This is a genomic window from Legionella wadsworthii DSM 21896 = ATCC 33877 (genome assembly GCF_000701265.1).
Lineage (GTDB): Bacteria > Pseudomonadota > Gammaproteobacteria > Legionellales > Legionellaceae > Legionella > Legionella wadsworthii.
In genome coordinates this window covers 223079-280749 of the sequence record NZ_KL370761.1, presented here as the reverse complement: position 1 = coordinate 280749, position 57671 = coordinate 223079, and the positions used below count along the sequence as shown (strand labels likewise).

Genomic DNA, 57671 nt, shown 5'->3' with positions numbered 1-57671 from the left:
TCTTGCGGTACCACACCGGGAAGCGCGTGTTTTACCTTGGCCATTTGCAAGGAGGTAAGCACATTCACCGGCTTCTTTGGGATCCATTTGGCTAAGTTCATCTAATATTAATAAACCATCATTATGGAGTGCAGCTAATCCTTCCAAGCCATTAGCTGTACTTCGCCACAGACGAATATAATTATTCGGTTTACCCCAAACAGAAGCCGCGACTTTTAACGCCGTTGTTTTGCCAGAGGAAGAAGCGCCCCGAAAATGAAACCCTCCTGAATCTTCACCAACAAGTTTAGCAAGGCTTGGTGCAAATGCAGCAGATATTGCAAATACCAATCTGGAATTACCATCTGCCAATCGTGCAATTGAACTCTTCCAATCCTCAATAGTGCCGGCGACAGACAATGCAGGTTCAAGACTATTTGCATTTTGAAAAACGATTTGATCACTTGATTGACCTATAGCCTCATTTGCGGTAACAAAAACCTCTTCATACCACCCCAGTTTATCGACACAACGAGCACGTTCTTCAACAGGAAAAACTTGTATGTAAGATGCTAATAAATCACGAGCAGTTTTACTGGGTGAAATAGTCAACCCCAATCGTGCCAGCTCCCGTCTTACATCGCTAGAATCCCCTTGTAATAAAGCCAAAGGCATAGCCCATTGATGTTTCACGTCATCATCATCGACCCATTCGAGCAATCGACCCCATTCGCCACTATGAGCATCACGAGTTTTGGCCACCACATACAAAGAGGAGCATATCCATCGAGGTGGTAGCTCGTTATTATCTTTATCTTTACCGATAAAAATTACCCCATCAGAGGTTAATTGAAAGCTTCCACCAGCATATGGAAATGATTTAATGCGTTTAGACTGTTTAAAATCCACATGATATATTTGATTCGAATTCATTTTCTATTTCTCCAACAACTTCACAGGGAGGTGTTCCACCACCTTCCAATCAATCACAAGACCAAAGAATTGCTAAACGGGCATCTTGAAGGAGGTTATAAGTGCATTGTTGTTGAAGATAATTAAGAATATCTGATTTGCGATATCGAACCGTACGACCAATTTTAATATAAGGCACGCCCTGACCAGCCCAACGGTTTCGTTCTAATAATTGTGCGGAGCAATCTAAAACTGCAGCGAGTGTATTTTGATTAAAAAGGGTAGAGTCTGGGGCTGATTCAAATTCGTTGATGAGTTGTAAGCGGGATACATTTTTTCTAGACATAGTAATACCTCGTCATTAAAAGAATTTTCAATCGGCAATAAAATGCCGCCAAAGAGGCTCTTCCATAAATCCATCATTGAAAATTCCAGTAATACTGGTACTTTTCTACCTATCCTAAATTCCATATAGCTTTATAGCCATTTTTATAAAGCTATTTAAAACAACGAAATAGATTATTACGTGGTTTAAAAATTAAAGTCAACAATGGAAAACAAATTCAATGAAAATGTAACTAAATAACCCTACCGTCCCACTTGTACCACATGTTCCCTAAACTTTTTTCAATCACAAAGACCTACGTGCAGAAATTTCATATCAGATAAAGTGTCGTATTTTTGTTTTGAAAAGTGTCGTATTTTTGCTATACTTGTGTTGTAAGAAACTATCGGAAATAGAGCAATGTCACGCGCATCACTTAGAAGTAAAATTGAGAAAAAGATCGGGCGATCTAAACGCCAGGTTTTTTTACGCTCTGATTTTGAAAAATTAAGTGATTATGATCAAGTTGGCAGAGCATTAAAAGAATTATCCAGAGAAGGAAAGTTGCTCAAAGTAGGTTATGGGCTGTATGCAAAAGCCAGAATAAATCGAATTACCGGAAAACCAATGCTTGCTGCTGATGGGGGGTTTACAGCCATCTCTAAAGAAGCATTAACCCGACTTGGTGTAAAGTGGCAATATTCCGATGCAACGAAATCTTATCTCACTAACTCTACACAAATACCCGCAAATGCTGAGGTTGTTGTAAGAAGCAGGTTTAATCGTAAAATTGGCACAGATAAATTTACCTTAAAGGTTGTTAGCTTTTAATGGAAAAAATAGACCCTACGATTTTTGCAGAGGTTGCTGATGCTCTTGGTATAGAAGAACCAGTCCTCGTAGAAAAGGACTACTACGCTATTCAATTATTAAAGTTGCTTCACTCAATCAATGATCCTAGATATTCAATTATTTTTGCAGGTGGGACTTGCTTATCCAAGGCTCACATAGACATATTTCGTATGTCTGAAGATGTGGATATCAAGTTAATACCATCCTCGGATGTTCAAAACGAAACGAGAAGTCAGCAACGGAAATTACGTGGTTTCTTTCATCAAAAACTTTATGCATTGTTAGATGCACAGACAATACTTAAGTTGAATGAGGAAAGAAAGCGTGATGAGGGAAAATATTTACAATGTAATATAAAATATCCTCGCTTTCACCCTACCATAAGTGCTATTCGTCCTGAGATACAATTAGAAATAAAGGAGTCATTCCTTCTTGATTCAATTATTACAGTACCAATTTCTTCCATGTATTCAAAAACACTCAACTTATCTCCAGAAATTCCTGAATGCCATTGCGCAACGATTGAAGTTACAGCCAGTGAAAAACTGATAGCTTTACTTAGAAGAACCGCGGCTTATGAGAGAAATCTTTCAGGAACGGATGATGAAACATTGGTTCGACATATTTACGATCTCCATCTCATCCATCAATCGAATGCAGATAAGGATAAAATAAGTAAATTAGTAAAAGAAGTCATTGAAGTAGATATTAAAGATTACGGTAACAAGCACCCTCAGTTTAGAGATGATCCATACAAAGAACTCTTATATGGTTATGAACGAATTCAAGAGCAGGAGAAGTACAAAGTCAGATATCAAAACTTTATTGGTCCTTTAGTATACAATAAAAATCCTGCGAGCTGGGAAGAATCCATGAAATCACTGAATGAGTTTATTACGAGTTTAATAAAAGTATAGATATTCTCTACAGAATGTCCCACTAGTACCATCGCAAATTTTGAACGTGGAACGCTGATAGCCAAGTAAAATCAAGGTTGTCCCCTAAGTTCCACTTGTACCAATCAAAATTATTAATATATTGTTCAAATGTGTTTTGTCATTTATTTGAAGGGGGCAATTTCTCTTCACATCGATTTGGAACGCACTGCGTGCCAAATTTAATAATCCGGTTGTCCCCCATAAATCTTCAATATTAGATGAAGTATCCGGAAGTTCCGGAATGTTCATTTTAATTTAATTAAAATTTCAGAATTTAACTTTTTATAAATTGCTATTTAGTGGTCAAGGATTACTTGACTACTGAACTTTCCCGTACGACCCAATACAGATTTTGAATTGAACTCTATATTCGATTTTTAATTTTTCCCGAGAAAAGAATTTTCTAAGGGCGCAATATACATTGCTTTGCAATGTTGAAGTTTTGAACCGATTTAGGTATGTGTCATTAATGATTGTAATCTATTTAGAATAGTCACTTAGTCCAAAGAACCAAAATTTTAATTGCTATAATTAGAAAGATTTTCTGATATTATTTAAAATAAGTCTCATGTAAGTATAGGGAAATTTCCATGTCTAAAGAAGAGATAATTGAAGCAGCATCGAAAAGTGGATTTAATCTAGTTAAAGACGTTTTAGATAAGAGAAGTTACCACACAACAATTGGAAAGTGCATTAAGTTCAATAATACAGATATCCAGCCAGATATAATTTCTGCTCAATGGAAAGGTAGGCATTTACTTGGGGAATGCAAAGGTTCGACTCCAGAATCATCTTTAATATTAATCAGAGAGGCGAATAATCCCTCTAACTTATTCAATGATCATGGCTTAGTAATAGAAAACACTAATAATAGGCTTGTTCAGTTTCATGCTGAAGGGTGGGGGGCATTTCAAACTTTTACGGGAGACTTCTATTACTATAATGATAACAAAAAAGAATATAAAAAATATTCTAAAAGTGATTCTGAAAACAATTTCTTTAAAGCACAGAATCAAATTACAAAAGCAATCAGTGCTTTTTCAAGTGAGATAAATTCAAATACAGAACAAAATTACATAACTCCTTTTATAGTAACTAATTCTAAAATATGGGTTGTGGATTTTAATTCTATTAAAACTGAGGCAAAAGCATATAAATGGGTATTACATGAAACTCTAACTGCTTCGGTATTGAAATTAGAACAGAATGGGAAAGAAATTTATAAATATTCTCTTCCAATAATAAATATTGAATATTTTGATGATTTTGTCGAATGTCATACTAGATTTAATTCTAATTTCTGGCAAATTAGTTTACCCAATGGTGAAATATAATAATGGGAGTGATTTTGAAGAAATTTTCTATTTACTAAAAGATCTAAATCTAAACATAGAATTATGGATAAAAGCTATTCAGGGGCTTTTGCTATTTTAATCTAAAAATAGAAGCAACTTAATTTAGCAGCAACTATACAAAATTACATATTCAATTTGAATCTCACTACAGTACAAATTGGAGCTGTGGGATGTCTATAATCTCAGTTGATTTCACAATTCCCATGCACTTCAAATAATAATCACTAATTAATTGCATTGGTTTTCTCAATCGTTCCACATCAGTAATGATATATCCGGCAGTCACATCGTTAGTCATTTTATGATTCATTAACCGTTTAAGTGCATAAGCTGATATATCCAAGCTTTCAGCAATAGTGATAAAGGTACGTCTTAAATCATGAACGGTAAAGTGAACGCCAGATGCTTTGGTTACATTAGCCATTTGTTTACGAGGTTCAATAATATGACCTGCAGCACCAGTTCCAGGGAATACATAATCATTAATTTTCTTCTCTTGACGAGCACTCAATAACTCATGGAGAAAATCTGAGAGGGGTAGGGTATGGGATTCGTTATTTTTTGTTTTAACCACGGTAAAGGTTTTTTCTGCTAAATCGACACTTTCCCATTTTAAAGTTGCAGCTTCCTCTCTTCTTAAGCCAGTTAGTAAAACTAGTAACAAATAATCTCGTAGGGTTTCGTTTTCTATCTTCTTAAGTCCTTTATACCAAGCTTCCAATTCATGCGGTTTAATATAGGTTTGACGACGTTCTACACGATACCATGCGCGGGTTTGTGATAGGCGTTTTACAGGGTTCTCTAAAATTAATGATTTGCCTTGAGCATCTTCATATTGGCCTGAAGCAAAATTGAATAGGGCGCGTAATACTCGCATGGCTAGATTGGCATATGCTTCGCCATGTTCTTTGCCTAGTTTTTCATGATGTTTACTGATGCGATCTTTGGTAATTGAAAGTATCGGTTTACTTTTCCAACTAAGAAAGGCTTTGTTAATGATATGGTTGTAGTTGCTAATCGTTTTTGGTTTTAATGTCTTTCGGGTTTTTAAGTACTCCTGAAATACTTCATTAAGCGTAATAGCACGCATAGATTCAGCTCGTTTTTCAGCAACTGGATCTTTTCCCATAGCTATTTGCCCAAGGAGCTCAGTAGCCTTCTTTCTTGCCAAATCTGGGCTAATTTCTGGATATCGACCTATAGTTATTCGATTTAACTTTTTGTTAATGAGCTTCTCGACAAAAAAAGCTTTAGTTCCTCCAGAGGTCACACGAACGCCGAACCCTTTGAGATTGTCATCGTAATATTTCTTCTGTGCACTTTGCCCCGCTTTAATAGGTTGGGGGATCGTTAAGTTCTCAATATTTGTTTTGTTGATTCTCATCCTGTTCTCACAGTTTTTTAGTTGCGTGTCGAATATGTGTCGAAGAATTGGGTCAAATTCATTAAAAGAACTTATAACGTAATATGGTAATAACATCAAGTAATTAAAAGGAAATTAAAAGAGAATAATAACGTGTCGAAATGGCTAAAAACCGTTATTTTCTAATTCGTAATCAAAAGGTCTGCGGTTCGATTCCGCGCAGCGGCATATTAAAATATAGAAGGATAACGTTGAAATACACAAGTACAGTAGAGTACGCTACTTAACCTATAATTATTTGAATAACTCTATCCCGCTTAATAGATCTCAAGGATATTTTATATTTAATGTTGGTGAGGCAGGCAAACACGTTGTAGTGGAGTTTTAGTTAAACTACCAGTTGTATTTTCTGAATTGTTTACAGCAAATTCAAGAGTGGGAGGTTCGCGACCAAGTAGGTGGATCCTTGACCCAATTATTGACTTAAATTAATATGCGTAGGGTGAAATGTATTCACCCTGGGCATGTTGTGGCATTTTAAATTGATTATTTGTGCAATGTTTCAATCTTTTTATTAATCCAATGCCAAGTTTTTATATCTGCTTCTTCGTTAATAATTTTGACTCTGAGTCCTTCTCCTGCGTGGAAAGATAGGTGTTGGGCCTCAGTGTACAATTGTTTAGCTTCAAATAATTGGCTGGTTTTTTCCTTTTCTATTGCCAATGCAATTATTGTATTCAGTCGGTTTTGAATATTTTCTATTTCTTTTTTTGTCTTTATATCGGATGGATCAAATGCTCTCATGTAAACTCCTTTTACAGAATAGAATTTATAAATCTCAATAATGGCATTATTTTCACATTATGCGCATTACAAGTGAAATTAGAATTTTAATTATCATAGTAGCATAATATTTATCTTATTCTCTATAGTTATTGACAATTAGGTATTGTGGAGCAGATTTGAGTAGCTAGTTTATCGGCTTTAAGTAAGCCTTTACGCGAAGCAAGATACTCTTTTAAAACCTCATTAACTTCTATTTCAGCATCATATCCCAAAGCTTTTGATACCTTAAACCAAGCATAAGCTTTAGTTATGTTCGCAATGTTATTATTTTTCTTTCCTAGTTCTTTTTGAGTATAAATTACTCCTATGTTGTAGGCAGCATATTTGCGGACTCCTGTTAGATCTACTTCTGCTTTTGCCGCTTTTTTAAAATAGAGAAGAGCCTCTTCCTCATTTTGAAGAACACCAATACCTTCAAGATACATTTTGCCAAGAGAAAAACTAAATGAGTCGTGTAAGTTATCATTTGCCTGAGTAAGTAAGTAAAATGCATCAGAATATTCTTTTTTTTCTAAAAGCCAATCACCAAGTCTTCCTGAGCACCAAAAATTGTTTTTCAAAGAACATTTGAGCAACTCACTAACAAATTCTTTGTCATTTATTTTTTTATTGTAATGCCGAAGTAATAGATTATTTGCTATGGACAGCATTGAGGATTGTTTGGATGTGAACCAAGCAGTATCAGGTTTATAAACTTTTATATCTGCAGAGATTACAACATTGGAAACACAAAGAATGCTCAATAATAGTAATTTTTTCATTTAAAACCCCGTTTATTGCTGGCTAAATAGCTTTCTGTTACACAAAGAAAATAGCCTCATTTAAAAATGAGTTACAGCGCCGAGTTTTTATTGTTGGTTTTAAGTAAAAGGAAATACTTATCGGGTGATAACTATAGGTTAGTGGTTATATATTAGTCACTTGGGTCGAATACTAAGAAATATCACATATTCTGTCAAGTAAATGAAGCTTATTTTGGTTTATGGCAGTATTAATCATAATGATAATTAAAACCTTGTTAATGTTAGTTAACAATTTGGAGGTAATCGTCTCATTACCAGATGTATTCTTCATAAATTTCAATGTAAACCATTACAAAAAAATTGGGGCAATTGGGACAGTGGGGACACCCTTATAAACATTTGATTTTAAGTGTCCCAATATAAAATATTCACTTGGGCCAAATGGGACAAAACATACCAGAAAATTTTTTTAATAACAAACAATATCATTTAATAACAATCAGATCACCAGGCTTCAAAAGGCTTGACGGCTTTTTAAATTCCAAGCAATACTTATCGCGAGCAGTAAACTTTTGCGGATCCACGGTTCTGTAAAAAGTAACGGAAAATGAAATGTCACGACTATTATCCGGCCGGACAGTCAACTGAGCATCGAACAGAACGCATACCGTCCACATTAACCTGAATGAATAATCATTTGATGAGGTTTCCATATGAATAAAAAACCATCTTGTTTACAATAATAAACGAATTTGAATCTGCCCCAACTTCTGCGTTGTTTAATCAACAAACTTTGGCAGGCACATGCCACATTTCTGCCGATTGGTTACTTATTTATAAAATGAGAATGAACTAAAACTATAAAGCTAGTTCGTACAGGCTCTCATTCTGAACTATTTCGTTGAGGAATAATTTAATTTGGCACACTCTGTGTACCAAATTTGTTAGAGCTACAAGCCATCATAAAAATAATTAATTTAAATGAAGTATCCGGAAATTCCGGATACTACATTTTAGCTTTTTGTAATAATCATAAAACCTATAGTTTAAGTTGCTATTTAGTGATCGAGGATTTCTTGATTACTGAAACGCTCGCCTTCGACCTAATTATGATTTGAATTGATATTTCCTTTTGATTTTCAATATTCCCGAAGAAAAGAATTTTCTAAGGGCGCAATATACATTGCTTCGCAATGTGAAAAATTGAAACAAAATTTAATACGTAAAATGGCAATTTCCTGACGCTAAAGAATCAATTATTTAATTTTATTAATTCTAAAGAAACAAAAGGTGATTAATAACCCCATACTTTATTAATCACTACTATGCTATATTTTGATTAATAAAATATGAGGTTATTAATCATGAGTTGGAATTGGCAGCTTGAAAATTGGCCAAAATTTACTTGGGACTCAGATAAATTAGTGATGCTTGAGCAATCTTTTACTGAGAATGCAGGTATTATTATTGGTTCTTCCCAACATATATCTCAAGAAGGTAAACAAAATTTATTTATGGATTTAATGTGTACGGATGCTTTGGATAGCTCTGAAATAGAGGGGGAGCATTTAAATAGAGATAGCGTGCAATCTTCTATAAAAAAAGAATTAGGCTTGTCTACACAAGCTCCTGGAGCTAGCTTGGCAGAGCGTGGGATCGCTAAAATGATGGTTAATTTATATCAAACGATTTCTAGCCCACTAACACATCAGAGTTTATTTGAATGGCATCAATTTTTAATGGGTGCTAGCCAGCATTTGGAACATATTGGTCAATATCGTAAGCATGAGGAAGCAATGCAAATTGTTTCTGGACCTGATTATGATCGAAAAATCCATTTTGAAGCGCCTCCCTCAACACGTGTTCCGGCCGAAATGAATCAATTTATTAATTGGTTTGAAGGGAGCTCTCTCACTGGTTCAGCTCCTTTACCCACATTAACCCGAGCAGGAATAGCCCACTTATGGTTTGAGAGCATTCACCCTTTTGAAGATGGAAATGGAAGAATAGGACGAGCTATAGCAGAAAAAGCTTTATCACAAGCATTTTCAAAACCAGTAATGACAGTATTGGCAAAAATATTATTAAAAAAGAGAAAGGAATACTATCAACAATTAGGTTTAGCAAGTAAAACCTTAGATCTAACATCTTGGTTAATCTGGTTTGCTAACATCGCTTTAGAAGCGCAACAAAGCACTTATTTGTATATTGATTTTATTATTAAGAAATCTGTCATTTTAAGGGAAGCGGAAGGGAAAATTAATCCAAGACAAGAAAAGGTTTTATTAAGATTATTTCAAGCGGGGCCTGATGGATTTTTAGGTGGTTTAAGTGCTAAAAACTATATGAGCATAACAGGCGCACCTATAGCTACAACAACCAGAGATTTGAATGACTTGGTGAAAAAAAATATTCTCAAACGAACTGGCGAACTTAAAGCGACCCGTTACTTTTTGAATCTCGATAAGATTTAATGGAATTGTAAGATTTGGTACACAGTGTGTACCAAATTTAAGTGCGGCAGTGGTTTCAAAATGGAACTTAATGAAGCGTATTATTTGGCAGACATCGTCCTCAAATAGAGGAAATTGGATACTAATTAATGCATTAGACCGGTACGACCGCGAGGCTTAGATCCTGCGAAGTGCTCTTTAATTGTTCTGCCAATGCAATAATTCCCTCAAGAGAGCGCTCGACATCGCCTTTTGTGAAAGGGTTAAAGCTATCTGTTGTGTAAACCGAGTAAAGCATGCCAAGCGGAAAGATGACAGAACGAACCACTTTCAAAACGGATTCACAAAAATAAAGGGCTGTATCTAAAAAGAATTGAGGACTGCCACAGTATTGCGAATAACCTAAACAATATGGACGAGCAGAAATCACACCGATTAAGGACATGTAAGGAGCATAAAAAATACCAATAATGCCTTCAAAGAAATCTAGGAAAAGGTTACCTTTCAAGATTCCTCCCACTTTTATGTTGATGATTTCAGCAGTGTATACAGAAGGAACTTTTGTTTCTTGGTTTTTTAATTGATGAGCTATTTTAATGATGGTTTCGTAGTTAGGTTCTTTAGCGCTCAATTCGCTGTTTATCTGTTTGGCATATCGTAAAAAGTTGCTATAGTAAAGATATTGAAGCCTGGAATTATCCCTGAGGTAGGCCATATTCTCTCTTGGATCATGATAAGGATAGTCCCAGGAAAAGTGCTCTTTAGCACGAAAAAGCGCTGGGGTTTCGACTATTTTGTAGAGATCGATATCATCTCCGCAATGTTTGTCATAGATTAGGTTTTCTACAGGAGCTTCTAAACTAAGTAAATAGGCCCATCTATTCCTGCATATCTCAGCAATGGTTTTCTCAAGATGTTGTGCTATGCGATTAATTCTTGGCTTATTGAAAAACATAAATTAGTCCATTAAAAAAAATAGATATTACCTAATAAATAAAATGATTGGTATAAAGCTAGGAAAACTCCAATTCTTTTATCTTCAATGTAAATAAAGAGGGGATATCTATTATATCCATGGTTTATATCCACTTTCCTAAAGCATCCAAGAGTTGGCTGATTACAAGAAACTGAGTCAGTTTTTACTTTCTAGGCTTTTTAATATTTAAATACTAAGAATTTCCAGGTACATTCATAGACTGATGTGTTTTCATGTCCTCAAAAGCTTTTTCAACGCACTTAGGTGCTCCTTTATTTAGCTGGCCACTTTCATCTAACCATCCTAATTTAATACAAATACTTCGGGTCCTGTTATTTTTTTCTTGTGCATGGCTTAAAATTTTTTCTAAATCTGCACCGTCAGGAAGATTGTAATTTCTTAATCCTTTAAAATAATCGGTTCTTTTTCTTTCATTATACTGATCGAAAAAGTCTTTTTTACATGATTCAGTTGTATGTTCGGGGGCCGGTTTAAGGTTCTGTAACGCTGATTTATAATATCCAAAATCAGGAAGAGAAGATATCATAACTGGTAATGGCTTCTCTTTTCTGTTTCGTTGTAAACCAGACTGATCTGCAGACATATCTTTTTTTTGCATTAGTTCAGATCTTCTTAGGATACCTTTATCTGTTTCAGGGCAAGGCAGAATTACTTTGAAACGATGGCCATCGGGTAAAGCCTCCATCTCCTTATTTCGTAATTCCCATTTTAATTCCGGATAAATCATGTTATTAGGGTAGAATTTTTTTGCCTGTAATATATCTTTTAAACCAGTAAGATGAGCGTTCACATTTTCTTTGGTAATTGGGAGTACGTCATTTGGATTGTAAGAAGTTTCATAATCCTGCCAACCACTATTGGTTAACCTTAAAGCGACAGTGCTCCTTTCCCATTTATCTTGAGAATAAATGAATCGCCTGGATTCGATAACTAAAACCCCCTTTTGGGATTCCGAACTTAGGCGTAGTAGCCATAAATTTTCCCCCATACTAAGTTTTGTGTTCCTTTCCCCAGTATCCAATTTATCAATGTTTTCGGAAAGCTCTTCTTGAGCATCATCGGAACTCATTCTTTCATAGATATCAAAACTCACTTCTTTCTTGCCTCAGGTTTATAATACACTGTTCCAAACCTACTCAATTAGTAATATAACTTTATTATATTATAAATGAGTCCTTTTGGTTCAAATTTAACTCAATAAGTATTAAATTAACTCATTTGAGTTGCCTTAACTTTTCTTGGCATCATTAATTTTTTTAGTGACTTATTGGAAACGAATTAGTTTCTAGAGAGACTTCGTATATAGAATCTCTTGAAAAATAACTGATTTTTAAATTTAAAAATTTGAGATTTCCATAAGTGTGTAACCTCGCAGCAAATATAGATGGTAACCTTGAGGGGCAGATCTTGAGTTTTAATTATTTTTCTTTTCCTTGTGATGTTTTAGTTGATTTATCTTGATAGTCAAAAACTCAGCTGCTTTTAAGGCTTGACCCTATTCACCTTGGTTCCCCCATTATTCATTAAGATGCTTTGGTTTCCATGAGGAGTAGATTTAATTTGGACTATAATGGTTAATATATGCTCAACAAGGAAGCATGCCATACCTATTTGGAGAACTTATTATGCATCAGGAGGTTGCTGAAGTGATCCCTGAATTTTACTTTGGAGGGTGTTTGCTCCTGTCTACTCCACGAGCTTCTTTAACCAGATGTGCTGGAATTAGTTCTTCAGATTGTTCTCAATCTGAAACACTCTTAAGTCCAGATTCACCTCGTTCTCCAAAATCATCTCCCACAGCCAGTCAATGTGATGCGTCACTCCATGCTTCAGGCTTAATGTTTGAGTCAGAAAGAGATCAAACCGGGATGAGGAAACGCATGATAACGATCCCTGAACAAAGCTGGGAAGCATGTGTACAGATTGTTTGGTAACCAAGTTTAAATGAGGAGAATATACTATGCCTAAAGATTTATATGTCAGTTTTGGGATAAATTCGAAAACCAGAACTTTGGCTATCAGCTTGGCGCATGACTCCAAAGTGAATTCTAAATTGAATATTAGAACCATGTTACATAGTGACAAAAGAGCTGTGGCTACAGAGATGGAATTTTTAGGAGTGCCAATATCAGGTGCGTCTACAACCATAGCGGAAATTTTGAGTTCTATCCGAGAAAAAATTCCTCCTGAAAGCTATAATAAAGTGGAGTTGTATTCGGATGTAAATTTAATAGAGGGAGGTGTCGTTACACCTATATTTTTAACAACAGACATACAAAATATTTTCAAGAAACCACTCAAAATGACATTATTTTCAGGTACCTCAAGCACTGTGGATGCGGCAAGAGACATTTTTCTTAGTGAGAGTAATAGGAAGCTGCTCGGAGAGGATCCTTCTCTTGTTCATATTAATCTCTTGGTAAAGGGCGCAAAAATGTCGAGGCCAATCTATCCACTCCAACCAGATCTTTCACCAGTCAGCCCCTCAGCATCTACCGAGCATAGGTCTTCTCCATCCACACCCTCATCACCTGGTACTCCTCTTTCTCCAGATACTCCTCTTTCGCCTGAACCATCGCCAGTATCTAGTGAAAATGAAGGCTCTCCTGTGTCCCCCAGTTCTCCAGTCAAATTTTCATTATTTGGTGATTCAGGAAAGGAAATTAAAACCGAGGAGGAAAAGTCTGAGAGCAATCCATCTACAAAGCCCTAAGAACAATAGACAGCTACATTCGTTAACCATAGCAAGCATAGGTTAGGTTGGGTCATTTGACCCAACATGAAGTATTTGTTACCTGCTTGCTTATGAACAGCATAATCTTTCCTTTAATAAGTTTATTTATAATTAACCCAAAGAAGGCTAATTAATTTACAAAGCGACGCCAAAAGATTCGATATGTAAATTACTCATATTAAATTTTGATAGGTTTTTTTCTAAAAAGTCGGTCAGTTGTTACTGATATCCAATTTCCCACAATATACTGTACAATTTAAAGTGATCCAGGTAATAGAACGCTCGTATTCTCAGGAGTCATAGGGTTCTTATATTCTTCAGATGGGCTAAAGAATAACATTGATTGTTTGCGTCTTAAGGTTGGTGTTAGGGCCTGCTCTTCTCGCTCTGTGGTTAAATTAGCGTCAAATGATTTTGAACGTGTGATTTTAGCTTTACCATGATTATCAATGTTTGCTTTTGCCAAAGCTACAATCGCATTTTCTTTTCTTGCTCTTTCAATATATACAGTAGCCCAAGAGTAAGCTATATGGGAATTATCACCTAGAATGCGTCCTTTTTTTATCAGTTGCCCATTTCGATAGACTAAACATGCATCTTTAAGGCTGCCATGGGTGCCTCTTTTATCTTTTTCCATTTCAGTGGTTACTGAAAATTTAGCATTGTCACTCACTTTTATCATCCCTGTGTAACCTGTGACCTTTGGTTTCTCATATTTAAATATAGTAAAGAGTGCATCGGAGGTATCATGGGCAAAATTTAGTTCACAATATTGTGTGGCGGAAAAACAGGCTAATAAATTTATATTTATGTCTATATCTGGTAAGTTATTTTTTGCTAATAATTTAGCTAATTTAAAGGGTGTTAAATCGTAATCACTAGGTTCTTCTAGACCAATAAGGAAAGGCTGACCTTCTCCATGGAGAACAATTTCATCTCCATCATTGAGCTGTTTCATTAGTTTCTGCATGTTCTCTTTATCATAAAGATAAAATATTTCGTTAGAATGCATCCCTTTTTCTTTTCTACATAATTTAGTCAAGTTGTTTTTCAGTTCTCTCTTGGCATCAAGAAATGCAAATTTTAATTGGTTATTATTATTTTCCTGAGGAGTTAATTTTTTGGGAATAGGAAGTACATGATATTTCATAAAAAACCTTAATTAATGTAGTTGACAGTTACTTTAACTCTTATAGAAAGAGGCATTCAATCTCATTTTTGAGGAAACGATTTCATTTTCTTTATTCCACTGACTGTGAGTAAATAAAGTGACACCTGTCAAAAAGACAGAAACCCTTTTTGAATCTTTTGATAAAAGCGCTTCTTCCTTAAGATTAAATTGCTCTTTGATAAAATCTACCAGTTTGGCAAGGTGCTTATTTTTTGAAATTTCCTTATTATAGAAAGGAAGTCGTTCATTAAAATAGGATTTAATATCATTGTTGGTACAACCAAAGAGTAAGGGACTATTTGTTTCGAGCAGTTTTAGCATCACTTCAATTTCATAGATATATGCATTTGCTTCATTATTTGCGATTTTAGCTGAAACATTAAATGCATGGCCTGCTTCATGCACAATTGCGCCAATAACATTGACAGTTTGTTGTTTTAGAAAGCTGGTCTTCAAAGCAATAGTTTGATTAACAACCCAATTTTCATGTAAATGCCCTAATAATTTATAAGTATTTTTATTTATAAAAACAGCTGGATTTCCTTTTACACCTAAAAAATCATGTGGAGGCTCTACAAGATCAAGTTGAAGTTGCGGTATAGAAGCAGTTACCCCATTATCTAGCCCATTCCAACCTATTTCGCGGCATTCTTCTAAGAGCAGTCTTATATGGTATCTTGTTAGCATAATAGTCTCCTTGTATATAAATGGAAGTTGCGCGACGAATTGTGAGCACATTGATCAAATGCTGAGAAATGATTATTGCGAATCGATATTCATCAGTCAATACATTTAGTGTTCATTTGGATTGTAATTGAGGTGAACTGTTAAATATTATGTTCAAACAGTTAATTTAAATACATAAAGGTTTATAAGTCGTTAAGATTAAAGTATGAATTATTCCCTTACTTGATAAATTCAGGCATTTAGTCAAAAGGGTATATAAAAGTTTGGTACAGGGAAAAAGAAAACCCAGTAAAGTTGTTACGAGGACACGCTCAGGAGCATAACTTTTAATCAAATGTTCGACTTGGGTATTAAATACGCTATTTGAATTATATGTTATTATTTGATAGCGTTCTTGACTTCATTGGATATTTAAAAATTATTGTTAAAAGCCTTAAAGTAAAAATCGGATGAGTGAATTAATACCCAATCTAAATAGAGCTACTCACATTCTTATGATATAACCATACTAATTTATTAGATGAAATAAAATGCTTAATCGACAACACCTCATGCCATGGCTCAACTGGGGCATGGCTACCACTTATGTTTTTTTTCAATTTTTTCTTCAAGCAACTGCCGGTTTGATGGCGTCTCAGTGGAGTCTGGATTTTCAATTATCCAAAACCCAAGTAGGTTCACTGTCTGCTTCTTTTTTTCTAGCCTATGTGATCATGCAAATTCCCGTTGGATTAGCTTATGATCGCTTTGGGGCACGTAAAATCTTAATATCGGCCTCGATATTACTCTCCCTTGGCACATTTGGATTGGGGTTAAGTCATTCATATGGGCAAGCTTATCTCGCTCGGTTCATCATGGGCTCTGGAAGTGCCTTTGGTTTTATTGGAATGCTTTATGTCACTGCATCCTGGTTTTCTAATCGGCACTTTACGATGCTGGTGGGTATTTCGGAGACATTAGCGATGATGGGCGTAGCACTTGGGGAAATTGGTATGGCATCACTGATTACCCATGTGGGTTGGCGCGTGACCATGTATCTTGTTGGATGTTGCGCCATTTTCGTTACAATATTGGTTATTTTTATTATTCAAGACCCCGAGCATGTTTCTGAAGAAAAAGAAAAGATATCCCTCTCGAAATCGTTAAAACAAGTTCTGCAAAATCCGCAAGTCTGGCTTGCAGGACTTTATGGATTTGCCATGATTTCAATCATCAATGCCATAGCTAATTTGTGGGGAATTCCTTTCTTAGTCCATCGTTATCCAGCAATGTCTTTATATACCATCAGTACGCTGATGTCTGTCATATTTATCGGAGCCGCCATTGGGGGACCGTTTTGTGCCTGGCTTGTCCAATGCGGTATAAAGAGGCAAATAGTCATGACAATATTCGCCTCACTAACATTGTTGTGTTATTCCTGTGTTGTCTATTTGAAGATTGATTTTTTAGGGATATTGTACTTTTTATTGTTTCTTACAGGCTTTTTCTCTTCTGCATATATTCTGGTTTTTGGAGTAGTAAAAGACAGTGTCACACAGGAGCTTCGGGGTACAGCATTATCGACATCCAATATGATACTTATGATGAGTGCTCTTATACTTCAGCCTTTACTTGGTAAATCACTCGAGTTACATTTTAATTTTGAACAGACTTTGTCTATTATTACCGCAACGCTTGTCATTGCCACACTATTATCATTGGTTTTGGATAAAAAAGCAGGAAAATAATAAGGTTACAGCCAAATTCTATACCTTAACTGGATTTCAGCTTTTGCGATAAAGGAAACATTCGGTAAGTCAGTAAAAGAAAATATGGTGCTATCTTTTGCACTTCGAAAATGAACCATCTTATGAATTACACTAATAGAGATCTTGCTAATAATATAATTTTTTTAGAATCAAACTGTATTAATCAAAAAGATATGTAATTTAGTCTTAATTTTTTAGATATTACCCTAATGAACTCTAAGGTTTTTCTTATTATGAATTTACTCTTACTAAAAATTGTATAAACTGATCACGAACACAAAAGCCTACGATAATTTATGTCTAAATCAAATAATTTTTATAATTTAGAAACAATTGGAGGTATTTTACTATTTTTTGCCGCGGCTCTAGCAATTATCATAGCAAACTCACCTCTGAATAGTGCATACGAGCATTTACTACATATTCATGGTAGCTTCACCGTTGGAAATTTTTCAATAAACAAACCATTAATCTTATGGATAAATGACGGATTAATGGCGATTTATTTTTTAATGATAGGGCTTGAGATTAAAAGAGAAATACATCGAGGCATTTTAAGTGAAAAATCCAATCTACTAGTTCCTCTCGTTACAGCCTTCAGTGGTTTATTTTTCCCAGCACTAATTTTTATTTTATTTAATGCTCATAATCCTGTTTATCTCAAGGGCTGGGCAATTCCGACTGCGACAGACATTGCTTTTAGTTTAGGAATCATTGCTTTATTAGGCTCTCGTGTTCCTTATTCATTGAAAGTTTTAGTCACAGCTATTGCTATTTTTGATGACATTGCAGCGATTACTATTATTGCAATATTTTATACCGAGAAATTATCATTACTTTTTATTGGAATTTCTTTTGCATTAATATTAATACTGGTAGGTTTAAACTATTTTAATTGCCGACGTATTTCAGTTTTTGCTTTTTTCGGATTGGCGTTGTGGGTTGCAGTTTTAGAATCCGGAATACATGCAACTATCGCTGGGATTGTGATTGCAATGACAATTCCTGATTCAGGGAAATCCTCCATGTTAACTCGTTTGGAAAATGGATTGCATTATTGGGTGGTTTTCATCATATTACCTGTTTTTGCCTTTGCTAATGCTGGGGTTTCTCTTATTGGATTTGATTTATCTGTTTTTATTAATCCTATTGTTTTGGGAGTAGGCTTGGGATTATTTTTAGGGAAACAGATAGGAATTTTCATTTCATTAGGTTATTTTATAAAATTTAAACAAATTTTAAAATCTAATAAAGTCAATTTAAAACAAGTTTATGGCATCTCTTTGATCTGTGGTGTGGGATTTACGATGAGTCTTTTTATTGGTTCTTTAGCTTATTTAAATTCTAACTCCAGTTTGATGCCTTTAGTTAGAATTGGTGTCATTTTTGGTTCTTTGATTTCTGGTTTATCCGGTTTTCTCGTATTAAGAATTAACAGCCCAAGAGAGAAACGAAAGACGGGTTGTTTTTCTTCTGTTGGCAATTGATTATGACAAAGAAGTTAGATTAAATTTCTTGGGTTCCATTTCCAACTTTAATGGTAGATCTCATCGAGTAACGGCTTGACTATGACAATTGTCCCATGAAAATTATTATTCTCATGCGACAATTCGATGAATTTCTGATTCATCCATTTTGCATCTTTGACAAACATCCGCACACAACCATGACTTGCACGAAATCCGGGGATATCATTGGATCCATGAAGGGCAAAACCTTTATGAAAATACATGCAATAGGGCATTTGGGCATTATCATATGTATTAGAATGGCATTCTTTACCTTCTTTACTAAAGATACGAAACCTTCCAGTGAGTGTTCTGCATGAATCAGAGCTATCATTACATTTATCTCGACCAGAAGAGATAGGACCCCACTTGATTAAATACCCCTGAGAATCATAAGCAGCCCATGCTAGTTTTTCTTGATCTACAATAACTTGTTTTTCTCCTTTTGTATCAATATTTAAGGGGAAAGGAGATATATCGAATATATCTAAATGAGCTAAATTGACAGGAACAGCAATTTCTTTTCCAGGAGATAGCGAATTGTAGCTGCGGTTCAATCGCTGAACGATATCACGTTCATTGGGATCAGGAAAAAGGGTTTTCCAGGTATCTCCCTGACTTATTTTAAGACAATCATATTGCTTGTAAATGCAGAGAGAAGATCCATAATAGCTCCTGCTCTCTAAATGTGTACTTATCAATAGGGCAATAATCACTACCAGCTTTTTTTTCATAATCAATCCTGAGCTAATTTATTTAAAAGAGATGCATCAGAACATCAATATATGTATTAAAAAAGAACCAATAGGTTATAAATAAATCTTAGGACATTAATTTTGCTGTGTCAGTTTTATACTAAGAAAAAGGTGCTTCATTAGGATTAGTTCCCAAACGTTCATTTTGATGTTAATAGCTTGAATTTTAGTTAAATGCTGAGGTAGGAAAGTTACGATAAGCTGGTATATTTATGAATAATATTCCCTATTGATCGAATTGCAATTGCTAATAAAATACCAGCAAATGCTAAAAGAAAAATATCGATTGTATACCAAAAAAGTAAAGCTAATAAAATAATGCCTAATAAAAGATAAAGATGGAAAATAATTTTTGGGTTATTAATTTTCTCGTCACGCATATGCAACTTCCATATTTTTTTCTCTATTTTGTCCAATAAAGATTGTATTAAATTTATTATAATTTTAATTGTTCCAAAACAATCAATAATCTATCACAGTTTTGTTATGTTAAAACGTGAGAATATATAGGATAACCTTAATAAAATTAGTATTTTTGGAATGGAAAAGGATAATTCATTCTAAATGATTTATTTATCACAAACTAAAGTCCCAATAATTTTTATATTTTACTTTTCAATCGTGAAGCAGATTGTCGAGCTAATGTTTAAGGGTTGAAATGAAGCATGATAGCCGTTACCATGAATCCTAAGGTTTGATATCAAATGATTTGAACTGAAACAATTAATAGAGTGCAATGAACTCCTTTAAAGTAGGTACTTCGAAAGAAATAGTGTTCTTATTTTCAATAGTTCTAACCATTCAACTCATTGATAGGGAGAATTAATCAATTAGTAATCTGGTTTTACCTTTTGAAATTAACATCAAACGGAACAATGAATAGAGCTGCTGGGCAGGAGGAAATTAAATCAAATTTTTTAAAGTAGTCAAACTTAACTAGAGAATTTTTAGTAACAAGCACCCCTTTATTAACGCAAAATATTAAATATCAATTCTTGATGGATATTCACCTAAACATGAATTAAAGGAGAAACATCTATGAAAATAGCCCTATATCAATCCAAAAAAGTTGGTGAGGTACTCATTAAAAGCCAACAAAGCGAATATACAATTTACTCCAATAGACTAGAGGCAAGATCCCTTAATCAGGAAGAAGAAGGTTATTTATTAGATAAGTATACGAAGCTTTTAGGCAGTGCTGAAAATACCAAAATGTTTGGGGAAGGGCGAGCCTGGGATCCTTCTGAGGTCAAAGAGTTTCTTCAAGAAGAAATAGAGAACTGGAAATCAGGTAAAAAATTCTCTGTGCTATCTATCTACCATTCGACTACTCAAGAATTTATGGGATATCTTCATGTAAAACATGCTTTACATGACTTTTCACATGTGGGAAGCGGCCACGAAAATGTTGCGGAGATTGCCTATGCCATTGATCAGCCGTTTTGGGGAAAAGGTTATGGAACTGAAATAGCAATTTTAGGGAAAAAGTTCATTAAACACATTCTTTTTGAAAGTGAAAAAGAAACATTGGAAAGCAACATTAAAGAAATTGTTGCAACCGTTCATCCGTTGAATGAAGGCTCAAAAAAAATTCTGCAAAAAACTTTAAAGCATCAGGAACCTGAAGAATTTACTAAATTCGGCGATAAACCTCGTTTGCTCTTTTTTAAAAAATTAAAAAAAGATGTTGTACCTTGCGAAGAAGCTTCTTTATTGAATGCGAAACTATAAAGGAGTGAATTATGTGTGGTATTGCTGGAGAAATACAATTTAGTAACAAAAATATCCCTATATCGGACCTGGAAAGAGTGCTCATGAAACAATATCATCGAGGACCCGACGATGGTCAAATTTATTTAACAAAAGGTATGGCTTTGGGGCACCGGAGACTCAAAATTTTTGATCTATCCAATTTGGGAACGCAACCTATGGTGGATAATGAATTAGGGTTGGCGCTGGTTTTTAATGGGGCAATCTACAATTTTGTTGCACTGCGTCAGCATCTGACCTCCAAAGGATATACTTTCAGTTCCAGTAGTGATACTGAAGTTTTATTAAAAGCATATCATGCCTGGGGGAAAGACTGCGTTCATCATATTCATGGAATGTTTGCCTTCGCCATCTGGGAGCAAAATACTGGCAACCTGATCATTGCACGTGACCGTTTAGGGATTAAGCCCCTCTATTATACAGTGGATCCGATACACGGATTTAAATTTGCGTCTACATTGCCTGCATTGCTTGAGTTTGGCCATATCGATAAAACAATTGATAAAATTGCACTACATTATTATCTTACTTTCCATGCAGTACCTGAGCCACATACAATTTTATCCGGAGTTAGGAAACTGCCGCCAGGCCATCTTATGATTGTTCATCCTGATGGAAAAATTGAAAAAGAACGCTACTGGGATTTTCAATTCGACAATACAAAAGTAGATCAATCGCGTGATGAGAATTTTTGGTTAGAAAAAACACATGCGGCCTTGAAGTCAGCAACTCAGCGCCAATTTGCAGCAGATGTACCTGTGGGGTTATTACTTTCCGGTGGGCTGGATTCTTCACTACTTTTGGCAATAGCCTCTGACCTCGGATTTAATGAAATTCCAACCTTTTCTATCGGATTTGAGAGCTCAAAATCAGAGCAGGGTAGCGAATTCATATATTCTGATTTGATGGCTTCCAAGTTTAGAACCAAACATGAGAAAATGTTCATTTCAAATAAGCAGCTTGCTCTATCATTGGGAGATTGCATTTTATCCATGTCGGAACCGATGCTCAGCCATGATAATATTGGGTTTTATCTCCTCTCCCAAGAAGTCGCAAAGCATGTCAAAGTAGTTCTTTCCGGGCAAGGAGCAGATGAGATCTTTGCAGGCTATCATTGGTTTCAGGATACTAATTCTAATGAATCATTGTATTCACAATCAGCGCAAATCATTTTGGATAAAATAGCCGATCGGTCTTATATGGAATATCAGCAACTGGTGACCTCCGAGTTTAAAACGTCTTACCATGCATTTAATTTTTTAATGAAATTATGTAAAGAAAATAATTCGAAATACCCGATTGATAACCTGTTAAAATATGAAAGTTCTTTTGCGTTGGCCAATGGACCTTTAAGTCGTGTGGATAATATGACTATGGCAGCAAGTCTTGAGGCAAGGGTTCCATTTCTAGATGAAAAGGTTTTACAGGTTGCGCTTTCAATGCCTCTCCACTTTAAATTACCAGACAATGGTAAATATATTTTAAAACAGCTTGGAAGGAAAATGCTCCCTCATCAGATAGTTAACCGAAGTAAAGGTTATTTTCCTGTACCTGGATTGAAATATTTGGAGGGAAGCACTCTCGAATTGATGCGAGAGGTTCTTTCACCGGATAAAATAAAGAAAAGAGGGATGTTTAATCTGAAAACTGTAGAGAGTTTGTTTGAACAAACCAATGATTGTTTTACTCCTTCGGGCAATTCGAAATTGTGGCAGATAGGCTTGCTGGAGTATTGGTTACAGCAGCATAATATTTAGTGGGATAGGAACTCTAATAAGATGGGTTTAATGGATTTTAGTTTTTGAATTGCGTTCAAAAACTTTAATTACTAAGCCCATCAAATTGGGGTGCCATAAAGAGGAAAACTTCGAATATGGGGGTGGGGGAATTCATAAGCCTTGATTTCACTTTCGCTCCATCAAGGCGTGATGTGGATTTGTTTTATTCATAATTTTTTAATGTTATTGCAGTTCAAATGTTTTTGATAATTGATTATTTATCGACTAAGGTTTGTTTACGGCATGAGTAAATCACTCTACCACTATCAAGATCTATGAGTTCACCTCTTGCTCCTGATGACTCTATATCACATTGGACGCTTAAATATACTTTCAACGCGTCAGCTTTAATCCCCCTAATTTTGGAAATAATGAGATTTCCAATTTTTACTCGAGCTTCGTAAATATCTTTCGCAGTGGATAGGAGCATATAGGACCTCCATTTATAGTGGTAACAGAGTTAATCAATTAGAGCAAAATCAAGACATATTATTTTTAGTATAGCTCAATAACTCATGAATGAAAGAAATATGATTTGCGGTGCTATAAGGAGTAGCCGTAATGAAGTTAAGCGCAACCAAGGATTATTCACCAACTTTTCTCTTTAGATGTACGGAAAAAAATTTCTATGAATTTAAAACAAACATTCCAGAGTACTCGGGAGTGCTTTATTTTTAAACTACTATTGCAAATTAATCTATAATTAAATAAAAATTTACAAGAAGGTCTAGGACTATGGGTATTGAAGATTTAAATGAAATTGAAACTTTCTACGCAATTATTGAAGCCATTAACACTCAAAATGATAAAGATCTTAATGAACTTGTAAGCCATGCACGCAAAACCAAATTTAAACGATTACCTACCATAACTGATGATAATGGAAATACTATATTGCACTATTTGATGATGCAGGGAAGCTCAGTTCTTATGAAAGAAGCTTTAGGGTATGAGGTTGGGTATACCGCAAGTTTTGGAGTAAAAAATAAAGAGGGTAAAACACCCCATGAATGTATGCTTGATTTACCTGCAGAGAAACAGGAATTTAAAAATCAAGCGGAAAGCTACTTTGCGCCTAAATGGAATCAAGGATATATTCTTCAGCAATTCCAAAGATATTTAGCATACCAGCAAAAACAGAATCCCGAACAATACAAAGAAGAGGACATAAAACGAATCATCGATACTTTAAAAGAGGGGCATTGCAATGGAATAGCATCAATTTGGTTGCAAGGCTGGATCGATGGCAAAGAAAACCAATATCAGGAAATCTTTCATGATATTGTATATTGGAATTACGACAAGCCTGAAGAAACTTTAACACCTGAGCTGGTCAAGAAGTTCGAATATGCGATACAACTCACTCGTAGTTATCATATCAATGATAATATTTTCGCAGGCGAAAAACAGGAATATGATAGGCAAAGAATACGGCATCTCTATGGTGAAGACCAACAAGAATCCCAAATATCAAATGATAGACCCAAACGTAACGATCTTACTCTGGAACAGATAGAATTATTTGAAAAAGCCCCTGATTTAAATGTTCCCTGGAATGCTTTGCGGGTATGGGAAGAAGCATGGGATCCATCAAAATATAAATCTGAAAAACAAATAAGTAGCCTTTCTATTTCATTAGACGGTATTAACTTTTTTTTAAAATCACTGGCAAGACCTGAAAATGAAGGAAAAGGTTTTTCTATTTTTACCCGGGATCATGCACTCGCGGGTGCCTATCGTAATGGACAGTTTTACCTTTTTGATTCCAACTTTGATGGTGATGAAGAGGGGCAGGGTGTGAACATGGCAAAATCTTTTAATTTAGTAGATGAAGAGGAACGTAGAGCAGCAGTCCATGAACTTCGTAAATGCGGGTATGAAAATTTTGGAAGAAGAAATCTTTCCAGTTTTCAAATAGCCTTTAAACCCCTTGGTAAAAAGGATATGAATCCTGGCAAATACATAACCTTACACACCATTGAGCTATTAGAATCCTATATGCCGAAGGTTAAATCAGGGGTTCCCTTAGACCCTGTAAGCTTTGTGGAAAATATTGAATCTATGGCGGAGTATTTTTCTAGGGAAGATCTCAAATATTTATATGATCATGTGGTTTTTAATCATTATAATATGAATGAATTGTCTTCGGATTTAGAGTATAAAACACCACTTTTAGCATTGATTGAAAAGGGAAATTATCCTGATGCGGTAAAAGCTTTACTCCGCTCTGGTGCTGATCCCTTAATGGATTGTGATGGTGTTACTCCTCTTTCTGCAGCCCAGGAACAACCTCGTGTTCTTACTATTTTACAGGGTAATTCTGGTGCCCAGGAGAAGGAACAGGAGGTGGAAAAGCAAACTTTACCTCATAAATTAAGAGTACAAATGAGCGTTGTGAAGATACCGGCAAACTTCAGGGAAGAAAATATCTCTGCAGTTTTTTCAATACTGAATAATGATGAGTTGGTTAAAACTGAGGATGGATCAATACCTGATATAATCAAAGAAATGCGCACAATTGTGGAAGACATTGATTATACGGACGAGAAAGATATTGCCCAGTCCATTATTGAAATTAAAGATAAAATAAAAAAAGCTAACGGCAGTAATTGGTCTGGAAACGTGCAGGGCATTATCGAAGCATTTTCCAGTGCTGAATGTTGTGATTTTCAGGCAATTCGAGCCAGGTTGCACGAAAACCCTGCATTTGATGTCGCTATTGTTAAGAATAAAGGAAAAAATCTTTAATAACTTCTTTTTCAGCTTTTGCCCGGCAAATAATCTTGATGCTTAATATTTGCTTAAGTTCTTTTGTGTAAAATGTTCCGGATTATGAATACGTTAATCTAGGAAAATTTAATCCATGTTAAGTAAAGCATTATTTAGAGGAACTTATCGCGGAGCAAATCGGGGTTTATCCTTAGGAGCGAATACGACAGTTGTTCGTTATTATTCCCAGCATAACTGGAGACAATATAACGAAAGCTCTTGTGATATTGAGGGGGTACTTCATTCTGGGAAACAATCCTATCCTCAGATATTTACAGACTCCACTGTGGAATTCACCGCATTAAAACATTCGGTACAAAAGAAGGAAGAATTAACCTGGATGGTAAAGGGATTTGGCCGATATAAAGGTCAGGAGGGTAACTCCATTGGTGATTTAATTCTCTTTGAGACCCCTCGCCGCTCCTTACAAATAACCGGCGCTTTAATCCCTTTATTGATGAAAACTCCTGCTCATAACCATGCTTTTGGTACTTTTGTCCGTCAATTTCATTCTGAGCATGTTTTGCCGGTTATTCCTCAAATAAGTATGACCTCTCACCGACAAAATTATTTAGATTGGGTACACAATGTTCTTCAAGACAGCTCAAAACATGCGGAAAATCCCCAGATTCCAAAATACTATCATAAATTGAAAACAGCCCTCATCAAAAGAAGAGACAAAGGCCTTATTGATGCAACGGATTCGATGATAAGCGAGTTTGCTAAGATTCGTATAGCGGATGAGTTACTTAAAAACGAAGTAGACGAAAGGATGTATGCACTTTCAGAAGGGATTATAGAAACTCTTCTGAAACAAGCTAAATATGAAGCGTTACCCCTGGTTTCACCGGTGGTAGCCCATACCTTTGTAGGGATTCCAGAAAAGCCAAAAAGTTATCCTGATCGCTTCTCCGTTTTAATGGCAGGGGGACCAGGAAGTGGTAAATCCATTACTACAGAAAGCTTTGCGTTACAATTACAACAGCAAACCGGTTATTCTCTAGATGAGCTGGCGCTTCTTACTGTGGATAGAAAGCGAACCATATATTATGATGATGAGTGTGTTAAAGCAGCCCCTAAAAAGCATATAGGAACATTGACACATGCAGAAGCTGTCGTGACTTATAACATGAGCGGCGAGTTTTTAAGCCGTCGAATGGATCGAAGCAAAAAAGTGCCTAATGTCTTCAAAGAAATGTGTAACATCTGGCCTAATTGGCTTGACATCGGGTTAAAAAAAGATGGCTCCTACTTAATCACTGTTTCTACAAGAAAACCTGAAAACGCGGTGGATGGAGTGATTCAAAGGGGTATTGCAACCAACGATTTTATTACTCCGCCCGTATATGTATTAAATTCCTATCGTAGTGTGAGTGAACGTTTTCCGTTTGTAATCCAGGAAAACCAATCTAAAAAGGTCATCATCAGTGTGGTCAATAATGAATTGGCCATTCAAAAAAAATTCAGCAAAAAAGAGAGTTTGGAAACTCAGGACGAAGTTAACAAACCGGCTGTGGTAGTCGATTGTGAGAGTAATACAATTTATGTAACCCATCTTTTGCAATATGTAGATTTTCTGAATCAGAGTCAACTGAATAGCCATGCTACGTCGGCTCAAGAGCTTTATCAAGATGCAGATATTTCCGTAGCCACGAGTATGGCCAGGGTCATCGATTCGGATAAATTTGGCTCGGCTAAAATTGTGTTTGTTCGGCAAGATCTTGATTCTACTGCCATTAGTCATCTGGAGAAAAATGTAGTTGCAATCGTTCAGAATGGTGAACTTGAGGTACATGATTCAGAAGACTTTGAAAAGATAAAATCTCAAGCACCTGAGCATTTTGAACAACTGGAGCGTTTAGTTGCTCAAAATACAGCAGGAAAAGCAACGATCTAAATACAGGAATCCCCAGGGAGAGGGGATACATTTTCGTTAATAACTATTTAAATTTTGGTGCAGGACCTTGTGCATCAGTGGAAGAAGTATGTTCCAATTCTTTCACAATGGTTTGCACTGATTTATTTAACGTCGCTGTATTCTCGCTTTTCTTCACTGTTGACCAATTCCATTCCTTAAAAAAACGAAAAGAAGTTGGAGTAATCACAGTTTTTGGTGTAGTAGCAGTAGCAAACTTTCGAACCATCATCATATTTAAATTCCTTTTTTATAAAATAACGCTTTAGTTATGATAAATTTTTATAAAAAATATGCAAGTTTTATTTCATATTGTTAAAGGATAAATCACTTGCCGTCTTGTTTAGGATTCAATTCATCTTTATCGGGCAACGGATTTCGGTCTAATTGTTCGGCAATGGTTCGAGTTTTTTGGTTTAAAGAATTTACCTGTTTTTTGTCGGTGGTAACCGTCCAATCAATAGATTTTCTAAAATTTTCAGGTGTTTTTTTAGTCATCCCTCGCCCTCCAAAAATTCATTCAATTTGTATAAAAAATAGCTTCCTTATATAGTAGCAAAATGTTTCTTGGATGTCAGTAATCCTTGGAAATAGGGTTTTTCTTATCAGCTTCAATAAATTATAAACCGGTGCAGCTTTGCAACTTTCAGACTACGCTAAATGTTTAATGGGGATAGATGAAGCAGGCACCAAGGGCTACAAGAAAAGATTCTACCCATTGGGACGGAGAAATCTTTTTACCAATAAAATATGCAAATATTTGTGCAAATACTACGGACGTATTGCGGAGTGTAAGTGCTAGTCCAGCTTCAGAGTCACGTAACCCAATTAAAAAAAGTAAAAAAGAAAGTGCGCTTATCATTCCGCCTAGGGAAGTGGTTTTCCAATTGGATATATGAGGATAGAGCCTCCTTCGAATACACCAGAGATGAGTGCCCATAAAAGAGACTTTGAATTTTCAAACAATGGACCTGAGAAAAAAGGGATAAATAGAAGCGAGAAGAGAGTCGCAAAACTCATAATCCCTATAACTTCGTAATAGGGTGAAGCATTGCACTTGGCAAAGGTATTCCACACTGCATGCAGTATCGCGGATAAAAGGATAAATATGCCAGAGCCCATTTCAGTTTATTTTGAGTTAATTTAGAGGTGATTGATATCTTCAACACTAGTTTATTACATCATGTTCAAAACCAAAGGGGTTTATTTCCTCGCATAAACAAAGTAAAGAGGAATCAATATTCTACTTAAACTTATTTTGCATTCAATAAAATGATATGATTAAAAGATTTAACTTGATTTTAGAGTGTGTCTCTTTTGAAAAAATATTTATGGACGAGTTTAAAAGCACGTCTCCACTTGATTCAATCACGTCCAGGTGCTCTTTTTAACTGGTTATTCCTTCCAGGCGGTCCTGGTTTAGGCTCTGAATCGCTTGCCCCATTAACAGATATTCTCAATTTACCTGGATCCATTTGGCATGTCGATCTTCCTGGCGATGGGTCAAACCATACACCTGATGATGAAAAGTATTTTTCGCGCTGGTCTGAAGCACTGTTTGAAGCAGTGAGTGTATTAGATCATGTGATATTAGTGGCCCATTCAACAGGTGGAATGTATGCTTTGGCAACGCCTAAGCTTCAAAAGGTTCTAAAAGGTTTCATTTTAATGGACTCATCTCCAGATTGTTCCTGGCTACAGCAATTTATAAAATATGTTGAGTCCCATCCCATTGAAGAGGCCAGTAAACTGCATGTAAATTATGCAAAAAAGCCGTCAAACAGAATTTTAAAAAAATTAACCTTAGCTTCTGCACCTTATTCATTTACCAAAACAGGTCTTCAGGCAGGTATAGAGTTTTTAAAAGATTTACCTTTCAATTATATAAGCTGCGAATGGTCTTCCAAGAATTTCGATGCAAGTTACAAGGCGAAATGGGTTCCAAAAAAAATTCCTACCCTGATATTTTCAGGTGAGGAAGACCGAATTATTCCTTTAAATTTTTTTCTTAGGTCTAAAAAATTTAAAAGAGAAAATATTAAAATATGTGCTATTAAAAATGCCGGACATTTTCCTTGGATCGAAAACCCAAAACAGGTGGCCCAACTGTTTACAGACTATTATCAAATGTTAATCAATCATTTTGATGATTAAGAAAATGGGCATGGCACCTCCCCGGTAAACGTAAGTCTGCTTTTGATCAAGGTCCCGAGCTGCTTTTCAGAAAAAGCAAATTTCTAAATATGCATTGCTTCTAACCTTCGTACCCGCTCCGCGGTCAATGGGTGAGTTGAAAATAAATTCGCCATTTGTTCTCCATTTAACGGATTAATAATAAACATATGGGCTGTAGCTGGATGACTTTCTGCCTCCTTGAAAAAACTGTTGTTTGCTGGAATGTTCGATTTTTATTAAAGCGTTTGCAAGCCATTTTGGATTGCCACAAAGACGGGCACCACCTGCATCAGCCTCGAACTCCCTGGAACGGGAAATTGCCATTTGAATCAATCCAGCCGCCAAAGGAGCTACAATCATCATCACAGTCCCAACGATAGGATGAACACTTTCTTCATTATCCTGACTTTGACCAAACATTGAAAACCACATGAACATATTGGCAATCCCGCTAATTGCTCCTGCAATTGTTGCACTGACTACACTAATTAAAGTGTCACGGTGGAGTACATGGGCTAGTTCATGAGCTAAAACACCAGTTATTTCATCTTGAGTTAAGTTATCCAGGAGACCAGTAGTTACAGCGATACTTGCATTTTCAGGATTCCTTCCGGTCGCAAATGCGTTTGGAGTAGGATTTTGAATCAAATATACTTTCGGAACAGGAATACCTGCTCTTTGAGCCAGCTGAGCCACAATATTAAAAACAAAATTTTGGCTATTCAGAGGTTCTGCCTGATACATTCTTAAAACAATTACATCTGAATACCAATAAGCAGAGAAGTTCATAATCCCTGCAAAAATTAATGCAATGAACATCCCTCGGCTGCCACCGAGCAGTGCGCCAATAACAACCAGCAATGCGGTTAATGAGGCAAACAAAATAAAGGTCTTCACATTATTTATCATTTTATTACCCTTTTAGAAACTTATCTCATATATAAATGAGGTTAGAAATTTATTCTTCAAGGCTCATCCATAATTAGTAGCGGAGGCCTAAGATATAAAGTCCATTCTAGTAAGAACAACTTTTTGCGACCCAGTAAAAGAATAAAAATAGATTGAGTCAAGACTATTTTTTTATATTTTATTTGTATAAAATAGCGATGTATTAATTCTTTATTCCTGTCTGTGGATATCTACAAACCAACTCATTCGATTGATTTTCAGAAAATACTTAAAAACCTTTACCGCACCTGAATAAACTCAATGTTTTAAAAAAATATTTTGCATAAAGTTATTCACATTTTCTGTGAATAAGTCTGTTTATAGCTTGTCAAACTCCTTTAGGAAATTGAGCTTACCTTAAATGATGTATCATTTACCAACGTGTTCCAGGGAAAAATTGAAGTTTGCTTTCTAAGGTTCAACTTTAACCACTCTCATTAATTTTAGCTTCAAATGAATTTGTCATAAATTGAATTAATTCAAATAAAATGTTGAATTGTCCGTTTTTTAATTTGATTTGCCATGAAGTTTTCAATGTCCTATATACTTATAGGATAAGATTTATTAATGGATTTCCTTGGAATCGTATGGACATCGAAGAAGCTAAATTATATGGAGGTTATTCAGCCGGACTGGGAATTATCATTATACTGCTTGGATTCATGGTTTTAATTGGTTGGTCTTTTAATATTTCAGGGTTAACCAACGTTTTACTCAAATGGGGCAGTATGAGGGTAAATGCAGCTATTTGTTTTATTTTTACGGGGGTGGGAATATTATTTATTCGTTCTTCATCATTCAATTCTGCAAATAAAACAATTGTCCTTCTATCCGCCCTTGTTATTATTTCAATCTGCGTACTGACTCTTTTAGAATATTTCACAGCAAGAAGTATTGGAATCTATGGTGCAGTTTTAAGTAATCCTTCAATAACCGTTCCTATACCTCTTCGCATGACACTGCTCTCATCCATTCTTTTTTTGTTTATAGGGACTGCATTTATATTAATGTTAAAAAAAGTAAATCCCTGGTTTTTTCAAACTTGTTTATGGATAGTTTTTACGGGCGCTTTCTTTTCTTTATGTAATTACATGAATAATTTTAATGGCACTTCTTACACTCTTTTTAAAATGACCACAATGCCTGTGGGTACAACCCTTTTATTTGTCCTGTCTTGTATCGGCATGTTGCTGGCAAGTCCCAATACAGGAATCATGAATATTATTCTGGGACAAACTACGGGAGGATTCGTTTTACGGCTTATTTTACCCTTTATTATTTTAGAACCTCTTTTGGTGAGTTCTATTGTAAATATCGGTGAGGATTCAAATTTATATCCTCATGCTTTTAGACATTCCATGGATACGGTCGCTTCTTTTATTCTTTTAAGCATAATCGTTGCCATTATCTGCAAACTAATAAACCAACATCAATTAAAAATCGATAAATCCACACAGGAACTTCAAGAAAGTGAGCGTATTTTTCATGAATTTGCGGAAAAATTCAAGGATGCTGTCTTATATCGTGCGAGCATTGGCGCCGACAAATTATTCTATGTGAGTCCAGCTTATGAAAAAATATGGGGTGAACCCGTAGAAAAACTATATAAAAATCCGCGTCAATTTTATGAAATGATTGTTCCCGAAGACCAAAAACAAGTTGCAAATCTGTTTTTCAAAATCCAATCAGAATCCTCCATCGAATTAAATTATAGGATACATCGCTCTGATGGGACCATTCGACATATTTTCGATAAGGCATACCAGTTAAAAGATGAAAATGGACAACCCAAATACATCATTGGTATAGCCCTTGATGTGACTGAAAGTATGCATTCTAAGAAATTAAAAATTTTGGAAGAGAATATATTCGATATTTTAAAACATGAGGATCGAATTAATATTGCGATCCCAAATATTGCAAGAATCATCAGTGAATTTAACGGATGGGACTTATATGAGCTATGGCTTATCGATGAAAGTAGTCATGTTTTGCGTTGTGTGAACACCTGGATGGGTGAATCAAAGGATATGGTTCATTTCCATGAAAAAAGTGAGGTTTATACTTTTAAAATTGGAGAAGGCCTGCCCGGAATGGCCTGGCAATCGCAACATCTTGTCATTATGCCTGATTATGTAGAATTGAAAGGATTTCATCGTGCCCATGCTGCTAAGGAAGCAGGACTGCGGGGCGCATTAGGATTACCTCTGATATCAAACAATAAAGTGCTTGGAATTTTGAATTTTTTTAGCATGAAGCAGCTAAACCTCAGTGAGGAGATAAAAAGCTTCCTGGAAAGAGCTGGAAATCTCATTGGAGATTTTATATATCTTAAACATACTAAAGAACAAATTGAACGAGTATCTCGCTATGATCTTTTAACCAATCTATTGAACCGTTCTGCATTCACAGAAGTACTTGAAACCCATATTAAAGATAAAGAAACTTTAATACCAGTTTTCATTCTTGATATACACCGTTTCAGAATAATCAATGAATCACAGGGGCATGATCAAGGAGATATTTTATTAAAACAAATTGCATCCCGAGTACTATCGCTAGCTGAGAATAACCAGGTTGCGCGTCTTGTAGCAGATAAATTTATTATGTTTTCAGAAAAATGTCATTCTTACGAAGAAATTGAGGATTTAGCTGAAAAATATCAACAGGATTTTAAAAAAACATTTAATATCATTGGACAGGAAATTCTTTTATCGGTGCATTTGGGTATTGCTATTTTTCCAAAAGATGGCAAAGATGCAAAAACATTAATTAATAATGCCAATATTGCGCTTACATACTCTAAAAATAGGGTAGAAAAAAAATATCAGTTCTTTGATCCTTCCATGTTTGCAGCGGTTATCAACCAATTTAAATTGGGAAAGGAGCTTATCAATGCGCTTAAAGAAGATCAATTTGTTTTGTATTTTCAACCGCAAATTAATTTAGAAACGAATGAAATATCAGGAGCAGAGGCATTATTGCGCTGGAATCATCCAGAAAAGGGTTTATTGAGCCCAAGTCACTTTTTACCTTATGCACAAGAAAATGCATTAATGATACAAATTAATGAATATGTACTTCGAGCTGTATTCAGGTTGGTCGGCGCTCAATGGAAGGGACCCCCAATTTCTGTGAATATTTCTCCAGAACAATTTTTAAATCAATACCATCTACTGGAATATTTGGAACAGCTTTTAAATGAGTATCGTGTGGATCCCAAGCATATTGTTCTTGAAATTACAGAAAATATGATGATGCAAAATGTGCAACATAATTTAACACTACTAAGTGCTTTACAGGAAACAGGTTTTAAGATTTCTATCGATGACTTTGGTACCGGTTATTCATCATTTAGTTATATTCAGCGTTTCAAGGTGGATGAAATAAAAATAGACAAATCCTTTATTCATGGCATACCCACTAACCTGACCAATGCTACGATTGTTAAATCAATTATCAGATTATTTCATTCCCTGGAAACTAGAGTAATAGCAGAAGGTGCCGAAACCAAACAGGAAGTGGATTATTTAAAAATGCATCAATGTGATTCAGTTCAGGGGTATTATTTTTATAAGCCTTTACCCCTGGAACAATTTTTAGAGGTAGCGACTCAAATTAAGATAATTAAGTAAAAAAGAGGTTGCTAGAAGTTTATTTTCCGGATTATCTTTACTGATTAAACTACTTATTTCTTCTCCTTTAGTTTTTTTACATTTTTTCAATATTCTTTAACTGAGGGATAGGTAGTGGATTTTATTACTAATTTAATTAGTTAAGAATATTTTTATATGAAGGCAACACGCTGTTGAACAGTGCCTGTTGTGAAAAAAACTTGATCATTTTGTTGAATTTTGTATAATGTCTCTAATTGAATATAGAAATATATTATGGAAGAAAATATGTTTCCAGAAAATCCCTCTGATTATAATGCGATAACGACATTATCAATAAAAAACTCAAAAATTACATTTGAAGAATTCTTAAATGCACTGGATAAATACCCTCATCTTATTGAAGTCGATATAAGCTTTAATAAAATAACTGATGAGGAGGTTTTTCAATTAGTGGCGAAATTGAAGGGAAAGAATTTACCTAGAATTAGATCTTTGGATCTCAGTTCAAACGCAATTACTGATTTGGGAGCTCAAGCTTTAGCCACGTTGTCCTTATCTTCCTTGAACCTCTCTGGTAACCATCGTTTGACAAACCAAGGCATAGATTATTTTTTACAGAACCACTCTCTGGTATCTTTGGATGTGGGGGGTAACCAGTTGATTGATAGTAAGAAAAAATATCAAATCAAGGAAAAGCTTCATAACAATATTGATAGAAAAAAAACAGATTTTTTAAAAGAAGTAATTCAATTATCCTATGTTGCTAAAAAGAAACCCGTATTTTTTGGTCCATCCATGACCCTCCCATTGACTATTATTTTTAAATATTTAGCTGCAGACATCAAATTATTTGTTAATCAAAGCCCACTACGTTCTGAGCACCAAATCGTGTCTGTTGCAGAATTTATATACAATAAATCGATTCAAGGCAAATTAGAAGCAGAGCATATTAAGAAGGCTAAGCTATTTTTAAATAACAAAATTCAATTTGAAGAGGTTTTTAAAAAAGACAGTCGTCACGATTGCCAATGTGTATTGATGTAAACACTGAATCACTAGATTAATGCATCGGTACCCATTCTTAAACTTTGATTGTCAGCTAATTTTTCGACTATTTTGCTCATTAATGTCGGATTATTTTTGGGAATCGCATGATTTGAAACAATTTCATTAAATACTTGTTCAGACATTTTGTTCGAGTGCATTTCCTTTACTGCTTCTTCTACTTTTTCTTGATATAATCCTTCTAAATATTGCATAATTAATTTTTTTTCTGGTTTCTCCTTAACACCAAAAAAAGTAAGACTATTAGTTTTTATTGATATTTTGTTTTTAGAGATTTCTTGAAATATAGCACTTATTTGCGCCATCGCTGTTAAGGGATTATTGGAAATGATATCCTGAAGTACATTTAACTTTTCTTTATTTTTATAATCTTTAGCAGGCAACTCTTGAAGAAAAAATCTCAAATCCGATAATGAATAATCATTAAAATTTTTCATTCCTCTTATAATTTCTTCCCTTAATTCACTCTGCTCTCCTGAAAGGTGGGTACTCATTCCATCAATGCGATTTGGATTATCTAACATAACCGGGCTAAAGCCATGTTCTATAAGTAATTTATTCAAAGTAATCATCGAAATCGTTCTTCCATTTGCATCAGGAAAAGGATGTAGCTGTTCCAGGTCTTTAACAAGTAATATAATGAGATCTAACTTTTGATCATTAGTTTTTGCATTGGCTATATTGTGATAAAAATCATTAATATACTGTTGTACTCTTTCTTTAAGATAATTTGCTTTTTCTCTTCTTGAATAGAAATAAATTGCGGTTTGTTCATCATCAACTAATAACTTATATAATTCTTCAGGATCCGCCGTGAGCTCAACTTCTTGTGGTGGCTCCCCCTTAGTGCTTATTTCCAAGAAAAAACGGTTTTTTCCATCATGAGTTTTTTCTTGATTCTTTATTTTATTAAATAGCTCTATGAAACCTTGTTTGGAAAAATACCCACGCCTGGGGTCTCTTTCTATTAGCTCTATGGAATAACCTGCGGTAGCATCATCACGAAAACTAGTCTCGCTCTTTTCGATATTTTCTTCACTTATATTTTGAACGCAGATATCATGTATGGTTGCCAGCATGTCAGCACTCAAAGGCTTTTCTATATTCCTCATTATGAAATCGAATGCATTTCGAATCCCTAACATATATCCAGGCTCTGGTCTTTCCCCTCGATGAAATGCTTCTGGACCTTCATTTTGCCTGGTGACCTCCATGCCAAGCCTCCAATACTCCGATTTAGGAAATGTATTTAGCACATTGCTTTTAGGCGAACGTAGCTGAATTATTTCTAATGTTTCTTGCATGTAAACCCACAGTATTTTTTTAGTAAACTCTATCCTTAATATAGTACAAATAATATGCATGAAGGATTTTGTATGATCAGGTTCATGGAACAAATAAATCTTTTTACGCTTCGCTACAGGTGCTGAAAGCTTTTTGGTAGACACTTAATCTGTCATAAGAAGGTTTATCGGTAAGTGCGTGTGAAAATACGATTAATAAAAAATTGTTGGGACATCTGCCCAACAATTCATGGAAGACACAGCTATTGTGATGTGCGAAAACCTTTAATTGCAAAGATGATTGCCGGGTTGCACGTACATAGCAACACTGAGCTTCAATTCGATCAATTAATGTTTCGATTTTGAAGAGTTACCCAATGCTTTTACTCCAGCTTTTTTAGAAAATCCTTGTCTTGATTTTCCTGTCCCAATTTGAATTTCTTGAGGTTCTTCCAGGTCAAGATAGGAATGTAACAAACTTTTTACAATTGCTACATGCTCCTCCTCCTGAATGAATGCCTTTTCAAATTTGACCGATAAATCCTCATGGTCATAAGCGTTAGCCAATTGTATTAATAATTCCCAAGCTGCATTATCAATTAATTCCAAATTTAAAAGCGTGTTGAATACTTGGGGCATTTCTGTTCTAGGATCTGTCAATATTTGAATAAAACCCTGTCCCATAACCCCCACTAAATCGGCACATGGGGTAATCGCAGTAGGATCTGCACCCAGTTGTTCCATGGCGGATTTAACTAATTCCATATGTTCCATTTCTTCTTTTTTAATATGAAGCAAACTTTGGATGTTCTTTTTAGAATCCTTATCCCCTAGTGCCTTGGCAATAGCTGCCTCATACAAACGAATTCCAGATCGTTCATAGGCGAGGCGTTCACCCAATTTATCTAAAAATAGTTGAGGGTGATTGCCGACTAATTGATTAATTGAATTTTTTACCATACCTTTTAATGTTGCAGAAGGAGGCATTGATCCTATGGAACTGGATTGTGTATGAAGAAGTACTCGCTCTTTTTCTAGTTGTTTTTCACTACCTTTGATATCGGGTGGATAATGATGACAAGCATCCATCATTTCTTTTACGTTATCAGGATCAATTGCGATTCCTGTATGATTAAATGATTTTTTAGAAGAATTAGCCATGATGATCTCCTTTATTGATTGAGTTCTGTACCAGGTCTCCATTGATATCCTGCGGAAACAATTTCGGCGGGAACGCCATCGGAGTTCATTTTTTCTCGATACTTCAAGGAATCTTCACTCTCTTCACTTTTATTCACATACTCAATTCCATTTGCTCGAAGATTTATTTCATCGTTTAAAACTTTACGAACAAAATCTCTTTGGCTTTTAAACTCTATCATTTTAGGTAAAGTTTGACCTAAAATTTCCAGGGGATCACGACGTTCTATTTTTTTAAACCATTCAGATGCGACTTGCAGATGGCCTAATTCATAATCCAAAAACCTCTCCCAAATCATTTTTATTCGAGGATTAGTTTCTTGCTCAGCACAGCTGAAATAATTATAAATTTCCATAGCTTCATGGATTAACCATTTCTCCATAATAGACTCTGCGGGATCCATTAAAGAACCATATTGGGTAACATGTTGTTCTTCAACAGAGGCAATTTCAGCATATAATTGCCTTGCAACAGGATCTGCAAAAGTTGGGCCAATATTCATGTAATAATCATGCGTTTGGTATTCTGCTCCGGTGATCATTGCTGCATGAATCTTAGTAATCAATTTTGCTTTCTCTTTTTCATAAGAATTACGAATATCATCTTTGGGTGCCCGGTGGTGATCGGTTGTTGGTCTTCCATGAATAATATCCGTATAGCCTTGTAGAATATTATTGGCATCTTTTCCCTCTAACCTATCGAGCATGGCGGCATATCGGTAAAGGTGATCGAAATCTTCAAGTAATCCAAAACGATAAGTTTGCGCCTGATAGGGGTCAGGTTCAGTTTGCGCCACTGCAGCAGTCACTTCTATAGCCACTTGTTCATAGGCGATCGTTGTCTCAAGAGGTGAATGATCAGCTGATAATAACCAGTTTATAGTGGTTGCCTGGTGTTGTTCTACACGCCTTATTTGTGCTAAAGGTAACTGAAGTTCTTTATTAAATCGTGCCAAAAAATGTTTTGTACGGAGGGCATCAAGTTCTATACCATTCATCAATATAATTCTGACACGAGTAAATGCATCATCATCAAGCTTACTAATAGGTTGTCCAGCAATTTCTTTCCAAGTAAACTGCTGTTTTGAAAGTGGGCATCCTTTGTCTGTGAGAAAATCATTAAAATTGATAGTCATTTTTACCTCCTTGTACTAGTTGTCCATAAAATAGCTAATCTAACTATAGTACATACATCTTGGAATGATATATTTCAAAGTGAATTCGATTATTTCTCTTCAAATACAGTCTAATTGTTATTTCATCACCATTTTTGTGGATATAACCTTGATATAAATCCAAGAAATGTGGGTTAAATTTGGTCAATATTAATAATCTTAGTTTAGTTCTAAATAAATGAGTTAAAGGCCAAGAGCTTTATGAACCCTGATTCGGTTTGTCTTCGCAAACAAGTTTAGAATTAGGATCTTTTTAGAATCAACTCACTAGAAAAGGGTATATTGTGAATGATTTAAAAAATAATTGTCCGGATAATAGGCAAATAATACAGAGCCGTTTTTTATAGTATTGATTATTGATTTTGCCAAAGTAGATGGAACTGCGGGACACCCCCATGAAGCCCCAGCTTTGCCCTTTAGTTTGATGTAAGAAGGTTCTACGTAAGGTGCACCATGCACTACCACTCGCCGCTTGTAAGCATTTGAGTTAAATTCTTTCTCTAAGCCTTCTAGATTTAAAGAATAACCATTGTGCCCCATGTATGTCCCTTCCGTGATGAACGTACCGAGGCTTGATTCTTTGCTCCAAATATCATTAGAAAACTTATATGCTTCGTTACCTGTTCCTGAATTTTTACCGTGTGCCACATAGGATTTTAGTATCAGGTTGTCATTCTCCATATCGAAAATCCACATGCGGTATTCATTTGAAGGCAACGAAAAATCAATAATGGTGAGCGTTGGATTTTTCACCCTTCCTTGCATGAAAGCTTTGTTATATGCTCTTAAAGCCAGTTTGATTACCTCGATATTGAGATTTGGAGCTGAGATGCTGAGTTTTTGTAATACATCCTGTTCCATGGAAATATTTAACTGGGTTTGAACAAAATTTGGCGTGGGATAATGGAAAGTAATTAGCTGGGCGAACAAAAAAGCGATTAGATCTATCATCGTACCTCAAGTTTTTATTAATTGAAATATGAACTTGACTGTATTGAAGAGTCATTGAACAGGAAAATGAAATCCTTAGAACAAGGATTTTTTACTAAGAGACGTTACCTATTTGCAACAACGATACAAAGCATTTTTCTCGTTTAAATGAGGCTTAAATATTTAAGAAGCTCCCGTAATTAGTATTATTCTTTAAAACACACTTTCTCAGTATAGCATATTAATTAAACAATGCGCGCAAAATATAATCCAGCAAATATGCAGCAAACTGAATAATTCTTTCTTATTACCAGGAGAATCCAATATTATTAATTCAATTTTTATCCTTAAGAGCTGATGTTCCATCCCATTTAAAGCAAGTAATATCGCAGAACTTAAAGTAAATAATTTGCATAAAGTGCTAAAATTATTGTAGAGCTGTAATTTATTAGGTCCTATCATGTCAAATGATTATATAGAGATTTATCAAGAACATAAGTACTACGGACAAAAAAATACAATTGATTCATTGATAGCGACTCTGGAAAAAATAAAGCTGGAGGAAAATAAAGAAGGGTGGTTAAAGCCTGTTTGGGGTTCAAATAGAGTTCTTGCTTTTTTTCAAGGCCTTATTGTGAAACCAAACCGTCCTGAAACAAACATGATAATCGATCAAATGATTGATAATTTACAGAAATTAAAAATCAGTGATGATTATCAAGAGCAAGGGGAAACCGCGAACATACATTTAGAGCTTCTTGGTATTCTGGGCCCTGCATTAAAGGATTTGCCAACTCAAAATAAAATAAAAGAATTTTTGAATTACATCATGTTTCACGAAGGCTCTCATTATTTTTCCATGCGAGAAAGTAGCGCGATAGAGCCATCACCTTTGGAGATACTCTCAGGAGAAGGAGAACATTATGAAGAGGAGGAACAATGGAGTGTTCCTTGCATCCAGGAATTACTGGCACAAAAGGATCTTCCGCTAGACATTTTCACTGTAGATAAAGATAATCCTTTAAGTCTCGTAAGCGATATCGATGATCATGTATGGTGGGCTTATGAGAATATTTATAGTTATTTTTATCCCAATTCTTATCAAGATGAAGATGATCTTGCACGGGTCTACCATGGAATCCAGCATGTGAGCCGTGCGGCTTTGTATGCCAAAGTATTCGCTAACCTTTACCGCAAGCATGGTGATAAAGAGGCTGAAAATTTAAGTGAAGAAGATCTTAAATTAATACAAATCGCCATACTCTTCCACGACTCGGCTCGTGAAGATGAAGGAGAAGATCATTGGGATCATGAAAGCGCCATATTCTTGTATTATTATTTAACCCGTATCCTGGGTGTTGATGTACATAAAGCAAAATTTATAGCCGAAGCAACTGCCAATAAAGACCCTAGTCCTGAAAAGGGATATTTTGAACTTATTGAAAATACAGAAGGAGAAATAACCTGGCAATTTACACAAAATGAAGATGGCCTGTTTCCTCCTAAGAATATCTTCCAAAAAATAATTCACGACTGCGATTGCCTGGATATCATCAGAGCCCGCAATCAATTTGATGGTACCTACCTTGATTTTTATAAAGAAATTGCAAGTAAACCTGGCAATAGGGTCGCTTTAGAAGAAATGTCGCAATTCATCACAGAAGCGCGGAGTTTAATCTACATTCAAGGAGATGCACGCATCAAAATCAAACCAGAGGTGAAAAGAGAATATGAGCATGAAGAGGCTTATTCGAGTATTCAAGCTGATGTTCACCCTGACAGGCATCCAATAATTTTTGCTTTAAATGAGTATTTATTGTCTGTAGCAGAATTAACGAACAGGGAAGTCATTGATCTAAGTCCTTTTGATGAACAAGGCGATATGACTGGAAATAACTTGAAAGCAGCTTTGCGAGAAGGACGTATATTTGCCAGGGGCATAGCCATACCTAGTGCTCAACCCAATCCCCGTGAAAATAAACCGTGTGATAGTGATGAAACCTTGGCTGAGAAAGAGTTACGAAAAACCATGCGTTTCGGATTAATCAATGTTAAAAGCAGAAAAACCGAACCTCGATCCAAAGAGAAAAACCCAATGCGCTCCACTTCTATATTAGGTTATGGGAGTGGCGTTTATCCTCCTGCCGGTATGTTAATCTTTAATCCTAGAGTAGAAGACGTTAGCAGAATTTCATCAGAAGATTTTGATAGTGGCAGAGGAAGTAAAAAAAATTTAGCTTATTTACAGGAAAAAGAATACCGTCAGTCATCCGCTTTAGAACAGGAATACCTAAAATTGGTAGAAAAAATGAAAGTGGGCTTATTTGGTAAAACAACGGATGCGGGTTCAAATTATCCAGAGCTTTTGTATGATATAAAAAAATACGATGCTATCTTTTTTACTCGCGATCCAACGATAGCGAATAAAATTTTCCATGAAGATTATGACCCTGTACACCCGTTCTCTCCTCTGTTGCAAGCCATTTATTTACAAAAACAATATGAAATAGAGTACCAACTGACAAAAGAAGCCTTTATCCAGGAATATGGCCCTGAAAAAGGTATGGAACTTTTTCTTCAAAGATTTGGTTCTAATTATTCCTTACCTATCTATGAGTACTCCGGACAAAATAATTACTTAAAAATTATTGATCCTGCTGAAATAACAGAAGAACACATTGTAACCATGTGGGTAGAAATGTGTCGTGATTTTATGAAGAAGCGTATCAAAGATTTAGAGAAAGAATCGCTTTATAAATTAAGTATTGATGATATTAAAGTATTAAGCATGTATGAGCATAAAGATGCTGCCCGACTAGCCAAAATAAACCAACCTGGAGATTTAAATTATCCTGAAGGGCTGAGAAAAAAAATATCAGAAAATATTGAAAAGGAAAGGCAGAGACTTATTGCCTCCCAGGAAGAGGAATTATGGGAAAAACTCAATCATGACGAAATTACCGTATTTTCAAGAGAATATTTCATCAATTTACAACATAGTTCCAGATTGAAAGATTTGAGCTCTAAAAAAATTGGAGAAGCAGTTACTCATTTTGTCCATTCCCTGCCAGACCCTTCTTTTGCGGGTAATCTCATATTTAAGGAGATACATGGATTTGCCCACTTTAAAAATTTAAATGAGATAAGCCCTGAGTTATTGGTAAATAATCAGATGTTACAAGCCTACTTTTTAGCTCGCCAATTCAGGCTAGATGAGGAAGCAGGCTTTATCCGCAGTCAAGTGATTGAATTAGCGAATAAATTAATTTCAGATTGGCATATCAACCACATTTTTAAATTAAAAGATATTCATAACTTGCGGAAATTTATGCTAATAGTGAATGCTGATGAAGGGACTTTAAAGAATATTGATAATTTTATGTTAGAGGCTATCCAAAATTTGGTCGAAAATGTTATTAGTCAAGAAGAGAGCATACACGGCTTTAGAATCTCCATGATGAATCTTGCCGAGTCCGACTCGCTTCGTTCCGAACATCTTGATGTGATCAGAACAGCATACAACCACATTCGAGAGCGATTAATTGATTTAAATGAGCCAGATTTTCGTGACTTTTTAGAGCTTGCCCTATTGTTAGAAGAAAAACCTGAACCAGAAATTCAAACGTGGATAAGTAGTTATCCGAAAAAACTCTATAGAGATTCCATTTATACAGTACATGCTCTAGCGAAAATCATTTGTTTTGACGATAAAAATCCAGATCTTTTTAAGCAGTTAGTAGAAAAAATTCATACCTATGATTCGCCTGGAGATTATGTTGATTTCTCTTATTGGACAGATTTCATCAACAAATTAAAATGTCTGGTGGAAAACAATCAATTTTCTAGTGCCCAGTTGAAGATTGTCCATGAAAAATATCAATTGATCATCACTCAGTACATAGAAAATGATCTTGACAGTTATAAAGGATCGTTTTATAGAGCGTTTCATGAAAATACAAGAAAAAAGATGATGTTAATGAGTTTAGCTCGAGATTTAAGCATCATTCTAAACACTGATTTTTTATTCCTCCCCGAGAATTTACTTAATATATTCAACAATACATTACTTGATTTGAGTCATGAAAATTTCAGAGATTCTGGATTGAGTCAGGAGAATATTGACATGCTTAAAAAACTTCATGACAAATTACCCCAGCAAGATAAACGTCAAGTAGCAATTGATAAAATGGACGATTATTTAATCACAACAAAACGCAAAGAAACCATACAAGAACCTCAAATGCGTTTCTTATAAAGTCATGTTTACCTGAAACCATGTGCTTCAACAAGCGACATAAAAAAGGTCTAATTTCATTTTTATTGAAGCTGGCAAGCGGGACTGACTGCCAGGCTAAAATAAATCAATTTATCCACAACTCAGTTGGTTCATATTTTCAGAATTATCATCCGTGTGATTTGAATTTTCTACTTCACTAAAAAAACTATAGTTTAAAATGTCACGATATTTGGTAGCTAATTTTTTGTTTAAATCTCTACCATACCTTCTTTTTGAAGTTAAATTGGAAAATTCCCTTGGATTTACCGACGGGAGTTCATTTTCTATTTCCGCTTCTTCTTCTTCTTCTTCTTCATCCATTTCCTCAACATAAGATCCATTTGATGCCATGCTGTCATTATGATTGATTGATGAAATATCTATGTCGTCTTTTATTTGTAGCGGTTTCACAGAAGCAAAACCTTTAGCAGATAAAAGATCAATAACTGAATAAATTTTGGGTTGGTCAGAACAATAACTTACGTATCTTTGTAAGCTTCCCTCGCTCGCAGTATATAAAGCTCGGATGACAGCCAGCATTTCTTCGTCCAAGGGAGTATAATGGCCGCTATTATTGGTTATTTCTAAGAGTTTTCCCTTTTTAAAGGTAAGAGAACCCATTGCAAAAACTTTTTTTCCATTTGCTAGATAAGAATGATGTAAGGATTTATGACAAAGTAATCTTGGGTTTTCTTCACACAGCAGTGCAAAATTGAATTGCCCTTTCATAAGCTTGCCATTTATTTTTTTAAACAAACCTTCGGAACATGCCACTTGATACTTATCTTGTAATCTTTGTGATAAATAGCATTGTTCAGGAGAAGAAGCCGATAAAACTCTCATGGCTTTTCTTTCTATTTTAAATTTCTCTTTTAGTGAAATTTTATGAATAAGAAGTTGTCCAAAATATACTACTTGTGCGGGATAGAAGTTTTTAGGCATTTTACATCTCACTGTACAAATTAAACTCATATTACTGGTAAAATGAATAATAAAGAAAAAGACACATTGTTTTAAATCTACAATGAATATTACATTGATTGAGCAAATACAACAAATCAATACGCCAGAGAGTCGCTTATTATGAAACTCATTTGTCGTATTCATTGCTGATAGGCCATCACCAGATTTGCGAAAAAAGGTGGTAATTTAAGCATTATTTTACTTGTCCTTTTCTCATCTGTTACCCTATTTGCTCACAAACGGAATTATGCCTCTGGATCATATAAAAGCTTAAATAGCGTTGATTATGATCATGGAATTAATGAATACAGGAGTTAGATAATGCCATCTCTCATAATCAAGGAAATGATTCTTCCAGCCACTCCTTTTAAAGTACGGTTAGACGATCTCACAGAGGACGGAAAATTATTAACGAATGAACAGCTCGTTCCCATTATTAGTGGAATTGAACACATAAAAACGGTATCAGCTAAAAAATTTAAAAAAACAACTTTTGCACAGCGTTTTAAAAAAAATGAACTCAATAGTCCCTACGATATCCTTGCTTTTGGTGAAGATTATTACGCCATCTATTATGGGCTTAAAAAAAATACGCACATGGGGATGGGTGGGTTTGGGTACGTCAAACTGGCCCAGAATGTTCGAACAGGGGTATGGGTTGTTTTAAAACTTACCGTAGCAGATAAAGAAAAAAATGAATACCATTTACTTCAAAAAGTTGAGTTTGCTTTAGGGTACCTTGAGCGGACAGTCACTAAAGAAAATTCATTTATAGAACTTCAAAAAAAACACAATAGAATAGGAAGTGCTACAAGCTGGTCCTCCCGACAAGCGAACCTTCTCATGGAACTTGCCGAGGGCATTTCTTTAGCGCACCTCCATGAAAACAAATATGTTTTACCTGCTCATAAATGGATAGAAATTATTCTTAAGGTTCTTATCGAATATAAAAAATTAAAAGATAAAAATGTACTACACAAAGATTTGAAGCTGGACAACATTTATTACTCATTCAGCAAAAATAAAGCCACCATAATTGATTATGGAGGTTCAAGGACAAAGGGGTTTTTATCAATCCATAAAAAAGAAAAAGTGATTTATACTAAAGGATATGCCGCACCAGAAGTTGTGAAGAAGAAATATAGTGAAGCATCCGATATATATGCATTAGGCGCAACTTTTTTTTATTTATTAGATTTAAACGATCCGACACAATCAGCAATTAAAGATCCTGAGCTTTACGCGACGCTTCATTCTTATTGTTTGTCTTGTATGGCTAATGAAAAGAAAAAAAAACGTCCGACGACAGAGGATGCGATTCTCTATTTTGAAAAAGTACAGCAGTCACATTCTAATTTATTGCCCAAGCCCTTGAGAACAATTGGTTTATTTTCCGTAGAGGAATACCTTCAACATACACACGATGAAAAAATGGTTGAAGAGGTAAAACTACCCATACAAGCGAATACATTAGAAGAGAAGCATGACGACATACCCAATAATGAAGGGTTCTATTTAGCTAATTTTGTAAGCTATGCCTATCAATTCATTAAATCGTATGTCTACCCAGCCGCTCAAAAAGAAAAAAATCATACGGAAGAACAAGTTATAGAGGAAATAAATACACCGATTCAACCTTTAGAAGTTAAAAAAAGATATGATCAGGCTTTTATTTCTGCTTTGACATTGTTTGATGAAGTCTGGTTAATTGACTCTTCCGAGAGAACTAAAAAAGAATACATTCAGTTATGCCGCGAATTAGAGGATCAAAAAATTGTTGTCGGGCAGCGGTGTTTTATTGCTAACAGCAGTAACTTAAATCAAATCATTCCTTTAATTTTGGAAAAACAGAAACTCGAAAACTCTGCGAAAGGTGTTAAATATTTTTGTATTACCGCGCAAAAAGAGATTCAATTGTCTTCCTCTGTATGCACAATAATATTAAATCCAGAAGAAGACCAGTCGTATTATCAAAAAATAATTGAATCGTATACCGCTCTAGAAATTCAAGAAGAATATAAGAACATCAAATCTTCTTTATCCCAATTAGCCGAACAACATCCATATATAAAAGAAACGATTCATGATTTCGACAGGCATTTTGCAGAAGGAACGCTGTCATTAGATCATATTAAATCCCGATTTTACCTGCTTAAGAAGGCATTATCTTCTGCAGATCAGGAGTCTTCCTTGAATTCGCCGAGTCATTTCCATCTGGGCTTTTTTTCCAAATTGCCTCCCGCCAAGTCTTCCTCGCAGCTGATCGTACAGCAAATAGAGTCACATCTCGATGAATGGGTTGCTTCATTTCATAGGTAGATTGGACAAGGACTAGTATGATTTTATTTTAATTTGGGTGTATTCTTATTCTCAGGAGTTATTTCCTGGTCGTCTCCAGTCATAGTTTGTTTGATCCTGGAGACTCGGGGTGCTGCAGTAGTAACGGCTCTATAGAATCTTTTTTCGTTAGTACTTTTAAAACCACCTTTGAGAGAATTTTCACATTCATGATGTAAATCTGTGGCGCTTTTTTTCCATTCCTTAAGAAGATTCAAAAACTGTAATTTAGAATAAGGTTTACTTGAAAAAATATTCGTGTCCTTCAATAAATCCAAATTAGCCATTTCATCTATTACTTCCTTTGTTCGATTATAATAATCAGACAAACGCTCATCATGTGCCCGCTTTAATTTTCCCATAATCATATCTACTTGTATTAATGCTTTGTCCATAGCAAATTTATCCTCCCCTTTATATTCCTTCATGAAATCTGCTAATTTTTTTAGGTTTTCTCTCAATTTCGTACGCTTTTCAGTTACGCTTGTATCGGATAAATAATCGCTTTGCACTTCCCGAATCGCCATTTGTTGATCCGTATCATATTTTGAATTAGGACCTATGATGTCATAATAAAGTTGTTTCCATCGTTGTTGTGCTTCAATTGAATGATCGCCTTCGGTTAATCGTTCTCGTATTAGAGGACAGCGCAATAGATATAAACTAGCGGAAGTTTGGTTCCTTACAAGATCTATTAATTTTTCTTGTGTTAGGAAAGGAGGAAGTTCTTTTAATGTATTTATTCGATCAATAACTTTTTTTAAAAGTAAACTTTTTTCTCTCAGTGCGTCCTCAGTTAATCCTTTTTTGTTTAATAATAGCACTAACTTTTTATAATCTTTTTCTAAATTACTCATTGAGACACCAAATAAAATATATATTTTAATCATAGCTTAAAATATAAATAATTAGGCAGAAAGAAGGTTTAATGATCAATATATTATAAGGTATTAAACGAAGGTATTGCTCATTATTGCCTTGACCGCTCTTGTTTGCTGCAATTTGTTATATTCGATATCTTGGATGTTGATGCTTTTAAAGTGAGCACTATGGTAGTATTTGGCTTTTTAGGAAATAATTTGATGGCACAAGAAAAAAGAGACAGGAAAACAACCCTTTGGGATGCTTATTCTTTTAGTATGGGCTATACGGCTTTAACCACTTTAATTGGACATCCGGCAGAAAGACTCAAAGTTGCCATCCAAACAAATCTCATCCAAAGCTCATTTTCCGTTACGAAACAATTTGTAGGGGGAAATTTGAATCATTTTTCTACGGGATTTATGTCTTGTGTTCTTCGTCAGCAAGGTAAGGTAATTTATAGGCCCTTGTTAATAACGCATATGCCAAATGCAATTGATGGATTTAATTTTTCTATCATTTTTGGAGGGTTGCTCAAAGCAAGTATTGCATCTTCTTTTGATACTTTAGTACTTAGTCCATTTGAGAATATTAAGACGGTGCAAATGAAAACGATTGCCAACCAGAATAAACCAATTAAACCTATTCAGGCAGCGCAATTGATTTACCAACAAAGAGGTGTACCTGGTTTTTTTGCTGGGAGTACAGCAACAATGGGAAAAGCTTTTCCTAGTTGGTTCTATTTATTTGTCACTTACCAAGCAATCAAAACCAAACGGGAAAAACAATCCTTCTTACATACGATTTTATGGGCAACCGCGGCATCTGGGCCAATCTCTTTAATGACCACTCCTCTTGATGTCATTAAAAGTCAGCAGCAGGCTTGTTCAAATGAGATAAAGAAAACAGTAATTGGCACTGCAAAGGACATTTATCATGCTCATGGAGTAATGGCTTTTTTTAAAGGAATTAATTGCCGTTTGTTTCATAAAACATTATCCACAGCGGGTGCTTATATGATTTTGGATATTGCTAATAAAATGTAAATATTAAATTAATAAATATATATCAAACCCTGAAAACGCTCGACAGCAAGAGAATTTTAGAAGAGCTTTCCTCGGCTGTAAATGATAAATTTATAATGGGAGTATCTATTTGCGAGGAGGTGCTATCCCGGTTTGAATGCGAAGGGGGTAGTATCTCCTCTCATTTATTCATGGCGGAGAGAATAACAGAATCAGATGCTAACCCTGTATTGAATCAGTTTTCGTACATCAAAAAAGTCTCATAACAACCTATTGTTTTAAGCAATATTGACACTAATTTGATTGTTGTCAATGCGGACAGGATAAATTTTTAAATTTTTAGGTTTGCTTATTTTCCCTAATAAGGTACCAACAGCAGGTGGCCAGGGAGACCAGCATTCAGGATGGCCTGTTTCCAAATTGAAAGCGCTTTTGTGGAAAGGGCAAATGATTGTATTCTCAGCTGTAATCTCACCTTTTGTTAGAGGTAGTTTAAAATGGGGACATTGGGAAGCGAGAGCATGGACTGTTTCATTATGCCATATCAATAGAATTTTGTGCCCATCTATAGTTTCACAGTGACGGCCTTTTTGTTGTAGTTCATTTAATGTAATTGTTGGTTTCCAAGACATAATTTATTTCCTTTTTTGAATTTTTAGGTAAACATTGCGATTAATCAGATTGGCATAAGATAATTTTTAACAGAACCGAATACAAGTTGTTTCTATTTTACTGTTTACTTTTGCATTGGTAAAAATGACAAAGCGCCTCTTTTTGGAGAAGGTGAGTAAAAAATTTGGCCATGTATATCATTCTGATTTTTCTGTAGTGCTTCTTGCTCCTAAACCAATAGGCGAGTATATGCTAAGTAAAAATACGCCTTGTTTTTGCAATGGCAATTGAATTTAAAATATGATAATAATGGTTAAACGGATGTATGTTTATCACAAGGATGGCTCAAATGAAAAAGATTTTCCAATGGATTGTTGAATTTCTTGACGTGATTGTTGGTGTAACAGAAGAGCAACCCAATAAATCCTACAGAAACACTTACCAAGCACCGCAAAAATATGAAGATCGAGTGGATTTATAAACGAGATATGACGAAGAGCATGAATATAAATATCTGAGTTAAAAAAATTTATACTCTTTTCTAAGTATTTTTATTTCTTTTCATAACCTTTGCTCCCAAACAAACCTGTGGTTGGGCTTAAGTCCAACATGTTCCTCCCCACTATAGAATAATTTTTTGAGTGGCCGAGATCGACCACCAAATTCTAAGGCTAAAATTATAGGGAAGCTCTCTCAGCAGACTATCTATCATCAGGAAGGAATAATGAATCATTTGCCACCAGGTTTCTTATATCAATCTCACTTTATATCTAAAGAAGAAGAGGCTGTATTATTAAACGAAATAACACGGCTTAAATGGCAGAAGGTTGAGTTATTTGGAAGAATTGCAAAAAGAGAGGTCGTTCATTTTGGCCTAGACTACACCTACCACAATCGGAAAGTCAGTCCGACAATTGGGCTACCCGAATGGTCAAATTTTTTAATCTCACGAGTCGCCAATTATTTGCAGCTTTCCGAAAAGGATATAGCGGAATTATTAATCACAAAATATTTAATTAATGCTGGAATTGGATGGCATAGGGATGCTCCGGTATTTGACAAAGTTGTAGGAATCTCTTTGTTAAATCCTTGTGTGCTCCGACTTAGGAGTCGTGTTGATCATAAAAATCAATATAAAATAGAATTAGAAGCAGGTTCATGTTATCTGCTTTCTAACGAAGCAAGATGGAATTGGGAGCATTCCATTTTCCCCCTCAAAAATCCCAGGTACTCAATGACTTTAAGAACCCTGAAATTAAATAAGTAAAATCTTTTTAATTTAAAACAGATCGTCTGGCTCCATCTGATGTTATCCCAGTTTTTTTTCGCGGTCTTTGCAACTCCTAAATGATTTACAAAAATTTCGAATGATTGTATTTTCTCCCCGGGATATTTTCGATATCAATTCGATCGAATTGGTCCTTTACGTCTAATTACTTAGATGGTAAGTTCTCATTGACTTTCAAGAGGTTGTTACTATGAAATTTATTCGAATATTAGTTCTTGGTTTACTTTGTTCTACTTTTCTAAGCCCTCAAGCCTGGGCTGCTCCGGGTGAAGATTATGATTTTCAGCAAGAGCGCATGAAGCTTACAGCAGATTCAGTTATGGTTATTTCATCATTTGACAGCGAAGATCATATTACTGCTTATACCTATGCTGGAGTACGTTTATGGGATGCTCCCTTTCATGCGAAAATATTATCATGGCAAGTTGCCGGAGATTTTGTTTTTGTTTTTTCTAAAGATCGTAAAGGAACAAAGACTTATATTACCTGTCTAAACCGATATACGGGCGCACTCATCTGGCAAAAACCTTAAAAAATTGAAACATTAAGGGGCCAGTCTGAGTTGAACTTTAAGTTTAATAATTTTTGGTCCCGTTTGGTTTACGCAAAAGACAGTTAGAAAAAATATCACAACATGATTAAATGACCCACAACTCTATTTAAAAAACGAAACTTATGCAGCAAAAAAAACCAATACTTCTTTCAATTTGCATCTAAATATTTTTTCCCCTGGGGTCGTTTTTAATTTATAATGCAAAAAAATTATTCTATATGAATTAAAAACATGAAAATTTTGAGTAATCATGATTTAGGATTTCAAGAGGTTTACACTCATGAAGATGTGCTTCCAGAGGATATGGAGCAACCAAAGAAGCATCCTTTCATCATCTTGACTTTACCTGCTAATCGCGCAAATAGCCTTTATCTGCTTCAGAATTTTCCACTATTTATAAAATTAGGCTACTCAGAGATTCAAAACCGAACACAAATTCTAACTATCACCAGTAAAAGAAAAGTTGGTATTGTGATTCGTTCAATACTTTCTAGCCCTGATTATAATCATGAGCAAAATGCTGAGTTACTGCATCGTTTATTGCTGTTAGAACATGAGTTATCTAAAACAGAAATAGATCATAAACCACCTCCAAGAAGTAAAAATGGTGAACAATATGTCTATGCAGATGAAAAAATTGAAAGGAGAAATAATGCACCTGTACCGAATCATAGTGTCGAAAAAGTAAAAAAAATTGGCAAAGATACTGTCGAAATCTTTAAATTCGATGGAACAGGAAGAAGAATTACTCAAATTGAGGCATTCAATGGTATCGCGTATCGCCTCTTACTTAATGATCGCACCCCTAAAGTGAGAAGTGTACATGACCGCTTTGGTAATCGAATTGGTGTTTTTTCCAGAGAAATTAAAAACTTTCAATCTCTGCACGATTATTACATAAAACAGGAAGAAGCTACGGGAGAAATGCGTTCTCCACCGCAGAGGGTTTTAGTAAAATCAGGGATTGGCAGAATCTTGGGGGCTGCGTATGCTGAAGAAGAGAATGATTTGCATGGTGGTAATATAGTTTATGATCCAATTCATAAAAAAATATATAAAATTGATCATGATCAAGCAACCTGGCCAATTACTTCAAAATATCGAAACATAAATCCTAATAAACCAATATCCAAAGAAAAAGAAAGGCCTTATGGTGTAAAACCCATAGATGCATTTCCTATAACCCAAAAAGATATTAACAATTTTCCTTTTTTATATGATGCGAAACCCAATCATTTTCCCGATGAAGCAGATGAGCGTACTTTAGATCTGGAAGGGATTGATATTTATCCTGAGTTTAACAAAGATGTTTTTTCAGTTTTTCTTAAAAGAGCATTATTCGATGAGCAAATTTATCGAGCAATAGCGAATGAAACGATTGAAAATAAAAAATTACAAGAAGAGTTGGTAACTCATAAAACGAAACGTAGTGAGATACTTCGGAAAGAACTCATTAAAAATAGAAAATTTCTATATTTTATTCTCGACAATCCGGATATAAAAGAACAAATTCTTTATGAATTTCAAGAATATAATAACGATTATGAAGAAAACAGTCCTTTGCGTTTAAACATAAATGAGCTAGGAAATAAAATAGATGTTTTGCTAAACCAAACATTGGATCAAATTCAAGTACCCCTGGAGGCAGTTAAGCTTTTTAATCGCTATTATAAGCCTTTCCAAGATATAAGAGCATATGAATATAGAACAACAAATATTGAGAGTTCACCACAAAGAAAACAAGAAACCATAAACCAACTGGAGGTCTATCTCCGTTGTGATTCTTATCAAGCTGAAGCCATGTTTAATCAACTCAAGGATTTATGGGCTAGTAACCCCCTTAACTCTGAAGAAAACATCATTGAACGGCATGCGGAAAAAAATCTGGATAAAATTTTCGCAGACCTCATCAATCTAAATGGAAGAGTAGGTGTTTTTGGCGGTGAAAAACGTATGCTGGCTCATGATAACGAAATTATTATACCCAAAGGCGCTGCCGTCATTTTTGATCTGTATCAAAAATATCTAAATGGGGAGCTTTCGTCAGCTGTAGAAACTTTAGAGGCAATAATTGGCGAAGCCGCTATTGCAAATGCTTATCAAGGCCATACATTATTTAATCAAAGACAACCTGAAACACATGATTTTTATAATTCCATTGTAGCCATTCAGCATAGAAATCTTCCTGAAAACGAGATGGATTTTTCTCTTATAGAAAGACAAGAGCCGTATGGAATATATGTATAGCGGTTGATGAAATTTTATGTAAACCCAAATAAAAAGAACATCTATTACTTTAATGGTTGATAAATCTTCTTTTAATAGGGGATCATTTACGGGGTGAAGAAGGAATATTAGAATCTTTTTTACTTAGGGAGTTCAAGAAAAGAAATTATCCTATAATTAATGGTGTAAACCCTCCTTAATTATTTTGACAAATGAGGCAATAATGTATGAATCACATGAGAATGAGTCCTCACCCACGACCAATTCAAGCAGCATCACAATAACCCGAATAGTAAAAAAATTAGATCAAAATCCGAAATTTTCAGGAAAAAATGATTTTTTTGAAAAATGTAAAGTGGATCCGAATTTTAAGATAGAAGCAGAGCAGATTACGATTCAAGCCGCCAAAATCCCATCTCCAGAAGTTAAAGTGGCCGACCTGAATATACCTGAGTATTTGTTAAAATTTTATTCCGCGGAAGAATTAACAAACATCGCCAATCAATTAATTCATTTTGCTTCAGATCCATTCAAGGTAGCCTTCCATCTCAAAGATTTAGATGAAGATTTGGGAAAAGAGATGGAGACAAACCAAGTAATCTCACACCATGACATACTCTCTGATTATTTGATTGCCGGTCGAGGAAATTTCATACCAGGTGCGCCGCCTCCATCTTATACTCCTTTAAAAAAAGGACACCTACTAGATAATATCCTATTAAAAAAAGAGGGATTGCGTGATGTGAATCAATATGGTTTTGTGGTCAAATTTATAGGTTTTATCAGCTCTATGATTGCTGATCGTGTTGTTGCAAGTGGTCAACTATTTAATGAAAACAAGCAAGTAAATCGAGTACTTCTGCATGGTTCATATACGCATCGGTTGTTGTTAGAAGCGTTTGCTCATGCTATAGAAAAAGGCGATATTAATTTAAAGGTTCAAACCGGTGAACTTAATTTTTTACAACTTTTGGAACTGCTTGTTTCTGTAAAAACAAAAAGTGGGTTAAGCATTTGGGAAACAGTGTTAGACACAGTCGAAGATTCTGAGCGTGCATCTGTTGAACCTTTGGATTCGAAACAATTTAGTTTTAGTTGCCGTTCTCCATTCATTTTAAACTCACTGTTGCTGTGTTTCGGTAAAGAACTTGGATTGCCAAATCTGCAAACCTATCTATTGGATAGTCATTATAAAGCAGCCTATGAAATGGTTTTGCGTTCAAGAAAAGAAATTTCAAAATTGGAACGTTTATCGCATCATTCACAGCTTAATATCCCAAATGAACAAATTTATGAACGCTGTATGGAATATTTCTCGACAATGGCAGAAAGTTATGGGGAAGTAGGTGGCCTTACCCCATTTACAGTAGATGAATTAGACATACTCACTAATCCCCGCTATATATCTTCTATTTGGGGTCCGAGTATTCGGATAAAAGTGGCTTCACAACAAATGACCGGGAGCTATTCGGATTGGATGGATTTTTTTCAAGCAAAAGGGGGAGGTGTTGCACCGAATCCTATGCCTAGCGACAGGGAAACAAATCGATCTTCTGAAACTTCCAATATTTCTCCAAGCCCAAAAGAAGGTGCTACCGATACTACATCAAAACTAATTAAAAGGCGCGACCATCCGCAAACTGACGAATTTGATGAAACTGAGGAAGGCACTTTCCCTAAAAAAAGGCATCAATAGACTCTTAACCACATGTTGTCTCGTTGCAGGACGTTTCTTCGGTGTATCCTAAAAAACGTCCTGCCTTGTTCCTATTTTATCTTAAATTTTTAAAAAAATGAGGAATAGGTTTGCTGGGCAATATTGTGTTCTGTTTGCTCTTCCAGATTTCCATCTCCTGTATATTGAGCAATTTTTAGTATAATATCTTCTTGGGCCTTAGCAGGCGTTATCTTTCTTTGTTTTTCAAAAGATTGTTTCTGTATTGAAGACATTTCCTGAAAAAAAAGACCTTGCCTATGTCCTTGGCACAATATTTTTGTATTCCTGCGAATAGTCGCGAAATCCTGTGCACCAGGATTTTTAATAAAGCTATACTCTTTAGGAGAAGGTGTGCCACCAAGAACCTCTGCGATTTCTAAGGCATTGATAGGATTAGAAACAATTAAATCAAAATTAGCAGCATCTAATTTATCTACATTAGCAAGACACTTTGCGCCACTGTATAGGGTTTTTATCAAGGATAACTGGGATAAAAGCACATCCAGAGTCTTTTGATCCAGGATATTTGCTTCGCTCATCAATGCGAGTAGATTAAACAATGCATCGTTATTTAATTGGGCTTTGCAAACCGCGTTAATATTTTTTTCATGAGCCAAATTCTTTTTTCTTAAAAAATCGATGACATCTGCGGTAAAGGAAGCACATTGGGGATATTTTAGCATCATTGCGCGTAATTCTGGATTACATTGAATTTTCGAAGATTGTATCCAAAATTGAGCCAACCCTGGAGCATACTCTGGTCTCGTACAAGCGTATACTCTTGTTGTTTCATGATATAAATTTGCTTCTCGGAGTATCACCAGCGCTTGTGCGATAAGGTTGGAATATTTAGGTATCGCAAACGAAACTTTCAGAAAATCCTCATTACCATTTTCTTTGCTCAATATTTCCACTGCATCAATTAATGCCGCACTTTCATTGGAATGTAAAAATATAGTTTGTAGGATTAAGGAAATAAATTCGGGTTTTACCTTTAATTGACTTAGTTTTGCGGTCGCTTCTTTTAATTCCCAATCATTGATTTCTTCTCTGAGAAGCACATCTAAAAAAGGTGTTACATCCCATCCTGCTTTATTGAAATTGGTAATAATGTGTTTGGTCCAATAGTTGTTTTCCCAGGTATCCTTTGCTTGAAAGAAACTTTCTAATGTTTTTTGATTCAAGGGAAGAAGGACTAATAATTCATAAAAAATAGGATAATTTTCCAGTTGTAAAATATGCGTTAAATTATGAAGGGTCATTAGAGAAGAATCTTTTGCTGCCAAAGCCAGAAGTATTTGGTTGATTTTTATTGCAGACTCTACTTCGTCTAATATGCGTTTCGCTTCTAATATAGGGAGTACTTCATCACTGTTTAAGCCATGTTGATTGAGAAGAGTTAAAATATTATACAAAGCAGCACCGCTTGGAGTTCGTGTGCATTGTTCTATTATTTTAAAAACATACATAAGTTGCTTCGGATTGTCTAATTTTTCTGCTGCAGAAAAAAGATCTTTTATATCAGGGGTTGGAACTTTTTTTGAGATGGAAAGGATAAGGTGCGCCAACTCTACTGCTTCTGATGGGTGTCTTTCAAGGAAGGCTACGTTTTCTTCATTTAATTGACCTGCAGCATCTAAAGTATCAAGTGCTTCATAACCTCCTAATTTAACTACCAATTCCTCAAATGTTTTCCCGCTTTCCTGGGTATGTGTTCGGGTGTTTTTACCAATTAAAATCTGGGCCAGTTTCAATAATGATGATGAAGATAAATTCTCTTCTTTGAGATCTTTATAAAAAGCACGTAGTTCCTTAATGTGAG

The 57671-nt window shown here is 35.2% G+C and carries 46 protein-coding genes and 1 pseudogene (2 of these 47 running past the window's edge); 23 read left to right on the top strand and 24 right to left on the bottom strand.

Features of this window, described 5'->3' with window-relative positions:
- Together BU07_RS0115690 and BU07_RS0115685 are read right to left on the bottom strand one after the other, a co-directional pair.
- Window positions 1-912, bottom strand: partial view of a DUF927 domain-containing protein gene (locus BU07_RS0115690; protein WP_031567704.1) — the 5' portion only. Its footprint begins 843 nt before the window's first position; only the first 912 of its 1755 coding nucleotides appear in the window; its start codon is at window positions 910-912; its stop codon lies off the left edge, out of view.
- Between the two features lie 49 nt (window positions 913-961).
- A complete protein-coding gene (locus tag BU07_RS0115685) occupies window positions 962-1237 on the bottom strand; it encodes a helix-turn-helix transcriptional regulator (RefSeq protein ID WP_031567702.1) in 276 nt (91 codons plus the stop codon).
- Window positions 1238-1636: 399 nt separating this feature from the next.
- Between BU07_RS0115685 and BU07_RS0115680 the strand changes: the two genes are divergently transcribed.
- The 3 genes from BU07_RS0115680 (at window position 1637) to BU07_RS0115670 (ending at window position 4340) form a co-directional block, all read left to right on the top strand.
- Window positions 1637-2047, top strand: a complete 411-nt coding sequence (locus tag BU07_RS0115680; protein ID WP_031567701.1) for a DUF6088 family protein — start codon at window positions 1637-1639, stop codon at window positions 2045-2047.
- Window positions 2047-2985, top strand: coding sequence for a nucleotidyl transferase AbiEii/AbiGii toxin family protein (locus tag BU07_RS0115675; protein ID WP_031567699.1), 939 nt, complete (start codon window positions 2047-2049; stop codon window positions 2983-2985). Before BU07_RS0115680 ends, BU07_RS0115675 begins: the two co-directional genes overlap by 1 nt.
- A gap of 611 nt (window positions 2986-3596) precedes the next feature.
- Window positions 3597-4340 (top strand): hypothetical protein, encoded by a 744-nt coding sequence (locus BU07_RS0115670; RefSeq protein ID WP_031567697.1) that lies wholly within the window; start codon window positions 3597-3599, stop codon window positions 4338-4340.
- A gap of 166 nt (window positions 4341-4506) precedes the next feature.
- Here the strand turns inward: BU07_RS0115670 and BU07_RS0115665 are convergent, their stop codons facing one another.
- From BU07_RS0115665 to BU07_RS0115655, 3 genes are all read right to left on the bottom strand, one after another.
- Window positions 4507-5745, bottom strand: a complete 1239-nt coding sequence (locus BU07_RS0115665) for a tyrosine-type recombinase/integrase (RefSeq protein WP_031567694.1) — start codon at window positions 5743-5745, stop codon at window positions 4507-4509.
- A 525-nt stretch (window positions 5746-6270) separates the two neighbouring features.
- Entirely contained in the window at window positions 6271-6528 is a 258-nt protein-coding gene (locus BU07_RS0115660) for a hypothetical protein (protein ID WP_031567691.1), read from the bottom strand.
- A gap of 128 nt (window positions 6529-6656) precedes the next feature.
- Complete coding sequence (locus BU07_RS0115655) at window positions 6657-7331, bottom strand: tetratricopeptide repeat protein (protein ID WP_031567688.1); 675 nt, start codon at window positions 7329-7331, stop codon at window positions 6657-6659.
- A 1346-nt stretch (window positions 7332-8677) separates the two neighbouring features.
- Here BU07_RS0115655 and BU07_RS0115650 point away from each other — a divergent pair.
- Entirely contained in the window at window positions 8678-9787 is a 1110-nt protein-coding gene (locus tag BU07_RS0115650; RefSeq protein WP_031567686.1) for a Fic family protein, read from the top strand.
- Window positions 9788-9920: 133 nt separating this feature from the next.
- Here the strand turns inward: BU07_RS0115650 and BU07_RS0115645 are convergent, their stop codons facing one another.
- Both BU07_RS0115645 and BU07_RS0115640 read right to left on the bottom strand, forming a co-directional pair.
- Entirely contained in the window at window positions 9921-10721 is an 801-nt protein-coding gene (locus BU07_RS0115645; protein WP_031567684.1) for a hypothetical protein, read from the bottom strand.
- A 214-nt stretch (window positions 10722-10935) separates the two neighbouring features.
- Window positions 10936-11856 carry a hypothetical protein gene (locus BU07_RS0115640; protein ID WP_133134476.1) on the bottom strand — a complete coding sequence of 307 codons (921 nt, stop codon included), beginning with the start codon at window positions 11854-11856 and terminating at the stop codon, window positions 10936-10938.
- A gap of 532 nt (window positions 11857-12388) precedes the next feature.
- On the opposite strand from BU07_RS0115640, the gene BU07_RS0115635 reads away from it, so the two are divergent.
- Both BU07_RS0115635 and BU07_RS0115630 read left to right on the top strand, forming a co-directional pair.
- A complete protein-coding gene (locus BU07_RS0115635) occupies window positions 12389-12697 on the top strand; it encodes a hypothetical protein (RefSeq protein ID WP_031567680.1) in 309 nt (102 codons plus the stop codon).
- A 26-nt stretch (window positions 12698-12723) separates the two neighbouring features.
- The gene (locus BU07_RS0115630; protein WP_031567678.1) at window positions 12724-13476 is read left to right on the top strand and encodes a hypothetical protein; all 753 of its coding nucleotides are present in this window, start codon (window positions 12724-12726) and stop codon (window positions 13474-13476) included.
- Window positions 13477-13753: 277 nt separating this feature from the next.
- On the opposite strand, the gene BU07_RS0115625 is transcribed toward BU07_RS0115630, so the two are convergent.
- A complete protein-coding gene (locus BU07_RS0115625) occupies window positions 13754-14647 on the bottom strand; it encodes a hypothetical protein (protein ID WP_031567676.1) in 894 nt (297 codons plus the stop codon).
- A 33-nt stretch (window positions 14648-14680) separates the two neighbouring features.
- Window positions 14681-15355, bottom strand: a complete 675-nt coding sequence (locus tag BU07_RS16880; RefSeq protein WP_031567674.1) for a hypothetical protein — start codon at window positions 15353-15355, stop codon at window positions 14681-14683.
- A gap of 530 nt (window positions 15356-15885) precedes the next feature.
- Here BU07_RS16880 and BU07_RS0115615 point away from each other — a divergent pair.
- The gene (locus tag BU07_RS0115615; protein ID WP_031567673.1) at window positions 15886-17082 is read left to right on the top strand and encodes an MFS transporter; all 1197 of its coding nucleotides are present in this window, start codon (window positions 15886-15888) and stop codon (window positions 17080-17082) included.
- A gap of 317 nt (window positions 17083-17399) precedes the next feature.
- The gene (gene nhaA / locus BU07_RS0115610) at window positions 17400-18590 is read left to right on the top strand and encodes a Na+/H+ antiporter NhaA (protein ID WP_031567671.1); all 1191 of its coding nucleotides are present in this window, start codon (window positions 17400-17402) and stop codon (window positions 18588-18590) included.
- A 47-nt stretch (window positions 18591-18637) separates the two neighbouring features.
- Here nhaA and BU07_RS0115605 read toward each other — a convergent pair whose 3' ends face one another.
- Together BU07_RS0115605 and BU07_RS0115600 are read right to left on the bottom strand one after the other, a co-directional pair.
- Complete coding sequence (locus BU07_RS0115605; RefSeq protein WP_031567669.1) at window positions 18638-19345, bottom strand: L,D-transpeptidase; 708 nt, start codon at window positions 19343-19345, stop codon at window positions 18638-18640.
- 212 nt (window positions 19346-19557) lie between these two features.
- A complete protein-coding gene (locus tag BU07_RS0115600) occupies window positions 19558-19746 on the bottom strand; it encodes a hypothetical protein (protein ID WP_031567668.1) in 189 nt (62 codons plus the stop codon).
- Between the two features lie 658 nt (window positions 19747-20404).
- Between BU07_RS0115600 and BU07_RS0115595 the strand changes: the two genes are divergently transcribed.
- Entirely contained in the window at window positions 20405-21097 is a 693-nt protein-coding gene (locus BU07_RS0115595) for a GNAT family N-acetyltransferase (protein ID WP_031567666.1), read from the top strand.
- A gap of 11 nt (window positions 21098-21108) precedes the next feature.
- Window positions 21109-22893, top strand: coding sequence for an N-acetylglutaminylglutamine amidotransferase (locus BU07_RS0115590; RefSeq protein ID WP_031567664.1), 1785 nt, complete (start codon window positions 21109-21111; stop codon window positions 22891-22893).
- Window positions 22894-23128: 235 nt separating this feature from the next.
- Here BU07_RS0115590 and BU07_RS0115585 read toward each other — a convergent pair whose 3' ends face one another.
- Window positions 23129-23344, bottom strand: coding sequence for a hypothetical protein (locus BU07_RS0115585; protein ID WP_031567663.1), 216 nt, complete (start codon window positions 23342-23344; stop codon window positions 23129-23131).
- A gap of 305 nt (window positions 23345-23649) precedes the next feature.
- On the opposite strand from BU07_RS0115585, the gene BU07_RS0115580 reads away from it, so the two are divergent.
- Window positions 23650-25662 (top strand): ankyrin repeat domain-containing protein, encoded by a 2013-nt coding sequence (locus BU07_RS0115580; protein WP_031567661.1) that lies wholly within the window; start codon window positions 23650-23652, stop codon window positions 25660-25662.
- A gap of 115 nt (window positions 25663-25777) precedes the next feature.
- Entirely contained in the window at window positions 25778-27580 is a 1803-nt protein-coding gene (locus BU07_RS0115575) for a hypothetical protein (protein ID WP_051635627.1), read from the top strand.
- Between the two features lie 43 nt (window positions 27581-27623).
- On the opposite strand, the gene BU07_RS0115570 is transcribed toward BU07_RS0115575, so the two are convergent.
- The 3 genes from BU07_RS0115570 to BU07_RS17765 form a co-directional block, all read right to left on the bottom strand.
- Entirely contained in the window at window positions 27624-27833 is a 210-nt protein-coding gene (locus BU07_RS0115570; RefSeq protein ID WP_031567657.1) for a hypothetical protein, read from the bottom strand.
- A gap of 92 nt (window positions 27834-27925) precedes the next feature.
- Entirely contained in the window at window positions 27926-28096 is a 171-nt protein-coding gene (locus BU07_RS17580; RefSeq protein WP_165482414.1) for a hypothetical protein, read from the bottom strand.
- 166 nt (window positions 28097-28262) lie between these two features.
- Entirely contained in the window at window positions 28263-28538 is a 276-nt protein-coding gene (locus BU07_RS17765; RefSeq protein ID WP_242601897.1) for an EamA family transporter, read from the bottom strand.
- Between the two features lie 377 nt (window positions 28539-28915).
- Between BU07_RS17765 and BU07_RS0115550 the strand changes: the two genes are divergently transcribed.
- Entirely contained in the window at window positions 28916-29752 is an 837-nt protein-coding gene (locus BU07_RS0115550) for an alpha/beta fold hydrolase (protein ID WP_242601896.1), read from the top strand.
- Between the two features lie 83 nt (window positions 29753-29835).
- Here BU07_RS0115550 and htpX read toward each other — a convergent pair.
- Window positions 29836-30682 (bottom strand): annotated as a pseudogene (gene htpX / locus BU07_RS16875) (zinc metalloprotease HtpX).
- 626 nt (window positions 30683-31308) lie between these two features.
- Between htpX and BU07_RS0115540 the strand changes: the two are divergent.
- Both BU07_RS0115540 and BU07_RS0115535 read left to right on the top strand, forming a co-directional pair.
- Window positions 31309-34356, top strand: a complete 3048-nt coding sequence (locus BU07_RS0115540) for a GGDEF domain-containing phosphodiesterase (RefSeq protein ID WP_031567653.1) — start codon at window positions 31309-31311, stop codon at window positions 34354-34356.
- 255 nt (window positions 34357-34611) lie between these two features.
- On the top strand, window positions 34612-35382 hold the full coding sequence (locus tag BU07_RS0115535) for a leucine-rich repeat domain-containing protein (RefSeq protein ID WP_084157924.1): 771 nt from the start codon (window positions 34612-34614) through the stop codon (window positions 35380-35382).
- A gap of 11 nt (window positions 35383-35393) precedes the next feature.
- On the opposite strand, the gene BU07_RS0115530 is transcribed toward BU07_RS0115535, so the two are convergent.
- From BU07_RS0115530 to BU07_RS0115515, 4 genes are all read right to left on the bottom strand, one after another.
- Window positions 35394-36851 (bottom strand): Fic family protein, encoded by a 1458-nt coding sequence (locus BU07_RS0115530; protein WP_084157922.1) that lies wholly within the window; start codon window positions 36849-36851, stop codon window positions 35394-35396.
- Window positions 36852-37034: 183 nt separating this feature from the next.
- On the bottom strand, window positions 37035-37847 hold the full coding sequence (locus BU07_RS0115525; protein ID WP_051635625.1) for a ferritin-like domain-containing protein: 813 nt from the start codon (window positions 37845-37847) through the stop codon (window positions 37035-37037).
- Between the two features lie 11 nt (window positions 37848-37858).
- Window positions 37859-39022 carry a hypothetical protein gene (locus BU07_RS0115520; protein WP_031567646.1) on the bottom strand — a complete coding sequence of 388 codons (1164 nt, stop codon included), beginning with the start codon at window positions 39020-39022 and terminating at the stop codon, window positions 37859-37861.
- Window positions 39023-39328: 306 nt separating this feature from the next.
- The gene (locus BU07_RS0115515) at window positions 39329-40012 is read right to left on the bottom strand and encodes a murein L,D-transpeptidase catalytic domain family protein (protein ID WP_031567644.1); all 684 of its coding nucleotides are present in this window, start codon (window positions 40010-40012) and stop codon (window positions 39329-39331) included.
- A 439-nt stretch (window positions 40013-40451) separates the two neighbouring features.
- Here BU07_RS0115515 and BU07_RS0115505 point away from each other — a divergent pair, with 439 nt between their 5' ends.
- Entirely contained in the window at window positions 40452-44246 is a 3795-nt protein-coding gene (locus tag BU07_RS0115505) for a SidE phosphodiesterase domain-containing protein (RefSeq protein ID WP_031567640.1), read from the top strand.
- A 111-nt stretch (window positions 44247-44357) separates the two neighbouring features.
- Here BU07_RS0115505 and BU07_RS17095 read toward each other — a convergent pair whose 3' ends face one another.
- Window positions 44358-45209 carry a hypothetical protein gene (locus tag BU07_RS17095; protein ID WP_051635624.1) on the bottom strand — a complete coding sequence of 284 codons (852 nt, stop codon included), beginning with the start codon at window positions 45207-45209 and terminating at the stop codon, window positions 44358-44360.
- 342 nt (window positions 45210-45551) lie between these two features.
- Between BU07_RS17095 and BU07_RS0115495 the strand changes: the two genes are divergently transcribed.
- Window positions 45552-47549, top strand: coding sequence for a protein kinase domain-containing protein (locus BU07_RS0115495; protein WP_031567636.1), 1998 nt, complete (start codon window positions 45552-45554; stop codon window positions 47547-47549).
- A 23-nt stretch (window positions 47550-47572) separates the two neighbouring features.
- Here BU07_RS0115495 and BU07_RS0115490 read toward each other — a convergent pair whose 3' ends face one another.
- Complete coding sequence (locus tag BU07_RS0115490; protein ID WP_031567634.1) at window positions 47573-48424, bottom strand: hypothetical protein; 852 nt, start codon at window positions 48422-48424, stop codon at window positions 47573-47575.
- Between the two features lie 225 nt (window positions 48425-48649).
- Between BU07_RS0115490 and BU07_RS0115485 the strand changes: the two genes are divergently transcribed.
- Window positions 48650-49474: an MC/SLC25 family protein gene (locus BU07_RS0115485; protein ID WP_031567632.1), complete on the top strand. Its 825-nt coding sequence runs from the start codon at window positions 48650-48652 to the stop codon at window positions 49472-49474.
- A gap of 257 nt (window positions 49475-49731) precedes the next feature.
- On the opposite strand, the gene BU07_RS0115480 is transcribed toward BU07_RS0115485, so the two are convergent.
- Complete coding sequence (locus BU07_RS0115480) at window positions 49732-50085, bottom strand: Rieske (2Fe-2S) protein (RefSeq protein WP_031567625.1); 354 nt, start codon at window positions 50083-50085, stop codon at window positions 49732-49734.
- Window positions 50086-50414: 329 nt separating this feature from the next.
- Between BU07_RS0115480 and BU07_RS17825 the strand changes: the two genes are divergently transcribed.
- The 5 genes from BU07_RS17825 (at window position 50415) to BU07_RS0115455 (ending at window position 55828) form a co-directional block, all read left to right on the top strand.
- Window positions 50415-50546, top strand: coding sequence for a hypothetical protein (locus BU07_RS17825; protein ID WP_278030604.1), 132 nt, complete (start codon window positions 50415-50417; stop codon window positions 50544-50546).
- Window positions 50547-50789: 243 nt separating this feature from the next.
- Window positions 50790-51332, top strand: coding sequence for an alpha-ketoglutarate-dependent dioxygenase AlkB (locus tag BU07_RS0115470; protein WP_035899175.1), 543 nt, complete (start codon window positions 50790-50792; stop codon window positions 51330-51332).
- Between the two features lie 211 nt (window positions 51333-51543).
- Entirely contained in the window at window positions 51544-51885 is a 342-nt protein-coding gene (locus tag BU07_RS0115465; protein WP_031567621.1) for a hypothetical protein, read from the top strand.
- Window positions 51886-52137: 252 nt separating this feature from the next.
- A complete protein-coding gene (locus tag BU07_RS0115460) occupies window positions 52138-54153 on the top strand; it encodes a ligand-binding sensor domain-containing protein (RefSeq protein ID WP_031567619.1) in 2016 nt (671 codons plus the stop codon).
- 202 nt (window positions 54154-54355) lie between these two features.
- Entirely contained in the window at window positions 54356-55828 is a 1473-nt protein-coding gene (locus BU07_RS0115455; protein ID WP_031567617.1) for a hypothetical protein, read from the top strand.
- Between the two features lie 89 nt (window positions 55829-55917).
- On the opposite strand, the gene BU07_RS0115450 is transcribed toward BU07_RS0115455, so the two are convergent.
- A protein-coding gene (locus BU07_RS0115450; protein ID WP_031567615.1) for a hypothetical protein crosses the window boundary here: on the bottom strand, window positions 55918-57671 show its 3' portion. 82 nt of this gene lie beyond the right edge of the window; the window shows 1754 of its 1836 coding nt (coding positions 83-1836); its start codon lies beyond the right edge, outside the window — the gene reads right to left on this strand; its stop codon occupies window positions 55918-55920.

Excerpts from the sequence above, each read along its gene's own strand:
- BU07_RS0115625 (WP_031567676.1), bottom strand. The coding sequence starts at position 14,647 with ATGAAATATCATGTACTTCCTATTCCCAAAAAATTAACTCCTCAGGAA.
- BU07_RS0115490 (WP_031567634.1), bottom strand. The coding sequence starts at position 48,424 with ATGAGTAATTTAGAAAAAGATTATAAAAAGTTAGTGCTATTATTAAAC.
- BU07_RS0115590 (WP_031567664.1), top strand. The coding sequence starts at position 21,109 with ATGTGTGGTATTGCTGGAGAAATACAATTTAGTAACAAAAATATCCCT.
- BU07_RS0115685 (WP_031567702.1), bottom strand. The coding sequence starts at position 1,237 with ATGTCTAGAAAAAATGTATCCCGCTTACAACTCATCAACGAATTTGAA.
- BU07_RS16880 (WP_031567674.1), bottom strand. The coding sequence starts at position 15,355 with ATGCTAACAAGATACCATATAAGACTGCTCTTAGAAGAATGCCGCGAA.
- BU07_RS0115460 (WP_031567619.1), top strand. The coding sequence starts at position 52,138 with ATGAAAATTTTGAGTAATCATGATTTAGGATTTCAAGAGGTTTACACT.
- BU07_RS0115520 (WP_031567646.1), bottom strand. The coding sequence starts at position 39,022 with ATGACTATCAATTTTAATGATTTTCTCACAGACAAAGGATGCCCACTT.
- BU07_RS0115660 (WP_031567691.1), bottom strand. The coding sequence starts at position 6,528 with ATGAGAGCATTTGATCCATCCGATATAAAGACAAAAAAAGAAATAGAA.
- BU07_RS0115485 (WP_031567632.1), top strand. The coding sequence starts at position 48,650 with ATGGCACAAGAAAAAAGAGACAGGAAAACAACCCTTTGGGATGCTTAT.
- BU07_RS0115470 (WP_035899175.1), top strand. The coding sequence starts at position 50,790 with ATGAATCATTTGCCACCAGGTTTCTTATATCAATCTCACTTTATATCT.
- BU07_RS0115595 (WP_031567666.1), top strand. The coding sequence starts at position 20,405 with ATGAAAATAGCCCTATATCAATCCAAAAAAGTTGGTGAGGTACTCATT.
- BU07_RS0115570 (WP_031567657.1), bottom strand. The coding sequence starts at position 27,833 with ATGATGATGGTTCGAAAGTTTGCTACTGCTACTACACCAAAAACTGTG.
- BU07_RS0115525 (WP_051635625.1), bottom strand. The coding sequence starts at position 37,847 with ATGGCTAATTCTTCTAAAAAATCATTTAATCATACAGGAATCGCAATT.
- BU07_RS0115665 (WP_031567694.1), bottom strand. The coding sequence starts at position 5,745 with ATGAGAATCAACAAAACAAATATTGAGAACTTAACGATCCCCCAACCT.
- BU07_RS0115515 (WP_031567644.1), bottom strand. The coding sequence starts at position 40,012 with ATGATAGATCTAATCGCTTTTTTGTTCGCCCAGCTAATTACTTTCCAT.
- BU07_RS0115540 (WP_031567653.1), top strand. The coding sequence starts at position 31,309 with ATGGACATCGAAGAAGCTAAATTATATGGAGGTTATTCAGCCGGACTG.
- BU07_RS0115650 (WP_031567686.1), top strand. The coding sequence starts at position 8,678 with ATGAGTTGGAATTGGCAGCTTGAAAATTGGCCAAAATTTACTTGGGAC.
- BU07_RS0115535 (WP_084157924.1), top strand. The coding sequence starts at position 34,612 with ATGGAAGAAAATATGTTTCCAGAAAATCCCTCTGATTATAATGCGATA.
- nhaA (WP_031567671.1), top strand. The coding sequence starts at position 17,400 with ATGTCTAAATCAAATAATTTTTATAATTTAGAAACAATTGGAGGTATT.
- BU07_RS0115580 (WP_031567661.1), top strand. The coding sequence starts at position 23,650 with ATGGGTATTGAAGATTTAAATGAAATTGAAACTTTCTACGCAATTATT.
- BU07_RS0115670 (WP_031567697.1), top strand. The coding sequence starts at position 3,597 with ATGTCTAAAGAAGAGATAATTGAAGCAGCATCGAAAAGTGGATTTAAT.
- BU07_RS0115645 (WP_031567684.1), bottom strand. The coding sequence starts at position 10,721 with ATGTTTTTCAATAAGCCAAGAATTAATCGCATAGCACAACATCTTGAG.
- BU07_RS0115505 (WP_031567640.1), top strand. The coding sequence starts at position 40,452 with ATGTCAAATGATTATATAGAGATTTATCAAGAACATAAGTACTACGGA.
- BU07_RS0115635 (WP_031567680.1), top strand. The coding sequence starts at position 12,389 with ATGCATCAGGAGGTTGCTGAAGTGATCCCTGAATTTTACTTTGGAGGG.
- BU07_RS0115655 (WP_031567688.1), bottom strand. The coding sequence starts at position 7,331 with ATGAAAAAATTACTATTATTGAGCATTCTTTGTGTTTCCAATGTTGTA.
- BU07_RS17095 (WP_051635624.1), bottom strand. The coding sequence starts at position 45,209 with ATGCCTAAAAACTTCTATCCCGCACAAGTAGTATATTTTGGACAACTT.
- BU07_RS0115480 (WP_031567625.1), bottom strand. The coding sequence starts at position 50,085 with ATGTCTTGGAAACCAACAATTACATTAAATGAACTACAACAAAAAGGC.
- BU07_RS0115600 (WP_031567668.1), bottom strand. The coding sequence starts at position 19,746 with ATGCGTGACGAGAAAATTAATAACCCAAAAATTATTTTCCATCTTTAT.
- BU07_RS0115455 (WP_031567617.1), top strand. The coding sequence starts at position 54,356 with ATGTATGAATCACATGAGAATGAGTCCTCACCCACGACCAATTCAAGC.
- BU07_RS0115615 (WP_031567673.1), top strand. The coding sequence starts at position 15,886 with ATGCTTAATCGACAACACCTCATGCCATGGCTCAACTGGGGCATGGCT.
- BU07_RS0115585 (WP_031567663.1), bottom strand. The coding sequence starts at position 23,344 with ATGCTCCTATCCACTGCGAAAGATATTTACGAAGCTCGAGTAAAAATT.
- BU07_RS0115465 (WP_031567621.1), top strand. The coding sequence starts at position 51,544 with ATGAAATTTATTCGAATATTAGTTCTTGGTTTACTTTGTTCTACTTTT.
- BU07_RS0115680 (WP_031567701.1), top strand. The coding sequence starts at position 1,637 with ATGTCACGCGCATCACTTAGAAGTAAAATTGAGAAAAAGATCGGGCGA.
- BU07_RS17825 (WP_278030604.1), top strand. The coding sequence starts at position 50,415 with ATGAAAAAGATTTTCCAATGGATTGTTGAATTTCTTGACGTGATTGTT.
- BU07_RS17580 (WP_165482414.1), bottom strand. The coding sequence starts at position 28,096 with ATGACTAAAAAAACACCTGAAAATTTTAGAAAATCTATTGATTGGACG.
- BU07_RS0115575 (WP_051635627.1), top strand. The coding sequence starts at position 25,778 with ATGTTAAGTAAAGCATTATTTAGAGGAACTTATCGCGGAGCAAATCGG.
- BU07_RS0115630 (WP_031567678.1), top strand. The coding sequence starts at position 12,724 with ATGCCTAAAGATTTATATGTCAGTTTTGGGATAAATTCGAAAACCAGA.
- BU07_RS0115605 (WP_031567669.1), bottom strand. The coding sequence starts at position 19,345 with ATGAAAAAAAAGCTGGTAGTGATTATTGCCCTATTGATAAGTACACAT.
- BU07_RS17765 (WP_242601897.1), bottom strand. The coding sequence starts at position 28,538 with ATGGGCACTCATCTCTGGTGTATTCGAAGGAGGCTCTATCCTCATATA.
- BU07_RS0115675 (WP_031567699.1), top strand. The coding sequence starts at position 2,047 with ATGGAAAAAATAGACCCTACGATTTTTGCAGAGGTTGCTGATGCTCTT.
- BU07_RS0115495 (WP_031567636.1), top strand. The coding sequence starts at position 45,552 with ATGCCATCTCTCATAATCAAGGAAATGATTCTTCCAGCCACTCCTTTT.